Raw genomic sequence first — 56584 nt, 5'->3', positions numbered from 1 at the left:
CGAGTTGACGTGAGAGCGCCACTTGCTGCGCGTCGATGCCGTCGATCTGATTTGTGATCTGGCCACGGCGTTTGTGCAATTGGTCAATCTCGGCGACGACGGTCTGGGCGCGCGCGTCGAAGAGGGTCTTTTGCCCGGCCATGAGATCGTTAGCGTCCCTGTTCTGGGCCGAAATTTCGATCAGCAACGGATCGAATTTCAGCGTGTCGCGCCCATCGCGCTCTGCCTCGAGACGGCCTCGGCGGGCCATGAGTTCGGCAAGCTGGTTTTCGATGATCGAGAGTTCGGATTGCAGGTCGGTGGGGTCAAGGCGAACGAGCACCTGACCGGCGCTGACGCGGTCGCCTTCCTTGACCTCGATGGCGGAGACCACGCCGCCGTCGGGATGCTGGACGACTTGACGATTCTGATCCACCTCGATGCGGCCCGGTGCGATGATCGCGCCGGAAATCTGGGTGAAGACCGCCCAAGTGCCGAATCCTCCCACGAGAAGAATAAGCCCGATCAGCCCGACGATCAGCGGTGTGCGGGCGGACCATGCACCGGAGGCGGGGGCGCTCATTGCACACCTCCGGCACTGGTCGCACTGGTCAGTTGTTCATGGTTCTGGAGCACTTCCTTGAGGACCTTTTCGCGAGGGCCAAAGGCGCGCATGACACCACCTTCGAGCATCAGAAGCATGTCGCATTCCTTGATTGCGGCGGGGCGGTGAGCGACGACGATCACTGCCTTGCCCTCGGCCTTGAAGCCGCGGATTGCGGCATTGACCGCCTCGCTGCCCTCATTGTCGAGATTGGAATTCGGCTCGTCCAGAACGAGGATCATGGGATCGCCATACATCGCACGGGCAAGGCCGATGCGCTGCATTTGCCCGCCCGAGAGCCGTCCGCCGCTGGCGCTGACGCGGGTGTCATAGCCATTGGGCAGTTTGAGGATCATCTCATGGGCGTCGGCCTTGCGCGCCGCCTCGACGATTTTGGCGGCATCGGGTTGGGTGGCGAGCCGGGCGATATTCTCGGCGATGGTGCCATCAAAGAGCTGCACGCGCTGCGGCAGATAGCCAATCAATTGGCCAAGCACGGTCGGCGAATATTGGTCGAGCGTGGCACCCTCGAGCCGGATCTTGCCGCCAGCAGGCCGCCAGACGCCGGTGATGGCGCGGGCCAGGGTGGATTTGCCCGCGCCGGACTGGCCGATCACGCCGACGGCCTGACCGGGTTCCACCTTGAACGTCAGGGTTTTCAGCACGGCCAGGCTCTCGCCGGGGGGAACCATGGTCAGTTGCTGCACCTCAAGCCGCGCCTTTGGGCGGGGCAGGGGGGTGCGGGGCTGTTCAGGTGCCACGGTGCCCAAGAGTTCCGCGAGACTGTCCCAGCCTTTCATCGCGCGTTGGACCAGAGCCCATTGGCCGATGGCCTGCTCGATGGGGGCGAGCGCACGCCCCATCAGGATCGAGCCTGCGATCATGGCGCCGGGTGTCAATTCTCCGCGCAGCACGAGCCATGCCCCAAGACCGAGCATCGCCGATTGCAGCAGCAGGCGCAGCGCCTTGGTCGAGGTGGTAAACGTGCCACCGATATCCGCGGATTGAATGGCCGTCGAGAGAGCCCGGCCGCGCACGGTCTGCCAGCGGTCAAAGGCGGCGTCGCGCATGCCCATGGCTTGTATCATCTCGGATTCGTTGCGCAATTGCTGCGAAATCGCCTCGGCCTCGACGCTTGCGGTATTGGCCTGTCCGGTGGGGCGGCGGGTCACGACCTGATTGATCATCGTCACCAAGACCAGACCCGCGCCCCCGACCAGCGCAAGAATGCCGAGCCAAGGGTGAAACACCCAGATCGCAGCCAGAAAGAACGGAGCCCATGGCATATCGAAAATCGCCAGCAACACGGGCGAGGTCATCAGACGCTGGATGGATTCGAGGTCGCGCAGGCCGGTGGCGGTATTGGCATCGGGCTGCACCGCGGATTTACGAATCACCGCGTCGAACACGCGCCGGTCGAGGCGGGCCTGAAACCGCGCGCCGACCCGACCCATGACCCGACCACGGGCATAATCAAGCAATCCCATCATCGTGTAGAGAAACAGCACAAGAACCGAGAGCGCGATCAGCGTTTCGAGCGACCGGCTTCCGAGAACGCGGTCATAGACCTGCAACATGTAGAGGGGTCCGGTCAGCATCAGCAGGTTCACGAAAAAACTGAAAATGCCCACGAACCAGTAGAGACCACGACTTTCGCGCCGAGCCATGCGCAATTCTTCGCGACCTGCTTCTAATTTCAACTTATCCAATCGAATGTCCTGCCGTCATCGTTTAAGTGTTCTGTTGATCCAAAGCGTTTCTGATCCTGCCATACAGGCTCTGTCACCATTCTGCCACAGCATTGTGAACATGGGCGTTGGGATGATGGGTTTGTTCAAGCTATGGTTTATGTAAATCTCTGACTCGTATAATAACGGATATTCCATTGTTGCTGTCACGTTTCCATTCCGCTTCCGGACCTGCACTGCGCGTCACCGCGTTGGTGGGTCTTTCCTTGATGGCCGCCTGCGCGAGACCTGATCCGTCGGAGACCACACAAGGGGTGTTCGATCCCTACGAGTCGCAGAACCGGGGGGTGCATCAGTTCAACCGTGGTCTGGACAGATCCCTGGTTCGCCCGGTGGCCAAGGGCTATAGTGCCGCTATTCCCGACGATATTGAAACCATCATTGGGCGGTTTTCAACGAATCTGTCCTTGCCGAGCGACATCGTGAACAATGTGCTACAGCTCAATATGCGGGGCGCAATTCACGATACCGCGCGGCTGGTGGTTAACACCACCGTTGGCCTTGGGGGATTCTTTGATCCGGCGAGCGAGATGGGGATGCCTGCGGGCACAAATACCGATTTCGGTCAGACCCTGCATGTCTGGGGCGCGCGAGAGGGGGCCTATGTGGAGCTGCCGCTCTTGGGCCCGTCGACCGAACGGGACACCTGGGGCATTGCCGTTGATCTCTTTACCAATCCGCTCAGCTATATCGTCGAAGCCCCCGAGAGCCTGATCGGTACAGGGGCCGGGGTGGCCGCAGGGCTGTCCAAGCGCGATAGGTTCTCGGAAACGATTGATGCGATCCTTTACGAGAGTGCTGACAGTTACGCGCAGTCACGCTCGATCTTCCTGCAAAACCGGCGGTTCAAGCTGGGCGGTACATCTGATAATGTCTATGATGACCCCTACGGCACATCTGAGCCATCCGTCACGTTGGAGGATCCCTATGCTGAATAACATGAACCGTCGCCACTTTGTCACCGCAGGTCTGGCTGTGACTGGCCTTGCCTCATTCCCCGGCGCTGTCTGGGCCCTTGACGATGCACGGGCGCGCACGCTTGTGGATGCTGTTGTGAGCAATATCAACAATGTAATCGCCTCAGGCAAGCCGCTGTCGGGGATGATCTCGGACTTTGAGCGCATCTTCAACACCTATGCTGATGTGAACATCATTGCGCGCTCGACGCTGGGTGCGGATGCCAATCGGGTGTCGTCGGCGCAATTGCGTGCCTTTACCGAGGCGTTCCGTGGCTACATCGCGCGGAAATACGGCAAGCGGTTCAATGAATTCGTCGGTGGCCGAATCGAAGTGAACTCGGTCAAGCAGGTGAAATCCTGGCACGAGGTCAAATCCACCGCCTATCTGCGCGGACAATCGCCGTTCGAGGTGAGTTTTCTGGTGTCGGACCGGTCGGGCAAGGATCTGTTCTTTGATATGATCATCGAGGGGATCAGCCTGCGCCTGAGCGAACGCACCGAAATCGGGGCGATGCTGGATCGTCGCAATGGTGACGTGAACGCCCTGATCGCGGATCTCAAACAAGCCGGGTAAGGGTTTTACCTGTTCGGTTCTATCGTGAACGGCGCCCCTCTCCGGGCGCCGTTTTCAATTGCCGCCGAAGAGCCCCCGCAGGATGTTTTCAATCGGGTTGTTGCTGCGCTGGGGGGCCCGACGCTGCTGTGGGGCCGGTTGCACCGGGGCTGGGCGCGGTTTGGGGCGCAGCATGGGCAGGGGTTTGGGATCAATCCCTTCATGCACGCGCACCATGGTTTCCTGCCATATTTCCGCCGGGAGACCGCCGCCTGTCACACCGCTGAGGGGGGTGTTGTCGTCATAGCCCATCCAGACGCCGGCGACGTAATCGGCGGTAAAGCCCAGAAACCACGCATCGCGGGCGGCCTGTGTCGTGCCGGTTTTGCCTGCGGCCTCACGGTCGGGCAAGCGGGCGCGGCTGCCGGTGCCGCCGTCGATGACTTTCGTCATCATATAGATGAGTTCCTGCGCCGCGCTTTCCTGAATGACGCGCTCGCCGATACCGCCGCCGGTGCCCATCAGCGGCGTGTCTTCGCCCAGCAGCTTCAATTCGATCAGACCGTAGGGCGTCACGGAAGAGCCGCCGTTCAGGATGCCCGCATAAGCGCCGGTCATTTCCAGAAGCGTGCTCTCGGAGGCACCGAGGGCCAGGGCGGGACCAGCGGCCAGATCGCTGTCGATCCCGAAATCGCTGGCAACCTTGCGCACGAGGTCGCGCCCGACGCTCTCGGAGATTTTGACTGCGGGGATGTTGAGGGATTGCGCGAGGGCCTCTGTGAGGGTGACGCGGCCCTTGTAGTTGCGGGTGTAATTTTCCGGGCACCAACGGCCAGAGCCGGGGATGTTGAGGCAATAGGGTTCGTCCACCACGACGGAATCGTAGGAATTGCCCAGTTCCAATGCCGTGGCATAGACGAAAGGTTTGAAGGCTGATCCGGTCTGGCGTTTGGCCTGTGTGGCGCGGTTGAAGGCGCCGATGACCTTTGACTTGCGCCCGCCGACCATGGCCCGCACCGCGCCATCGGCGGACATGACAACGATAGCGGCCTGCGCCTTGGAGCCGTCCCGGACCTTTTCGTCAAAGATATAGGTCAGCGCGTCCTCTGCGGCGCGTTGCACGCGTTGATCAAGCGTGGTGCGGATGATCACATCTTCGGTGGTGTCACGGGTGAAGAACTCTGGTCCCGAGGACATCACCCAATCGGCAAAGTAGCCGCCTGCCTGCCGCTCTGCCGCCTCGGAGAGTTCTGCGGGATTGGCGAGGGCCAGCGCGGCCTCTTGATCGTTGAGATAGCCCTGACGACGCATCAGCCCGACCACGACCGAGGCGCGGTTGCGCGAGCGTTCCAGATTGGCGGTGGGAGCGAGCGTGGAGGGTGCGGTCAGGAGGCCCGCAATCATCGCCCCCTCGGCGGGGTTGAGATTGGCCGAGGATTTGCCGAAATAGCGCTGCGCCGCCGCCTCGGCGCCGTAAGCGCCGCCGCCCAGATAGGCGCGGTTGAGATAGACCGAAAGGATCTGGTCCTTTGAGTATTTCGCCTCCATCGCCATGGCATAGATCGCCTCGCGCGCCTTGCGTGCCAGCGATGTGCGGCGACAGTCGGAGATATAATCCGCCTCGCTCTCCCATTCGCTCTCTTTATAGGCGGTGCCGAAGCACAAGAGTTTTGCGGTTTGCTGCGTGATGGTCGAGCCACCGTTGCCCGACAACGGGCCGCGCCCCTCGCTGAGATTGATGCGAATGGCGCTGGCGATACCGATGGGGTCGACGCCGGGATGCAGGTAAAAGCGGCGATCCTCGGTGGCGATGACCGCGTTCTTGAGATGCGGGCTGATGGTCTCGGCGGTGACGACGCCCCCGAATTGATCGCCGCGCCAGGCAAAGACCTCGCTCGCGCTGTCCAGCAGGGTGACGGAGCCTTTGGCGCGCCCGTCCATCAGAGTCTGATAATCGGGCAGGGTCATGTAGGTGTAACCCACGAATGTCGCCACAACGAGAGCCACGACGGCGGTCAGTCGCCAACCGATTCCCCAAATCAGGCGCAGAACCCAGCGGATGATCCCTCCGAGGACTCGCACGATGGGATTGCGGCTGCGCGCGCGAGGGCGGCGCGACGTGCGCTTGGTCTTGGTTTTGGTTCTGCGCGCGGCTTTGGGTGGCTCCTTGCGCGTGCGCTTGGGGGCCACCAAAGGCGGTTTTCTCGGTCCTGACGTGCTCATGCTTGCCCTGCTCGGCCTTGTGTCTTTGGCACAGTTTATAGTGCGGGATCGCAAAAGTAGAGACCTGCTGAGCACAGATCGTGATTTCTATTTTGCATAAATTTTAGGCTTACTAATTTATATGCACATATTTTGAGCATGCAGGGGTGATTTAACAGGCGATTTCCCGCCTTCACCCTTCCAGACTCTGCCGTCTGTGCCTTTTCTGCATGTGCAAACAACGCGCTGAGACACCGCAAACCGAAAGGGGCAGACGTGAAACTCATCATTGCAACGATAAAGCCGTTCAAGCTTGAAGAGGTCCGCGAGGCGCTGACCGATATCGGCGTGCGCGGCATGATGGTGACCGAGATCAAGGGCTTTGGCTCGCAGTCCGGCCACACGGAAATCTATCGCGGTGCGGAATACGCCGTGAACTTCGTGCCAAAAATAAAACTGGAAATCGCGGTTTCTGCCGGGATGGCCGATCAGGTGGTCGAGACCATCACCAAGACCGCGCGCACCGGCAAGATCGGTGACGGCAAGATTTTCGTGCTCGACATCCAGCAAGCCGTGCGTGTGCGCACCGGCGAAACCAATGATGACGCGCTCTGAGCGCGCAGGGGAAAGGATACTTACCATGAATTCCATGTTAAAACTCGGCCTTGCCGCAACGCTGATCGCGTTGCCGCAGATGGGGCTGGCTCAGGACGCAGCGGAGGCTGCGCCGAGCTTTGATGAAATCGGCCCCTACATCATGACGACGCTGCTGTTCTGTATGGCGGGCTTTCTGGTCTTCTTTATGGCGGCGGGCTTTGCCATGCTCGAAGGCGGGCTGGTGCGCTCCAAGAACGTCACGATGCAGATGACCAAGAATATCGTTCTCTATTCCTTTGCGACGATCATGTATTGGCTGGTTGGCTTCAACCTCATGTATCCCGGTGACGGCTGGCTGATGGCCGGTTGGGTCGGACCGTTCTTTTCCATGACAGAGCTTGACCCGGTGGGTGTTGCGGCGGCGGATGCGGCGCTGGATTATGCCTCGATCGGGTCTGACTTCTTCTTCCAGTTGGTGTTTGTCGCGGCCACCGCCTCGATCGTGTCGGGCGCTCTGGCCGAGCGGATCAAACTCTGGCCGTTTCTTGCCTTTGTCATCGTTCTGACCGGCTTTATGTATCCGATTTCCGGGTCCTGGCAGTGGGGCGGCGGCTGGTTGTCCGAAGCGGGATTCTCTGACTTTGCAGGGTCGACCATCGTGCATTCCGTGGGTGGCTGGGCCGCTCTGGCGGGGGCGATCATTCTGGGGCCGCGCCTTGGCAAATATGGCAAGGATGGCAAGGTCACGCCGATGCCGGGCTCGAATCTCGCGCTGGCCACTCTGGGCACGTTCATCCTGTGGCTGGGTTGGTTCGGCTTTAACGGTGGCTCGCAGCTTGCTATGGGCACCGTCGGCGATGTGTCGGACGTGTCGCGCATCTTTGCCAACACCAATATGGCGGCGGCGGCGGGTTCGATCGCTGCGCTGATCATGACCCAGGTTCTCTACAAGAAGCCTGACCTCACCATGGTTCTCAACGGTGCCTTGGCTGGCCTTGTGTCGATCACCGCTGAGCCACTTGCGCCCAGCCTGTTCGGTGCGCTCTGGATCGGCGCGGTTGGCGGTGTGATCGTAGTGCTTGCCGTGCCGATGCTCGACAAGTTCAAGATCGACGATGTCGTCGGCGCGATCCCGGTTCACCTGTTTTGCGGGATCTGGGGCACAATCGCTGTCGTGTTCTACGGCGATGCCAGCATCGGCACACAGCTTCTGGGGATCTTTGCCTACGGTGCCTTCACCTTTGTCATCAGCTTCGTGGTCTGGCTGATCATCAAGGGCACGATGGGTCTGCGGGTCGATGAAGAGACCGAGATCAACGGGCTCGACATGGCGGAAATGGGCATGGAAGCCTATCCTGAATTCTCCAAGAGCTGATCCTTCTCCTTCCTGACAGATCTTGAGAGAGCTTGCCCGGGCGTTCGCGCCCGGGCTTTTTATTGTGCGGTGACCGATATCGCGTCTCTGGCAGAATCGCGGCGATCTGTGCTAAGTCTAGCGGTATGAACAGCCCAAACCCCAATATACGCGCCGCTCAGCCGCAAATACGTCAATTGGACGAGGCTGCGGTCAATCGCATTGCCGCCGGTGAGGTGGTGGAGCGGCCCGCCTCGGCGGTCAAGGAATTGGTGGAGAACGCGCTTGATGCCGGGGCCACCCGGATCGAGGTGGGTTTTGCGGATGGTGGCAAGACATTGATCCGGGTGATGGATGATGGCTGTGGCATGGCGCCGGATCAACTGCCGCTCGCCTTGGCGCGGCATGCGACGTCGAAGATTGACGGATCGGACCTGCTGAATATCCATACCTTTGGGTTTCGCGGCGAGGCGTTGCCGTCGCTTGGGGCGGTCGGGCGGTTGACGATTGCGTCACGCGCGGGCGACGCGGCCGCGGAGATTACGGTTGCTGGCGGGCAGGCGGGCGCGGTGAAACCTGCCGCGCTGAATGCGGGCACTGTGGTGACGCTGCGCGACCTTTTCTATGCCACGCCGGCGCGGCTCAAGTTCATGCGCTCGGACCGGGCCGAGGCGCAGGCGATTGCCGATACGGTCAAGCGGCTGGCGATGGCCGAGCCGTTTGTCGGCTTTGTGCTGCGCGAGGTGTCGGGCGGGGGCGAGGGGCGGATCGTGTTTCGCGCGGACCCTGAGAGCGGCGATTTGTTTGATGCGCTGCACGGGCGGTTGGCGCGGGTGCTGGGGGCGGAATTTGCCGAGAATGCGCTGAGGATTGATGCGACGCGTGAGGGCGTGAGGATGACCGGCTATGCCGCGCTGCCCACCTATTCGCGGGGATCAGCCGTGGCGCAGTATCTCTTTGTCAATGGCCGCCCGGTGCGGGACAAGATGCTCTATGGCGCGTTGCGCGCCGCCTATCAGGACGTTTTGAGCCGGGACCGGCATCCTGCGGTGGCGCTGTTTCTGGACTGTGATCCCACGCTGGTCGATGTGAATGTGCATCCGGCGAAATCCGAGGTGCGGTTTCGCGATCCGGGGCTGGCGCGGGGGCTGATCGTGTCGGGCCTGCGGCATGCCTTGGCGGAGGCGGGGCATCGCGCGTCCACCACGGTGGCGGGGGCGACCTTGGGCGCGTTCCGGCCAGAGCCGGTGGGGCGCATCTATCAGATGGATCGCCCGTCGCCTCAGGCGCGGGCCCTGGCCTATAGCGCGCAGGCGCCCGGATTTGCCGATATGGCCGAGGATTGGAGTGCGCGGGTTGAGAGTGCGCCCGAACCGCAGGTGGAGGAACCACCTGCCACGGCGCTGCCGCTTGGGGCCGCTCGGGCGCAGGTGCATGAGAATTACATCATCGCCCAGACCGAAACCGGCATGGTGATCGTCGATCAGCACGCCGCCCATGAGCGGCTGGTGTATGAGCGGCTGAAACGTCAAATGGCGGAGAGCGGAGTTGCAGCGCAGGCGCTCTTGATCCCTGAGATTGTTGATTTGTCCGAGGCCGATTGCGCGCTGTTGATGGAGCATGCCGAGGCGTTGGCTGGGCTGGGGCTCGGGATCGAGCCATTTGGGCCGGGGAGCCTCGCGGTGCGTGAAACCCCGGCCATTCTGGGGCCGGTCAACGCGGGTGCGCTCTTGCGCGATATTCTTGACGAGTTGCAGGATCAGGGCGCAAGCGGCACGCTGAAATTGCGGATCGACGCGATCCTGAGCCGGGTGGCCTGTCATGGCTCTGTCAGGTCTGGCCGCCGGATGAGCGCCGAGGAAATGAACGCGCTTTTGCGCAAGATGGAGCGCACACCGATGTCGGGGCAGTGCAACCACGGGCGGCCCACCTATGTGGAGTTGCGGCTATCGGATATTGAACGGTTGTTTGGGCGCACATGATTCAGATCGGTGATCAGTCTTATGCTTTTGACGATCCGGCTGTTCTGGCGGTGGTGATCGGCGCAGGGGTGGTGCTTCTGATCCTTCTCCTTCTGATCCTCGCGCTGCGGGCCGCCAATCGGTCGGCGCGGTTGGCGGAACCGCTGGCCTATCAGGTGGGGCAGTTGGGGCAGCGGGTGCAGGGGCTGTCGGATGGGCAGCATCAACTGGCAGGCGGGCTCAACCATGTGTCCGAGGCGCAGGCGGCGGCGCAATCGCATCTGCTGCAACTGATGGAAAAACGGCTGGCGCAGGTGAGCCATGCGATGACCGAGAACCTGCAAGGCACCTCGCGACGCACGGCGCAATCGCTTGGGGAATTGCAGCAGAGGTTGCAGGCCATCGACAAGGCGCAGGACAATATCACCAAGCTGTCGGGTGATGTGCTGTCGTTGCAGGATATTCTGTCGAACAAGCAAACGCGGGGGGCGTTTGGGGAAATCCAGCTCACTGATATTGTCACCAAGGCGCTGCCGTCGGACAGCTACACGCTGCAAGCGACGCTGTCGAACGGGCGGCGGGCGGATTGCCTTATTCATCTGCCCAATCCGCCGGGGCCGATCTGTATCGACAGCAAATTCCCGCTCGAGGCCTATGAGGCGCTGCGCCGGGCCACGACCGATGGAGAATTGGCCGAGGCGGCGCGGGGTATGCGCACGGCGGTGCGCAAGCATATCAAAGATATTTCCGAGAAATACATTATAGAGGGCGAAACCGCCGATGGGGCGCTGATGTTCCTGCCCTCAGAGGCGGTCTATGCCGAGTTGCACGCCAATTTCCCGGAAGTGGTGCGCGATGGCTTTGCCGCGCGCGTGTGGATCGTGTCGCCCACAACCTGTATGGCCACGCTCAACACCATGCGTGCGATCCTCAAGGATGCGCGGATGCGCGATCAGGCGGGGGCGATCAGGCGGGAGCTGGGTCTTTTGTTTGCGGATGTGGATCGTTTGGGGGCGCGGGTGGAAAACCTGGACCGACATTTCAGCCAAGCGTCCAAGGATGTGGCGGAAATCAAGATTTCGGCCGACAAGGCCGGGCGGCGGGCACGGCGGCTGGACAATTTCGATTTCGAAGAATTGGCCCCCGAGACCGAGCCTGCGATTGTGCCACTGGCAAAGGGCAGTTGACGGCGGCAAAGTGGCAGATGGTCGAGCCCCCGCCATCGACGGCGAGGGCCCTGTGCTAAGCGGCTTCAGCCCAGCGATGCCGCCTTTACATCCTCGTCGATGAACGGAAGGTATTGCGCGAAGTTGTCCGTGAACATCTGCACCAGATTGGCGGCTTGGGCATCATAGGCGTCTGGATTGTCCCATGTGCGGCGCGGATCAAGCAGCACCTCGGCCACGCCGGGAACGTTCACGGGCACCTCAAAGCCGAAATTCGGATCTTTGCGGAACTCGACATCGTTCAGCGAGCCGTCGAGGGCGGCGGTCAGGAGCGCGCGGGTGGCCTTGATCGGCATCCGCGATCCGGTGCCAAAGGCGCCGCCGGTCCAGCCGGTATTGACCAGCCAGCAGGTTGCGCCGTGCTTGGCGATCTTTTCGCGCAGGAGGTTGCCATAGACCTCGGGGCGGCGGGGCATGAAGGGCGCACCGAAACAGGTGGAGAACACCGGTTGCGGCTCAGTCACGCCGCGCTCGGTGCCCGCCATTTTGGAGGTGAAGCCCGAGAGGAAATGATACATCGCCTGTGCTGGGGTCAGCCGCGAAATCGGCGGCAGCACGCCAAAGGCATCGCAGGTCAGCATGATGACATTCTTGGGATGCCCGCCAAGCGCTGTATCCGAGGCGTTGGAGATATAGTGCAGCGGATAGGCGCAGCGCATGTTGGGCGTGAGGCTGTCATCCTCGAAATCGAGCTCCAGCGTCTCGGGGTCGAACACCATGTTTTCGATGATGGTGCCGAACATCGAGCAGGTGGCGTAGATTTCCGGCTCTGCTTCGGCGCTGAGGTTGACGGTCTTGGCATAGCAGCCACCCTCGAAATTGAAGGTGCCGCGATCCGACCAGCCGTGTTCGTCATCGCCCAAAAGGATACGATCCGGATCGGCGGACAGCGTGGTCTTGCCGGTGCCCGAGAGGCCAAAGAAGATGGCCGTATCCACCGGATTGCCCTGCGCGTGGTTGGCCGAGCAATGCATCGGCATGATGCCTTTTTCCGGCAGCAGGTAGTTGAGCAGGGAAAAGACCGATTTCTTGTTCTCGCCCGCGTATTCGGTATTGCCCACAAGGATCAGCTTGCGGTCGAAATTCATTGCAATCACGGTTTCCGAGCGGCAGTTGTGGCGCACGGGGTCGGCCTTGAAGCCGGGGCAGTTGATCACGGTGAAATCGGCGGTGAAATCATCGAGTGCCTCGCGCTCGGGGCGACGTAGCATGGCGCGGTTGAACAGGCTGTGCCAGGCCAGTTCCGAGATCATGCGCATATTGATCGAATGCGCGGGGTCCGCGCCGCCAATCAAATCTTGAACAAAGACATCGCGACCCTTGAGATAGGTCAGCATGTCCTCGTAGAGCGCCTCAAATCCTTCGGGCGACATGGCGGCGTTATTCTCCCACCAGATGGTGTCGGCAACGCTGTCGGTCTTGACGATATGCTTGTCCTTGGGCGACCGGCCGGTGAATTTGCCCGTGGTCACGAGCAATGCGCCCCCTTGACCGAGGGTGCCCTCGCCATGCGTGAGCGCGGCCTCGATCAGTGCCGGTTCGATGAGGTTGTAATAGACATTGCCCAGGTCGGAGATGCCTTGATCTTCGAGCCGAAATTGCGGGTTGACCCGTCCAAATGTCATGATGCCAAGCTCCTGTTAGCCAGACCCGCAGGAAATGCGGTGTCATTTCAGGCGCCGCCGAGCGGCGTCGGTCGGGCGATCTGCCCGGCTGGGCGGCTCTTAGCATGACGCTTGTGTGAAATAATAGGGCGGTTTCATGCAGTTAGCGCAACCAAGCGCAAGTTAGCGCAACCAGACGTATGTTAGCGACAACGCGCCACCGCTTTGACGGGTTAAGTGAGTCAATTTAGCCATTATCAAGATATTTTTGCGTCAATAGCCGATGGCCTTGGGTCTGATTCGCAGATTTGGATTGATAACGAAGCGGGAAACAGAGCATAGTGGCATAAAAAATGCAGGTAAACTGAGCAGTAAAAGGAATAGAGTTATGTCTAGGATCGCCCTCGTGGACGATGACAGGAATATTCTGACATCCGTTTCCATGACACTTGAGGCCGAAGGCTTTGAGGTTGAAACGTATAATGATGGACAACAGGCGTTTGACGCCTTTAGCAAGAAGCTGCCCGATATGGCTGTTCTTGACATCAAGATGCCGCGCATGGATGGGATGGACCTGCTCCAGCGGTTGCGGCAGAAATCGCAGATGCCAGTGATCTTTCTCACCTCGAAGGATGATGAGATCGACGAGGTTCTGGGTTTGCGCATGGGCGCGGACGACTATGTGAAAAAGCCGTTTTCCCAGCGTCTGCTGGTCGAGCGGATACGGGCGTTGTTGCGTCGACAGGATGCCGTCAACGGCCATGTCGTGGTCGAGACCGAAGAGACCAAGGTGATCGAGCGTGGCAATCTGGTGATGGATCCGCTGCGGCATTCGGTGAGTTGGAAGGGACAGGATGTGTCGCTGACGGTGACAGAGTTCCTGCTGCTTCAGGCGCTGGCCAAACGCCCCGGTTTCGTCAAGAGCCGCGATCAGCTGATGGATGTCGCCTATGACGATCAGGTCTATGTCGATGATCGCACCATCGACAGCCACATCAAGCGTCTGCGCAAGAAGCTGCGGATGGTCGATCCCGAGTTTTCGGCGATTGAGACGTTGTATGGTATCGGATACCGGTACAACGAGGAATAATGGCGCTTGCCGAGAGGATAGGGGTGCGGAACGTGCAGCCGCGTAAGGACAATGATCTTGTTCTTGGCGATGATTTTGTCGCACCCGATCGTCTGGATGAAGGCGAATTGAACGCCCGTCGCGCCAAGCGCGGCTGGTTCAGTTTTCGCGACTCCTCGCTCACGCGCAAAATCATCACCTTCAACCTGATTGCGCTCAATGTGCTGGTTGTCGGTATCCTCTATCTCAATTCCTCACGCGACAATCTGGCGATGCAGCGCGCCGATAGTCTGATGGTGCAAACGGCGTTGATTGCCAACGTGGTCGAGGCGCGTATCCCCGAAGGGGCACCTGTGAGTTTTGTGACCGGCGACGGGGTGGATATGACCTCAACGCTGGAACATCTCGATATTCAGACGGGAACGGAACTATTGCTGTTTGATCGCACCGGCATGTTGGTCGGGCGCAAAGAGGGTGAAACCCGGCGGATGGATCGTGCCGCAGACCTGCCCGCGACGCCGATGACGGATTTTCTCAGCCGACTTTGGGAGCGAATTTCGAGCCCGTTTTCGGGGCTTGACCGGGCAGATGGCAACCGCAGTGTCGAGGATATGGCCCGTGACATGGTCGACCTTACGGTCGGAGGCGGTGGCGTGCAGATGCAAACTGCGGAAACCGCACATGGCGTTGTGCTGACCGTGGCAGCCCCCGTCATGCAGGGCGATACGCCCATTGCCGTGGTGGCCCTCGTGAATGCAAGCGGCGAGATCGACAAGCTGGCCCGTGTAGAGCGCGAGCGCGTGTTGCAGATGTTTCTGATCGCCACGCTTGTGTCGGTGGGGCTCAGTCTGATCCTGGCCTCGACGATTTCCAACCCGCTGGCCGATCTGGCTGCGGCGGCCGAAATCGGGCGGGACCGCAATCGTGGAAAAGGTGCAACGGGGCGCATTCGCATTCCGGACCTGACCGCGCGCCCGGACGAGATTGGTCGTCTGAGCGGCGCATTGCGTGGCATGGTTTCAGCGCTCTATCACAGGATCGACGGCAATGAACAATTCGCCGCAGATGTGGCGCATGAGATCAAGAACCCGCTGGCCAGCCTGCGGTCGGCAGTGGGCACAATGCGGATTGCCAAACGCGAGGATCAGCGTGAGCGGCTCCTTGAGGTGATCGAACATGATGTGCGCCGTCTCGACCGGCTGGTGAGCGATATCTCCAACGCCTCGCGGCTCGACAGCGAATTGGTCAAGGAAGAGCAGGAATCCTTTGATCTGCTCAAGATGTTGCAGAACCTTGGCAATTATCTGGGGGAAGAGGCGCAGAAGAACGGGATCGAGTTCATCATGGATTTCCCGTCTCAACCCATCGTGATCACCGGATTGGAGGGGCGATTGGCGCAGGTTTTCGTTAACCTGATCACCAACGCCATCAGTTTCTGTGAAGACGGAGACGCGATCCGGGTCTGGGCGCGCCGGCGGGCCAATCGGGTGCTTGTGGTGGTCGAGGATACCGGGCCGGGTATTCCCGAACAGGCGCTGGAAAAGGTATTTCAACGGTTCTATTCCGAGCGACCTGAGGGCGATTTCGGCAATAATTCCGGTCTTGGTCTGGCGATTTCCAAGCAGATCGTCGAGGCCCATGATGGCGTGATCTGGGCCGAGAATATTCGGCCTACCCATGCTGATGCCACTTCTGATCCGCTCGGGGCGCGGTTTGTCGTGGGCTTGCCGGTCTGAACCGGTGACGGACGCAGGTGACCCAAAAGACGAAATCATCCACGCCACCTGCGTGGCACATTCAGGGCGTGCCGTGTTGATCCGGGGTGCCTCGGGGCGAGGCAAGTCCGGCCTTGCGCTGCAACTTCTGGCGCTTGGGGCCGAGTTGGTCGCCGATGACCGCACGCGGATTTGGCCAGAGAACGGGCGTATCATGGCGGATGCGCCCGACACCATTCGTGGCCAGATCGAGGCGCGCGGCATGGGAATCCTGTGTCTGCCCTGCGTTGGGCCGCAGCCAGTCTCTCTGATCGTCGATATGGATGCCGAAACCAGCGAGCGGGTGCCGGCGCTGGCGCAGGCCGAAATTATGGGCCTGAGTGTGCCAATTCTGAAAAAAACCGCGCATGCGCATTTTCCAGCTGCGATCCTGCTATATCTGAAACACGGAACGCTTGTCTGAAGGAGCCATTCATGTCCGCCGCCTCTGACACGGCCTCCGACCCGGAGGAGGCACGCCACCGTCTTGTTCTGGTCACGGGTCCCTCTGGAGCGGGGCGCAGCACGGCGATCCGTGCGCTGGAGGATATGGGCTATGAAGCCATCGACAACATGCCGCTGTCGCTCTTGCCACGACTGCTGGAAAGGCCGCACCCGGACAAGCCTCTGGCGCTTGGGATCGACGTGCGCAACCGGGACTTTTCTACAACTGCGCTGATCGAGGTGATCGACCGGAGTGATTGGCATCCCGGCGTGCCCTTGCAGGTGCTCTATCTCGATTGCCGCGCCGAGATCCTGCAACGTCGGTTTTCGGAAACGCGGCGGCGTCATCCTCTGGCACCCGACGAGACTGCGGACGCCGGGATTGCGCGTGAATTCGATTTGTTGTCTCCAGTGCGCGCACGGGCTGATATGTTGATCGACACATCCGATATGTCACCGCATGATCTGCGCGCCGAGTTGGAGCGCTGGTATGGCGCGGGTGGGGCGCATCGGCTTGCGGTGTCGGTCCATTCCTTTTCCTACAAACGCGGTTTGCCACGCGGGCTCGATATGGTTTTCGATTGTCGGTTCCTGCGCAACCCCTATTGGCAGCCGTCGCTGCGTGGGTTCGATGGGCGCGCCAAAGCGGTGGCGGCGCATGTCGAGGGAGATCCGCTCTTTGCGGAGTTTCGCCGTCAGGTGACAGAGTTGGTTGCGCTCTTGCTGCCAGCCTATGAGACTGAAGGCAAGGCCTACCTGTCTATCGGGTTTGGGTGTACGGGCGGGCAGCATCGCAGTGTTGTCATGGCAGAAACTTTGGCGGCGACCCTTGCGAAAGACAGCTGGCAGGTGTCAATAAGACACCGGGAACTGGAGCGGCGTGGCGGGGCGGAGGCCTCGAGTCACGCCTCTGATGTCTGAGGAGTGGGACAGTCTTGATCGGGATCGTGATCGTGGCGCACGGCGGGCTGGCCAGTGAGTATCTCAAGGCCGTTGAGCATGTGGTCGGTCCGCAGACTGGAATACTTGCCATTTCAATCGAGAGCGAGCACGACCGCACCGCCAAGCAGAACGAAATCTGTGCTGCTGCGGATGCGGTTGATACGGGCGGGGGTGTGGTTCTGGTTACGGATATTTTTGGCGGGTCCCCCTCAAATCTGTCGCTGCGCGCCTGTCGTCCCAATGATCGCCGTATCCTCTACGGGGCAAACTTGCCGATGTTGATCAAACTGGCCAAAAGTCGACACATGGCGCTATCCGATGCGGTGCGCGCTGCGCTGGAGGCGGGCCGGAAATACATCGACAGTCATAATGTATCAGAAGAGTGAGGAGGCGAGGGTGAGTATGGACAAGGTGACGCGCCAGATGAAGATCGTCAACGAAAAGGGGTTACACGCCCGCGCTGCCGCAAAACTGGTGGAAGTGGTCGAGGGATTTGACGCCCGCGCCGAGGTGTCGTGCAACGGGCAGTCGGCCTCGGGGGATAGCATCATGGGGCTTTTGATGTTGGCAGCGGCCAAAGGAAGCACTATTGACGTCGAAATCGTAGGGCCGGACGCAGCACCTTTGGCCGAGGCGGTTGCGGCCTTGGTGGCTGACAGATTTGGTGAGACCATGTAAGCGCACGAGATCAATCGGCGGTGACATGAGCGGGACAGGAACAAAGCAGTGAATTCCAAGGCACAGCCAGATCCCGGCGCAGACGCCGGTCAAACGGTCCTCTTTACCAAATATGACCGTCGCAGCCTGACCTATGCCAACAGCTTTGACAGTGGGCCGACCTCTTTTATCATTCGCATGATGGAATGGATGACGGGCAAGATCACCATCGTCCGCATGATCCGCAAATTTGAGAAGCGGGGCGCGCCGACAGGTCAGGCATTCTGGCGGGCGGCGCTTGATACGATGGGCATTCCGCTGCTGACACCGGATGCCGAGGTGGCGCATATTCCGCTGGACGGGCCGGTTGTGGTGGTGGCCAATCATCCGCATGGTCTGGTGGATGGCATGATATTGGCCGATCTGATTGGACGGCGGCGCAGCGATTACAAGATCCTGACACGCGCTCTTTTGACCGGAATCGATGAGGTCGCGGCCTCTTACATGATTTCCGTGCCCTTTCCGCATGAACCCGATGCGCAGCGAAAATCGGTCGAGATGCGGGCCAAGGCGATGGCCCATCTCAAGGAGGGCGGAGTGATCAGCGTGTTTCCGTCCGGGGTTGTGGCGTCGAGCGATACGATGTTCGGACCTGCGGTCGAGCGGGAATGGAATGTCTTTACCGCGCAGATGATCCGACGTTCGGGTGCCAAGGTGGTGCCGATCTTCTTTCCGGGAGCCAATTCCCGCTGGTATCAGATGGCCAATCGCATTTCGGCCACGTTGCGGCAGGGGTTGTTGCTGCATGAGGTGGTGCATAGCTGCAACCGACCGCAGAAGCCCATCGTCGGCGCGCCGATCAGCGACGAGCGTATGGCCATGCTGGACAGCGACCCACGCGGGTTCATGGAATGGCTGCGGGCCCACACGCTCTCGCTCGGTGAGGGCCGCAGCTAGAATCTAGCGCGTGGGAACCGGCGTTTCGCCGCGATAATCGTAAAAGCCGCGCCCGGTTTTGCGACCAAGCCAGCCCGCCTCGACATATTTGGTAAGCAGGGGGCAGGGGCGGTATTTCGTGTCCGCCAACCCGTCGTGCAGCACATTCATGATCGCAAGGCAGGTGTCGAGCCCGATGAAATCCGCGAGTTCCAGCGGTCCCATCGGGTGATTGGCCCCCAGTTTCAGGGATTCGTCGATGGATTTGACGTTTCCGACCCCTTCATAGAGCGTATAGACCGCCTCGTTGATCATCGGCATCAGGATGCGATTGACGATGAAGGCCGGGAAATCTTCGGCTGACGCGGCGGTCTTGCCCAGCTTCTCGACCACGGCGAGACAGGCGTTATAGGTGTCCTTGTCGGTGGCGATGCCCCGGATCAGTTCCACCAATTGCATCACGGGGACTGGGTTCATGAAATGAAACCCCATGAATTTCTCGGGGCGGTCGGTGCGGCTCGCCAGGCGCGTGATTGAGATTGATGAGGTGTTCGAGGTCAGGATCGTATGCGGCTCGAGATGCGGCAAAAGCTCGTCAAAGATGGTTTGTTTCACGGCTTCGCGTTCTGTTGCAGCCTCGATCACCAGATCGGTTTTGCCCAGATCGGTGAGGGTCTGGGTGGTGACGATCCGGGCAAGGGCTGCTTCCATGTCGTCTTGCGTGATTTTACCACGGCTGACCTGACGTTCCATGTTTTTGCGAACCGCAGCCAAGGCACGCTGCAGCGCCTCGGCACTGATGTCATTGAGCAGTACGTCATAGCCTGCGACGGCCATGACATGGGCGATTCCGTTGCCCATCTGGCCTGCCCCGACCACACCGATTTTCGCGATTTCCATCTGCCAGATCCTCGTCCGATTGCTGCGCCAGCATAGGCTTCGGCGGGGGCGGGCCGCAAGGGTCGGTGATGGGTAAAATAATCCGCGAATTGGTCGTTTAGCTTTTTAGCAAGATGAATCGGTCACTCCTTAATCCGGGTGAGTATATCAAGGTGGGTTTCATGGCATTTGAACGCATGGGGCTATGGCCCCTCGACTATCGGCCTGTCCGCTACGACGGGTCCAAGTTGGAGTTTCGTGGTCCGCAACGGACATTGAGTGGGGATTTCATCGCCTGTCTTGGCGGCACAGAAACCTATGGCACCTTTATCGACCGGCCCTATCCTGATCTGATGGAACGGTCGCTGGGTCTGTCCTGTGTCAACTTCGGCTGGCCCAATGCCGGGGTTGATGCATTCCTCAAGGATGAGGGGCTGCTGCGGATGGCCTCTCGCGGGCGGGCGGTGGTGTTGCAGGTGCCCGGCGCCATGAATCTTTCCAATCCGTTCTACAAGGTGCATCCGCGACGGAACGACCGCTTTCTCGAGGCGACACCGCGGTTGCGGCGTCTTTATCCAGAGGTCGATTTCACCGAGTTTCATTTCACACGGCACATGATGCGGCGGCTGGAAGATATATCGACCGACCGCTTTGCCGTTCTGCGCGAGGGGCTGCAAGAAGTGTGGGTGGAGCGTATGCAGGTCCTCCTGCAAGAGATCGACGCACCCGTGATCCTGATGTGGTTTTCACGGCACGCGCCGGGTCTGGGATATCAGTCCTCTGGTGTGGCGGATGATCCGGCCTTTGTCAGCCGTGCCATGCTGCGCGCGGTGGGCGGCGGGGCGTCCCATGTGGTCGAGGTGGTGATCAGTGACGAGGCCTGTGCGCAGGGCACGCGCGGCATGCGCTTTGGCGCGATGCAGGAATCCGTCGCCGCCGACCTGCCGGGTCTCCTGGCGCATTCCGAGGCGTCGCGGGCGGTGTCGCCTATTCTGGAAGCACTGCTGGCTCAATGAAAAAACCCGCGCCGGTGAGGCGCGGGTCTCAATGCGGCTTTGAGTCGCCTCAGAGCTTTTCGGTCAGTTCCGGCAGGGCGGTGAAGAGATCCGCCACGAGGCCGTAATCGGCGACTTGGAAGATCGGGGCTTCTTCGTCCTTGTTGATGGCGACGATGATCTTGCTGTCTTTCATGCCGGCCAGATGCTGGATCGCGCCCGAGATGCCCACGGCGACATAGAGGTTGGGGGCCACGACCTTGCCGGTCTGCCCGACCTGCCAGTCGTTCGGCGCATAGCCCGAGTCGACCGCCGCGCGGGATGCGCCGACAGCGGCCCCAAGTTTGTCCGCGAGTTTTTCAATCAACGCGAAATCGTCCTTGGAGCCAACGCCGCGCCCGCCCGAGACCACGATCCCGGCTGAGGTGAGTTCGGGACGGTCCGAGGCTGCAACCTTGTCCTCGATCCATTCGGAGAGGCCGGGGTTGGCCGCCGCTGAAATGGTCTCAACCGGGGCTGCCGCCTGTTCGCCCGCCGCGTCAAAGGTCGAGGTGCGGAAGGAGATGACCTTTTTCGCGTCACGCGATTTCACGGTCTGGATCGCATTGCCAGCATAGATCGGACGCTCGAATGTGTCGGCATCGACCACGCCAGAGGCGTCGGAGATCACCATCACATCCAACAACGCGGCGACACGCGGCAGCACGTTCTTGGCGTCGGTTGTGGCGGGGGCCACGATATGGCTGTAGCCCCCGGCGAGCGACACGATCAGCGCAGCCGTGGGCTCTGCCAGACGGTGTCCAAGCGAGGCATCCTCGGCCACCAGCACCTTTTTCACACCGGCGATCTTGGCCGCAGCGGCCCCTGCCGCAGCAGCCGAGGCCCCACAGCAAAGCGCGGTCACATCGCCCAGTTTGGCCGCGGCCGTGACGGCCTTGGCGGTGGCGTCGAGCGCCAGTTCCCCATCAGTGACTTCGGCGAGAAGAAGAACGGACATCATACGGCTCCCACTTCCTTGAGTTTCGCAACCAGCTCGTCGACCGAGCCGAGGATCACACCGGCTGCGCGCGAGGCGGGCTCGGATGTGCTGGTGATTTCAAGCCGGGGCGTGACATCGACGCCGTAATCGGCGGCGGTTTTCTCGTCCAGCGGCTTTTTCTTGGCCTTCATGATATTCGGCAGCGACGCATAGCGCGGCTCGTTCAGGCGCAGATCGACCGTGACGATGGTGGGCGTCTTGACCTTGATGGTCTGCAAACCGCCATCGACCTCGCGGGTGACAAGGGCTGTGTCGCCGTCCAGATCGAGTTTCGAGGCGAAGGTCGCCTGTGACCAGCCCAAGAGCGCCGAGAGCATCTGGCCGGTAGCGTTCATGTCATTGTCGATCGCCTGCTTACCGCAGAGCACGAGGCCGGGCTGTTCTTCTTCGACGATTTTCGCCAGAATCTTGGCCACGCTCAACGGTTCGATGTCCTGATGCACATCGTCAGCGGCAATCACCAGGATGGCGCGATCCGCCCCCATGGCCAGCGCCGTGCGCAGCGTTTCTTGCGCCTGTTTGACGCCAATGGAAACCGCGATGACCTCATCGGCCTTGCCCGCTTCTTTCAGACGGATCGCCTCTTCAACCGCAATCTCGTCAAACGGGTTCATCGACATCTTCACATTCGCAAGATCGACACCGCTCCCGTCCGCCTTCACACGAACCTTCACGTTATAGTCGATCACACGCTTGACAGGCACGATCACCTTCATTGGCATGGTCTCCCTTATGGTGGTGAAGAGCCGGAACGACTCTTCGGCTTAACTATCCTGCGCGTTGATACCGGGTCAGGCGCGGGTAAAACAGGGCAAAATCGTCACGTTAGAGTCCGGCGACGTCGCGTTTTCGGTTTTGAGCGCAAGACTGTTGCCAGAGTGTTTCAGCGGTTTGCGCCCGGAATCCAGAGAACATCAGCCTTGCCGCTGTCATTGGCCATACGCGAGGCGACGAAAAACCAATCACTGAGGCGGTTGAGATATTTGAGCCCGGCCTCGTTGACATGTTCGAGCGCGGATAATTCCACTGTCAGCCGCTCGGCCCGACGCGATACGGTGCGGCAAAGATGCAGATGCGCTGCCAACGGCGAGCCTCCGGGCAGCACGAAACTACGCAGAGGTTCGAGGTGTTTGTTCATGGCGTCGATTTCAGCCTCCAGCCGGTCAACCTGACTGGGGGCCATACGCAACGGCGGGTATTCGGCATCTGCGTCGCGGTCCATTTCGGGGCGGCAGAGATCGGCACCGAGATCAAAGAGGTCATTCTGGATGCGCGCCAGAGCATCGTCAGTCTCGTCCTTGGCATAGAGCCGCGCCAGACCGACGGTCGCGTTGACCTCATCGACAGTGCCATAGGCGGTGACGCGCGCCGAATGTTTGGCCACGCGGGTGCCATTGCCGAGAGCTGTTTCGCCGGCGTCGCCGGTGCGTGTGTAGATTCGGTTAAGAACGACCATAGGATTACCCCCCCTGCCTGCGGAAATAGACGAAGATGAGAATGAGAATGATCGCTACAAACTGTGCGATCAACCGCCATTGCATGAGTTTGTTGGACCGTTTGGCATTTTCCACACCTTCTTTGCCAAAGGTGGAAATGCCCCGGATCAGGATCACCGCCACCGCGATGCAGCCAATCGCCACGAGGATGAAAAGCGGGTCTTGCAGCATGAGGCGTCCTTTTCGGTTGGTCAATTGGGCCACATCTAGGCGGCACGGGGCAAAAAGCGAAACAGAAAATGTGACGCGGGCTGTGCGCGCATCAAGATATTTCAGCCTTTCGAGATCACCCAGTCGAGCAGGCCGGTTGGCAGGACGCGGCGCAGGGTTCCCATCAGATAGGTGGGCGTGGTGACGTAATAGCGGGGGCGGGGGCGCGCGGAGTCGAGTGCGTGAATGAGCTTGTTTGTCACTGCCTCGGGGGGAAGTTCAAAATTGTCCTTGCTGTAATCGCCGTAGAGCCGGGGCCGGAGTTTGTCGCGGTATTCCGGCGCGCGATGCGCATTCTCCCAGTCGAACCAACGCTCAAAGGGCGCGCGGGCATTCTCGCGGATCTTGGTGGTGACAGGACCGGGTTCGATCAGGCTGACATGGATGCCGGTGCCGCGCATTTCGATCCGCAGCGTATCGGTCAGCCCTTCAAGGGCGAATTTCGTGCTGACATAGGCCCCGCGCCACCCAAGGGCCACCAGTCCGAGCACCGAGGAGCATTGCACGATACGCCCATGTCCTTGGGTGCGCATGGTCGGGATGATCTGCCGGGTCAGGTCATGCCAGCCAAAAAAATTGCTTTCAAAGATCTCTCGCAGAGCGCCGCGTGGCAGGTCCTCGACCAGTCCCGGGCAGGCATAGGCGCCGTTGTTGAAAAGGGCATCGAGCTGGCCACCCGTGGCCGCAAGCACCTCTGACACAGCCTGCGAGATGCTGGCCTCATCGGCATAATCTATGCGCGGGCTCTCAAACCCTTCGGCGCGCAGACGGTCGCAATCCGTTTCCTTGCGGCAGGCGGCGAAGACCCGCCAGCCGCGTGCGCGCAGGCCGTGGGCTGCGTTATAGCCGATGCCAGAGGAGCAGCCGGTGATCAGAATGGAGCGTTGTGTCATGCCCGACCTTGTGGCGCGCGCCGCGCCGCGATGCAAGCGCTAGTCGGAGGCCAATGTGACCATGCTGTCGGCCATCCAGCCGATGCGGTCCGTGTCCACAACGCGCAGCTTGATCCACCCTTCGCCGGGATTGTGCAGGACGATGACCTTGGTCCCGCGTGCAAGGCTGGTGATGCGGTCAAAGCGGGTGCCCGGCCCGGTGCGCAGATTGACCGAATTTCCCGAGACCTGACGGAAATCAGGCGAGGTCGCCAATGTTTCGTCGGTGGCGGCGGGCAATTGCGCGGTTGCGGCAACCTCTGGCGTCGTCGGAATCTGCGCCGGAATTGTCATTTTGACCGTTGGCAGGTGTAGCTCGATGGGCGCAGGCGCAGCAGCGCCCTCTGCAGAGGCAAGGGTCAGCATGACCTTTTGCCCCATGCTGAGGCCGAGATCATGCAGCGAGGTGATCGTGCGGGTGACCTCTGCGTCCGGTTGAGCTGTGCCATCCTGCGCCAGTTCGATCACATTGACCCGAAGCGGGCGCTGTTTGGGCCGCTGGTTGTCAAGCAGCGCACGCGCCTGAAAGGAGTCGGCTGAGGGACGATAGTCGGCTCCGCCGCTCAACTCATAAAAAGACCATCCTAGAAATGCAAAACTCACAAGAATTAAGCGCCACATCGCGCGTTCCCCCCAATTACCATACGTTTGAATAAATGCTTGGCAGCCCATGTATTATACCCGATTCGCCTCTCTGAATGAGGGGGAAATCGGAAAAGTTTGGAACCTGTGCTCTCTGGGTGCTTTACGCCGCAAGGTGGCGCGGCTATCACCATATCCATGAGTGATTTACTGGACGACCCCAATATGCAGCCCGAAGCTGTGTCGGAGCCGCTGCGCCGCGCGATTGGCGAGCGTTATCTGACCTATGCGCTGTCCACAATCATGCACCGGGCGCTGCCCGATGCGCGCGACGGGTTGAAGCCGGTGCATCGCCGCATTCTCTATGCGATGCGCGAGTTGCGGTTGTCGAGCACGGGGGGGTTCCGCAAATCTGCCAAGATTTCCGGCGATGTGATGGGCAACTATCACCCGCATGGCGATGCCGCAATTTACGATGCGATGGCGCGTCTGGCGCAGGATTTCGCGGTGCGTTACCCGCTGGTGGACGGGCAGGGCAATTTCGGCAATATCGACGGCGATAACCCTGCCGCCAGCCGCTATACTGAGGCGCGGATGACCGCCTTTGCCGAGGCACTGCTGGATGGGTTGGCCGAGGACGCGGTGGATTTTCGCGACAATTACGACGGCACGTTGCGCGAACCGATCGTTTTGCCCGCCTCCTTTCCGAACCTTTTGGCGAATGGATCGTCAGGCATCGCCGTGGGCATGGCCACGAACATTCCGCCGCATAACATCGCCGAGTTGATTGATGCGTGTTTGCATCTGATCAAGTCGCCCGATGCCCGTGACGAGACGCTGCTCACCTATATCCCCGGCCCCGATTTCCCCACCGGCGGTGTGATCGTCGAGCCGCCCGAGAGCATTGCGCAGGCTTACCTGACCGGGCGAGGTGCGTTCCGCCTGCGCTGCAAATGGGCATTGGAGGATCTGGGGCGCGGTCAATGGCAGATCGTTGTCACCGAAATCCCCTATCAGGTGCAGAAATCCAAGCTGATCGAGCGGATTGCTGAGCTGATCCAGACCCGCAAGGTGCCGATCCTTGCCGATGTCCGCGACGAGAGCGCCGATGATGTCCGGCTGGTCCTCGAGCCGCGCTCCAAGAATGTCGATCCCGAGGTGTTGATGGGCATGATGTATCGCAATTCCGAATTGGAATTGCGGTTCTCGCTCAACATGAACGTGCTGATTGACGGGGTCACGCCCAAGGTGTGCTCGCTCAAGGAGGTGTTGCGCGCCTTTCTCGATTTCCGCCAAGAGGTGTTGCTGCGTCGCTCGGCGCATCGGATGGAAAAGATCGACCACCGGCTTGAGGTTCTGGAAGGGCTCATCGTCGCTTTCCTCAATCTCGACCGCGTGATTGACATCATCCGTTATGATGACGACCCCAAGGCGGCGCTGATGCGCGAGGATTGGGGACGCACGGTGCCGCGCGCCATGTCCGAGGCCGACTATGTGTCGCCCCCGCCCACCGATGAGCCGGGGCTGACCGATGTGCAGGCCGAGGCGATCCTCAACATGCGGCTGCGCAGCTTGCGCCGTCTGGAAGAGATGGAATTGCGGGCCGAGCGTGACGCGCTGATGCAAGAGCGTGCGGGGTTGGAAGATCTGCTCGAGGATGTATCCCTGCAATGGGCGGCAGTGGCGGATCAGTTGAAAGAGGTCCAGAAGACCTTTGGCAAGACCCATCCCATAGGCGCGCGCCGCACGAAATTCGCGGAGGCGGGTAGCGTCGAGGAGGTGCCGCTTGAGGCGATGATCGACCGCGAGCCGATTACCGTGGTGTGCAGTCAAATGGGGTGGATCAGGGCCATGACCGGGCATCTTGATCTGAGCCGCGAGTTGAAATTCAAGGATGGCGACGCGCCGCGGTTCATGTTCCATGCCGAAACCACCGACCGGATTCTGGTGTTTGGCAGCAATGGGCGCTTCTACACGATCAGCGCGTCGAACCTGCCCGGCGGGCGCGGCATGGGCGAGCCGCTGCGCCTGATGGTCGATCTGCCCAACGAGGCCGCAATCGTCGACCTGCTCATTCACAAGCCAGGGCGCAAATTGCTGGTTGCTTCAACTGCTGGAGATGGATTCATCGTGCCCGAAGATGAAGTGATCGCCCAGACCCGCAGCGGCAAGCAGGTGCTGAACCTCAAGGACCCGGCACGGGCCTCTGTCTGTCGTCCGGTGACGGGGGATCACGTCGCCTGTGTGGGTGACAACCGCAAGGTGCTGGTCTTCAGCCTGGATGAATTGCCGGAGCTTGGGCGCGGCAAGGGTGTGCGGCTTCAGAAATACAAGGATGGTGGGCTGAGTGATGCAACCACCTTTAATCTGGCCGAGGGGCTGACATGGCGCGATCCGGCGGGGCGCACCCGCACCGAAAGCAATCTTGAGGAATGGCTGGGCAAGCGCGCAGGATCGGGCCGTATGGCACCGCGCGGTTTTCCCCGTGACAACCGCTTTACCTGATCGGCCCTTGTCTGTTGCGGATGGGCGGCGTATAGCCCCGGCCTGACCCAAAAGGAGCCCTTGCAATGGTAGGTAGTGCCAATCTCAACGTCATGCTCAAGGCCGCGCGCAAAGCGGGGCGGGCACTGGCCAAGGATTTCCGAGAGGTCGAGAACCTGCAGGTCAGTATGAAGGGTGCCGGCGACTTTGTCAGCCGCGCCGATATCGCCGCCGAGAAGATCCTCAAGACCGAGTTGATGGGCGCGCGTCCGACCTATGGCTGGCTGGCCGAAGAGGGCGGCGAGGAAGAGGGGCAGGACCCCACGCGCCGCTGGATTGTTGACCCGCTGGATGGCACCACGAATTTTCTGCACGGCCTGCCGCATTGGGCCGTGTCCATTGCGCTCGAGCACAAGGGCGAGGTCGTGGCGGGCGTGATCTACGATGCCAGCAAGGACGAGGCTTTCTTTGCCGAAAAAGGTGCCGGCGCCTGGATGAACGAGAGCCGTTTGCGCGTCTCGGGGCGCAGCAAGATGATCGAGTCGATTTTTGCCACTGGCCTGCCCTTTGGCGGGCGGGCCGACCTGCCCGAAACCTTGCAGGATCTGGCGCGGCTGATGCCCACCTGTGCTGGGGTGCGTCGGTGGGGATCGGCGGCGCTCGATATGGCCTATGTGGCGGCGGGGCGCTACGAGGGGTTCTGGGAGCGGCGGCTGAACGCTTGGGATCTGGCGGCAGGCGTGATCATCGTGCGCGAGGCGGGCGGATTTGTTGAGCCGTTGCGCCCCGGTGGGAATATTCTCGCCGATGGCGAGGTGATCTGTGGCAACGAGGCGATTTTCGATAAGTTTTCGGGCGTGATCCGGGGCTGACACGCTAAAATTGCAGCGCGTGGATGCTCTTAGCGGTCCGAGGGATGGTTGACCCCGTCCACCCATCCGATCGGGTCCAGATCGCGTGGATTCACGCCCTCAAGCGCCCCCAGATTGATGCCGTATTCATTGGGGTCGGATCGACGCTGATGGTGGGTGTAGATGCCGCAGGTCTTGCAAAAATAGTGTTTTGCCGTCCCGGTTCCCCATTGGTAGAGCGTGAGATTGTCGGCACCCTTGACGATCTCTACCCCGCTGAGGGGGGCCGAGACCGCCGCAGCGCCACGCCGTCTGCAAAACGAACAATCACATCGCCGCGCCGCATTCAGCCCCTCCGAGAGCGTGACGCGCAGTTCAACCGCACCGCAATGACAGGTTGCCTTGAGGGGATGGGTCATCGGCGTTTGCTCACCTTTGGAATGGAACTGCGGCGAAAGCGATAGTCAGCTTCGGGATGGGGCGGGGTGCCATGGGTTTCGCGCCAAAAGCGCGGCCCTCCAAGCCGTAGAAACACCGGCAAGGTCAGGACCACGCCCGCCACAAAGCCACCCGCATGGGCCCAATAGGCAACCCCGCCCATGTCGGGATCGCTGCCGAGACCAGCCATCACCTGAAACGCGAACCAAAGCGCCAGCATGAGTGCTGCCGGAATGGTGATGACGCGGAAAAACACGATGAATATGAGCAAGATATCGACACGCGCCTTGGGAAAGAGCAGAAGGTAACCGCCCATCACCCCGGCAATCGCCCCCGAGGCCCCCACGGTTGGCACCATCGAGCCTGGACCGCCCAAGATATGCGCGAGCCCCGCCGCGACGCCGGTGGCAAGGTAGAAGGCGAGATAAGGCAGATGGCCCATCCGATCCTCCATATTGTCACCGAAGATCCAGAGAAACAGCATGTTGCCCGCTAGATGCAGCACGCCCCCATGCAGGAACATCGAGGTCAGCAACCCGGTGAAATCGCCCAGCTGAGTCACTTTGGCGGGGATCATCGCCCAGTCGTAGAAAAAGAGATTGAGCGCCCGCTCATCCGCGAAAAGCGGCCAATAGGCCATAAAAACCACCACGTTGAGCGCAATCAGCCCGTAGGTGACATAGGGTCTGCGCCCCGAAGGGTTATGATCGCGGATCGGGAACATGAGCGAAAGCTAGCGCGCATTCGCCCGGTCGGAAAGCGCCAAATCGCGGCGCATGCACCGCTATCTTGAAAAGAAAGCTGTCCGAAATCTTTTGAAGATTTCGGACCCTAGTCTTTGCTTCAGGACATGCCGCTCAAAAGCGCCGCATTTCCGCCCGCTGCCGTGGTATCCACGCAGACATGACGCTCGTGCAGCGCGTGGCCGGTATCGGGCAAGCCGGTGATGAGTGGCAGGATCGGACCTGCGCGCCGTGCCATGGCCCCGGCATAGCTGCGCGCCTCGCTCTCGCATCCCCACCAGAGCACGCCCGAGAGGCCGCCCATGGTCACAAGTGCCTCGGGATCGACGCGGCCTGTGGCGATCACCGCGACACCGCCCAGCGCCTCGACCGATCGCGCCTGCGCCGCCGCCAGGTCCGCCCCCGGTCCCATGCAAAGGAGCGCGGGACGCACATGGCTGGTCAGCCGGTTCGATTCCCCCGTCGGCCCCGGCAGAACAAGGGCGGCGCGGGGCGCACGGGCGGCGGCATTGGCGGCATCGAGCGCCTTTTGGGCCGCATTGGCCGACATGGCCTCAGTCCACTTTTCGCCCTGTTCCGGCGCGGGGTGCGCCGTAAAGCGCGTAAGGTAATGCGGCCCGCCCGCCTTGGGGCCGGTGCCGGACATGCCTTCGCCGCCAAAGGGTTGGCTGCCCACGATGGCGCCGATCTGGTTGCGGTTGACATAGATATTGCCCGCGTGCACGGCCTCGGTCACGTGCTGCACGCGGTCGTCGATCCGGGTCATCAGGCCAAAGGTCAGGCCATAGCCGGTGGCGTTGATCGCACTGATCACGCGGTCAAGATCGCCTGATTTGAACGTGGCGACATGCAGGACAGGACCAAAGATTTCGCGCTCGATATCACCAATCCCGCCGATCTTGATCAGCGTTGGCGCAATATAGGTGCCCGCGTTGGGGGTCTTCAGCTCGTGCAAGAGCCGCCCCTCGGCACGCGCGGTCTGGATATGCGCGGCAATGCCCGCGCGCGCCTCTTCGTCGATCACCGGGCCGCAATCGGTCGCAAGGTGCCACGGGTTGCCGACAGTGAGCGCATCCATCGCGCCGGTCAGCATTTCGAGAAAATGTGGCGCGATGTCGTCCTGCACATAAAGGCAACGCAGCGCGGAACAGCGTTGACCGGCCGATTGAAACGCGCTCTCGACAATCGCCTGCACGGCCTGTTCGGGCAGCGCTGTAGAGTCCACGATCATGGCGTTCATGCCGCCGGTTTCCGCGATGAGCGGCGCGCCGGGACGCAGGTTCTTGGCCATGGCCGCGCGGATTTTCAGCGCGGTTTCTGTCGAGCCGGTAAAGGCCACGCCACCGACGCGCGCGTCAGAGGTAAGCGCCGCGCCTACATCGCCCGCACCGGGCAGAAGTTGAAGTGCTGTGGCAGGCACGCCCGCCTTGTGCATCAGACCCACAGCCAGATGTGCGATCAGCGGCGTCTGCTCCGCCGGTTTGGACAGGACGGCATTGCCAGCGGCCAGTGCGGCGGCGATCTGGCCGGTAAAGATGGCCAGCGGGAAATTCCATGGGCTGATGCAAGTGAAGGTGCCGATGGGCGTGCCCTCGGGCGCATTGGCAGCGTAGTAACGCAGGAAATCCACCGCCTCGCGCAACTCGGCCACCGCATCGGGGATGGATTTCCCGGCCTCGCGGCTGAGGATCGCAAATATCTCACCATAATTCTGTTCGTAGAGGTCCGCTACGCGGTTGAGGATCACGCCCCGTTCCTTGGCTTGGGCGCTCCACGGCGTCGCGGCGGCTAGGGCCGCCTCGATATCGTCCTTGCTGGCCCAAGCCACGCTGCCGGGCGTGTCGGCGGGATCGGCGGGGTTCTCGACGGCGTCCGGCGCGTGCGGCGCGGGCGTGCCTGCGATCAGCGGTGTGGCCTCCCAGCGGTGCTGGGCATAAGGCACACGCGCCGCTTCGATGGTGTCGAGTGTCGGCTGGTGGCGCAGGTCAAAGCCGCGCGAATTGGGGCGCTCGGGCTGGAACAGGTCCGGACCCTTGGGCAGATGCGGTTGCGGATCGTTCACGGCGGTAAACGGATCGCGGGCAACGTCTTCAGGGCTGACCTCTTCGTCAACGATCTGATTGACAAAGCTGGAATTTGCCCCGTTTTCCAACAGACGCCGCACCAGATAGGCCAAGAGATCGCGATGCGCGCCGACGGGGGCATAGATGCGGCACCGGGTGCCCTCTGCCTTGAGGATGATGTCATGCAGCGCCTCGCCCATGCCATGCAGACGCTGGAATTCAAAGGTGCTCTTGTCGCTTGCCATGTCGAGGATGGCGGCGGCGGTATGGGCGTTATGGGTGGCGAATTGCGGATAGATGCGGTCCGTCATCGACAGGAGCTTGCGCGCATTGGCGATATAGCTGACATCCGTCGCCGGTTTGGAGGTAAAGACCGGAAAGCCGTCGATCCCCGCCACCTGTGCGCGCTTGATCTCGGTATCCCAGTAGGCGCCCTTGACGAGGCGCACCATGATCTTGCGGTCGAGGCGGGTGGCAAGGTCGTAAAGGAAATCAATCACATGGCTGGCGCGTTGACCGTAAGCCTGCACCACAACGCCAAAGCCGTCCCATCCGGCAAGCGCCGGCTCTTCCAGAACGGTCTCGATCACGTCGAGCGACAGCGACAGGCGATCCGCTTCTTCGGCGTCGATGTTGAGGCCCATCTTGGCGGATTTCGCCAAGAGCGCGAGGCTGCGCAAGCGCGGCACCAGAACCGCCATGACCTGTTCGCGCTGCGCCACCTCATAGCGAGGGTGCAGCGCCGAAAGTTTGACCGAAATGCCGGGGTTGCTGCGGATGTCCGGGTTGGTGCAGGCAGTGGCGATCGCGGTGATCGCGCGGCTGTAACTGAGATGATAGCGGGTGGCGTCCCCATCGGTGCGCGCGGCCTCGCCCAGCATGTCATAGGAATAGCTGTAGCCCTTTTTCTCCATGCCTGCCGCGCGGTCCATGGCACCCTGAATGGTCTCGCCCAGCACGAATTGGCGGCCCATCTCTTTCATCGCGCGGCCCACGGCGGTGCGGATCACCGGCTCGCCCAGCCGCTTGATGGCGCTGCGCAGATGGCCCACGGGGCCAGGTTTTTCGTCCTTGAGCACCTTGCCGGTCAGCATCAGAGCCCAGGTTGAGGCATTGACCAAAGGTGAGGTGGAATGGCCCATATGCCTGCCCCAGTCCGAGGGCGCGATCTTGTCCTCGATCAGGGCGTCGATCGTGTCGGCATCGGGCACGCGCAAGAGCGCCTCTGCCAGACACATGAGCGCAATGCCCTCATCGGTCGAGAGGCCGTATTCGGCCAGAAACACCTCCATCAGCCCGGGACTCGACTGGCCGCGAATATCGCGCACCAAACCCGCGCCGCGTGCGCAAATCCGTGCCCGGTCCGCGTCAGAGAGGGCAGCAGCGGCTTTGAGGCGCGCCAGTGTTTCAGCTTCATCCGCGTAGGTGGCAAGGTCGATGGCGCGGCGGATATCGGTGTCGTATGGCATAGAGGCCCCCAATGGTTCGATGGTGCATCGTAGCATCATTGAACAAGTGACTTTTCCTGATTAGAATGAATTTTCAGGCCGGATGGTTTGAAAATGGAGGGGTCGATGGATCAAAACGAGCAGCTTGACCTCGACCGCTTTGACCGGGCGATTCTGCGGGTTCTCGCGGGGGATGGACGGATCAGCGTCACCGAGTTGGCGCGCGAGATTGGGTTGTCGAAATCGCCCACGCAGGCGCGGCTTCGGCGGCTGGAGCGCGACGGCGTCATCACCGGCTACCGCGCGCTTTTCGATCCCATCCGCCTCGGGCTCGATCACGTCAGTTTCGTCGAAGTGCGCCTGCATGATACCCGCGAAGCGGCGCTGGCAGAGTTCAACGCCGCGGTGTCAAAAATCCCCGAGATCGAGCAAGTGCATCTGATCGCAGGGAACTTTGACTACCTGATGAAAATCCGCACGCAGAGCATGGCCGATTATCGCCGGGTGCTGGCCGAACATATCTCGACCCTGCCGCATCTGGCGAATACCTCGACCTATGTGGCGATGCAGGCGGTCAAGGAAAATGCGCTCTCGGATGTGATCTGATCCGCCGACCCGGCCCGCCTTTGGCTTTACACCCCCGTCAAAGCGGATATTGTCCGCTCCGCAGACCCCGTGCCCGCGTGGTGGAATGGTAGACACATGAGACTTAAAATCTCCCGGCCGTATGGCCGTGCCGGTTCGAGTCCGGCCGCGGGCACCATGATAACTCAGAGAATGAATGGTTTGCAGCTTTCCAACTGAGAAATCTGTGATGGATTGCCTTGGTCTGACGGGCGCGATGCTTCTGTTGTTGAGCACTTGGCCACGCGGCGCCAGCCGCAGTGAGAGGCCGCCTGTTCCAAATCATTCGACGACGATGGATCTCGAAAAGGTGATGGAGTTCGACTGACTCCTGCCGGAAGCGTTACAGTCGCGCATTCTGGAGGCGACGCAATTGGCCTGCCTGTTCTTCGCAGTATCGGGCTCGCAAAGGAGCGGCTTGGCCAGTTTGACCTCCTCGCAACGGGTGTCGATGTGGATGGGTCTTACTGTGAACCCCTGACCTATCTCCTGCGCTCCGTCGATGTCCTCAAGAGCGGACCGAACCCTGTAGATCATTAAATCCGTCATGGACGGGGAAAAACGCGCAGACCAGCGTACGAAAAGATGGCAGATGACCGGCTTGCATCAGGGTGCGCCGGTCCTGAGTGCGGTCCAGACTTGGTCAAAGGCGTTGTCGAAGTAGGCGGTATTGCAGTGGACGTCCCACGGGTGCCTATGCGCGGCAAACTTGTCCTTCGAAAAGCCGCTGGCCTCGCATAGCTCCTGCGTCGGATGACAAACCACTTGAACTCGGTTGGAAGACTTGAGCGCTGCGCGGAGGGACCGGGCATACGCCTCGCGATGATGGACAAGTGAGCCGGACTCGACGAATTCATCTCCTAGCCGGAAACGGGCGGTTGCTTCGCACATATCCGGAGATGCAATCCAGAAGATGTGTTCGAAATCGCAGAAATCTTCCAATTTGCGAATATTCTGCGCGATCTGGCGTGTGGTGGAGTCGTAGAATTTTATCAGGTCAGCCGAGACCTCGTGAACGATCGGCACATTCGGTGAAATCTTGCGTCCGTTGCACCCCGGAAATCCGGCACGCAGGTCACCATGTGCCCGAATGATTCCATCGCCCATCAAACCACAGCCTACAATGATCAAGGTGCGGGCCTCGTCCGCGACCACATCGGCAAATTGGTCCCGCACATTGTCAGGATATTTGAAGGTCCGGAACCGCGTGGTTTTGATCTTTGCGAAAGGATCGGTTCTCAAGAAGTTCAGCATCGCAAATTGCGCGGTTTGGCCAAACGGGTTTGCCAGAGCATGGTCCCTTGCCCCGCCCAGATGGCTGTTGCCAACCACGAGCAGGGGCGTGGCGTTTGGGCGGCCTGCCGTCCGAGTGTTTCCTGCAAAGGCGTCAAGCAGTGCCTCTTCACAGTCCACATCCCCTATTCCGGCAGATGTGGCCGGGGTGTCTGACTCCCCCTCCAGACAGAGCCGCTCAAAGACCGTCATCACGCTGGCAACAGAAGCAGGCCGCACGGATCTCAGGTTGTCCTCAAAATTCTCTGAATATGCGCCCGGATTCGTGACCAATTCGAACGACGGGAAGTAATCCGCGTCGTCGTGATCCTCGCAGAAGTCTCCGGCAACGGCACGCAGAACGGATTTGGAGTAGGTTGAGGCGCATAAGACATGCTGTGGTGCGGCTGTTGCCGTCAAGGGAACCGGAGAAACAGTCAGGACCATGCGAAACTCACGACCACCGCGCAGATCACGGATTTCGGCGCAAAGGGCACGCAGGTCCGTTAAGATCTCATCATAGCGAAAGTTGACAAATTCGTGCGCGTTTTGATCGAACTGGCCCGCGATCACGCCGGGCGCCACCGGGAGAACGGTGCCGCAGGATTTGACACGCCACGCCTCGGTCAGTCCGAGGGTGAAGACCAGAACATCAAGGTCATCCAGTGCGGCCAGGACCGCTTTCAAATGCGTGGCACGCGCTGACCGCAAGGCACTTTCGTTCTGAAAGGGGGCTTCGAATTGCGCGGGTCTCAGGGGGTCGATGACGCCCCCGTCGACGGACCATGCGGCCTCGCTTGGGACACGCGCGCTGCGTGCTTCCTGCACAAGCTGAAGTGCCTGCTTGACCGTGTAGATATTGCCGTAGTTTGCGGAAAAGGACTTTGCCCTGATGTTGTCGACAGAGTCATAGAACGGAACGTTGAAATCCCGGTCGCGCAGCCAGTTGGCGATATGCTGCGCAAAGCAGCTTCCCATCGTCACGATTGTATCTTGGCGGGTGATCAGGAATTTCGGAGTGTGGATGCCCGGCATGTTCGCCGGGTCAGACTGCTGGACGCCCGTGCGCCAAAACCGGTCGGGCGAGAGGCCAGTGTAGGGATTTCCATCCTTGTGATGGGGCGTCTCGGCCCTGCCTTTGGTTTCTTTCCGTCCTGGCTCCGCGGGTTTCTGAAACCGTCGCAAGAGCCGATTCAAGGCTCGGATGTCCTTCAACTGGAATACTCCCAACTGGTATGGCCTGTATTGCCCCATCGCTTACATTGATAACGAGTTCAAGTCCGCGTGGCGTGTTTGACGCTCCTGGCGTGGGATCCCGTACATGAAACCGCTGACGGGTTCGGTCACCTCTATCCTTGGTGCTCTGCTCCAATCCCTTGAAACATCTTGAAGAGATCGACTGTGCTCTGGGTGCCGATCCGGTCGAAAGTGCTATCTAGCCACGCCTTGGCAGTGTCACGCCCGATGTCACGCAGACGGGTCAGAAAGGCCCATTCCACATTCATTTTGGACGAGGCCCCCATCGGATTGAGCAGTGCCTCATTCTCGATCAGATGCACCTTGACCGGGCGGTATTCATCTGTCGAGAGCTTGCCTTGGTCAATCAATCGGTCAACGAAATTGATCGCGCGCAGTTCCTTGAGCAGGCTGGAGTTGAAGCTGATCTCATTCAGGCGGTTCTGGATTTCCTGCGCCGTGCGCGGCGCGCCCTTGCGCTCGATCGGGTTGATCTGGATGACCACGATGTCATCGGTTCCGGTCTTGCCATAGAGCGGAAAGAGTGCGGGATTGCCCATATAACCGCCATCCCAGTAAGGAATTCCGTCGATCTCGACCGCCTGATACATTTGCGGCAGGCAGGCTGAGGCCATGACCATATCCACTGTCATCTCTTCGCGGGAAAACACGCGGACGCGACCCGTTTCGACATTCGTAGCCGAGACAAAGAGCTGAAACGCCGTGCATTTGCGCACCATCTCAAAGTCGATGCTCTCTGCCACCAGATCGCGGAGCGGGTTGATGTTCATCGGGTTGAGTTGATAGGGCGAGGCGATGCCGGTGAGGGCATTCATGAAATGATAGAACGGGTTATTTTCCAGCCCCCAGTTGCCGGTGATCCGGTCCATGGGAGTGCGTTGCAGCGGCGAGTTCTTGACGCTGCCACTCATGTCGCGCCAGAAACGATCAAGTGCCTCGCGGGCACCGTCCGGACCGCCGCGGGTATACCCATCGGCCAAGGCCACCGCGTTCATCGCCCCCGCAGATGTGCCCGATACACCAACAATATGCAGTCGCCCATCTTCGAGCAGGTAGTCCAGCACGCCCCAGCTAAACGCGCCATGCGCACCGCCCCCCTGAAGCGCCAAGTTGATCGGTTTGCCTTTGTTGCTCATGGGGTGGTCATTCCTTCGTTGTCCCGCGCGGAGGCTGCTCAACCACAGGCTATCAGTGCGGACCGGGCTACGCTATGCCTGTGGCGGTCTTGTGTCATCACAATCCCTCTCAGACCTGATAATAGGCACGATACCAGGTTACGAATTGGGCAATTCCGTCGTGGATTTCGGTATTTGGCTGATAGCCGGTCAGACGCTTCAAGAGTTGTGCATCGGCCCATGTGGCAGGCACGTCACCCTTTTGCATCTCCATCATGTTGCGGATGGCGGGACGGTCCAGCGCGTCTTCGATGGCCGCGACGAAATCCAAGAGCCGCACCTTCTGTGAGTTGCCGATATTCACGATCCGGTAGGGCGCAACGGGGGACAGGCTGTCGCCCGCCGCAATATCCTCGGGTGCGTCTGGCCGCACGGGCGCGGCATCCATCAAGAGGCGGATGCCGCGCACCAGATCACCCACATAGGTGAAATCGCGATACATCTCGCCATGGTTGTAGATGTCGATGGGACGGCCCGCCAGAATAGCCTCGACGAATTTGAAATAGGCCATGTCGGGGCGGCCCCATGGCCCATAGACGGTAAAGAACCGAAACATCGTGGTGGGCAGGTTCCACAGATGGGCATGGGCGTGGCCCATTGATTCCGTCGCCTTCTTGGTGGCGGCGTAGATCGTCATCTGACTGTCGGCCTTCATGGTCTCGGCATAGGGCATGTCGGTATTGGCGCCGTAGATCGACGAGGTGGAGGCCATCAGCAGATGGCATACCGCGTGGCGCTTGGCCGCTTCCATCACGGTGAACGTGCCCACGATATTGGCGTCGATATAGGCGCGCGGGTTCTCGAGGCTGTAGCGCACGCCCGCTTGTGCGGCGAGATGCACAATGATGTCGGGGGCACAGGCGTCGATGGCGGCGTCCACCGCCGCCTGATCCTCGAGCATGGCCTCGGTTGCGACAAAGCCCGGCTTTTGCAGCAGCATCTGGTGGCGGCGCCTTTTGAGGCTGACGTCGTAGTAATCGGTCATGCCGTCCAGCCCGTGAACGGTCATGCCCTCATTCAGCAGGAGATCAGCCAGATGATAGCCGATAAAACCTGCGGTGCCGGTGATGAAGACCCGTGTCATCGGCCCGCCCCCCGGACGGTCATTGCAGATCGGCAAAGGCGGATTGGAGCCGCTCTACCGCCTCGGCGACACGCGCACGCGGTGTGCCAATGTTAAAGCGCAGGAACGTCTCGCCGCCGCTGCCAAAATGCGCCCCGACCGACGGCACGACGCGCGCATCCTCATGCACACGGCGCAACACCTCCGTCATCTCCATGCCGGTCGCAGCAAAGTCGACCCATGCGAGATAGGTCGATTGCATCGGCATGCCTTTCAGCGCCGGAATCTGCGCGATCCCATCGAGAAATAACCGGTGATTGCCCTCGATATAGGCGACCAGCCCGTCGACCCAATCCGCGCCCCCCGGAGAATAGGCGGCGCGGGTGAGCGCGACTCCCATCAGATTGGGCTGTGTTTGATGCTCAAGCAGCGCTTGCCGAAAGCGCTTGCGCAACTCGGGGTTGGGAATTGTGACCGTGCCCAGACGCGCCCCCGCCGTGTTGAATGTCTTTGAGGCCGCCGTAAGCACAAAGGTGCGATCCGCGGCCTCGGGGGCCGCCTTGAGAAAGCTTGTAAATGTCTGGCCGGGATAGACCAGATCGTGGTGGATTTCATCCGCCACCATGATCAGATCGTGCCGCGCGCAGATATCGGCCAGATGCCGCAGCTCGTCCGGTGTCCAGATGCGACCCGCAGGGTTGTGGGGTGAGGAAATGAGCATCATCCGCTCCTTGCCCGTCAGCCCGGCTTCGAGCGCGTCGAGATTCATGTGATAAACGCCATTCTCGATGATCAGCGGTGCCTCGTGAACCACCCGCTTGGTCAGTTTGATCTTATGCGTGAACTCATGGTAAACAGGGGTGAAGATGATCACCTCGTCGCCCGGATCGGTGTAGGTCTCGAGAATCAGCGCGATGGCATGGCCCAACCCGGCTGTGCTGGACATATGGTCAGGATCCACAGTCCAGCCGTGCCGCTCGTGCATCCACCAGGCAACCGCCGCGTTCATGTCCTCGTCGCCCGCGAAATACCCGTAGTTGCCGCGCTCGATCAGGTCCTGCATTGCCTCCTGAAGCACATCGGCGGCGCGGAAATCCATGTCGGCCACCCACATCGGAATCCCGTCGTCGGGTGAAACACCGCCATAGGCGTGCATCCTGTCCCACTTGCTGCTGCCGGTGCCGCGGCGGTCGATGATCTCGTCGAAATTCATGGGGTTCTCCGGGTCTGGGTTCGCGCGGCAGGCTAACCGATCACAGCCCGAGCGCAAGAGGCGTTGCAGAATGCCCGACCATCGCCTAAATAGCCGCCATGAAACGGTCAATTCTGATCCATCCCGACCCACGCCTGAGAAAGGTCTGCACGCCCGTGACGGACGTGTCCGATGCCTTGCGCAAACTCTCGCAGGATATGTTTGAGACCATGTATGACGCACCGGGCATCGGCCTTGCTGCGCCGCAGGTGGGGGTGATGGACCGGTTGATCGTGCTTGACTGTGTAAAGGACGAAGGGGCCACACCGCGCCCCATCGCGATGTTGAACCCCGAAATCACCGCTTTTTCCGACCAAACGAGCGTCTATGAGGAAGGCTGTTTGTCGATCCCCGACCAATTCGCCGATGTCACCCGGCCTGCAGAGGTCGAGGTGCGCTGGATGGATCTTGACGGGGTTGAGCACAAGGAAGGGTTTGGCGGTCTCTGGGCCACTTGCGTGCAGCACGAGATCGACCATCTCGATGGCAAGCTCTTTATCGACTATCTGAGCGCGATGAAGCGCCAACTCATCACCCGCCGCATGCAAAAGCTCAAGCGCGAATTGGCGCGGGGTTAGGCCGTGGCGCCGCGTGCCTGCCTGCGTTGGCCAGACAAACGGCTGCGGATGGCTGCGGCACCGGTCACTGAGATCACCGATGCAACGCGCGCCCTCTGGGACGAGATGGTCGCGGTGATGGAGGCGATGCCGGGGGTGGGTCTTGCCGCCACGCAACTCGGCGAGATGCAGGCGCTTGCCGTGGTCGATGCCAGCACGGCGCGCGGGCAGGCGGTGCGTATGGCCAACCCGGAAATCCTGCACGCGAGCGTGCAATTGCGGCCCCATGACGAGGCCAGCCCCTGTCTGCCCGGTGTGTCCGCCATGATTGAGCGTCCGCGCGGGGTGACGGTGCGGTTTCTGAATGCAGACGGAGAGGATGAGGAACGCGATTTCGTGGGTCTCTGGGCCACGAGCGTGCAGCATCAGATCGACCATTTGCAGGGGCGGATGTATTTCGACCGCCTCAGCACAGTAAAACGCGACATGCTGCTCAGGCGCGCGCGCAAGATCGGCTGAGGCGGTGCCGGGGGCGGCGTCGGATTTGAGTATTTTTGGAACAGTGAAAGAGGCGGCATGCGTGTGATCTTCATGGGAACGCCGGATTTCTCTGTGCCGGTGCTTGAGGCTTTGGTTGCAGCGGGGCATGAGGTGGCCGCCGTTTATTGCCAGCCGCCGCGCCCGGCGGGGCGGGGCAAAAAGGACCGCCCAAGCCCGGTGCAGGCGCGCGCCGAGGCGCTTGGTCTGCCAGTGCGCCATCCGGTGAGTTTGAAAGGGGCTGAGGCGCAGGCGGAATTCGCAGCACTCAAGGCTGATGTGGCGGTGGTGGTGGCCTATGGTCTCATTCTGCCGCAAGCGGTGCTGGATGCGCCCGCGCGCGGCTGTTTGAACATCCATGCCAGCCTCTTGCCCCGCTGGCGGGGGGCAGCCCCCATTCACCGCGCCATCATGGCGGGGGATGTCGAGACGGGGATCTGCATCATGCAGATGGAGGCGGGATTGGATACCGGGCCGGTTCTGTTGCGCGGGGCGATGACGATCGGGCCGCAGGAGACGACGGGGGAATTGCATGACCGCTTGTCTGGACTTGGTGCGCGGTTGATTATTGAGGCGCTCGGGCGGCTCGATGATCTTCGGCCCGTGCCGCAATCCGAGGCGGGTGTGACCTATGCCGCCAAGATCGACAAATCAGAGGCGCGGGTGGAGTGGACGCGCCCCGCCGCAGAGATTGACCGCTTGATCCGGGGGCTCTCGCCCTTTCCGGGGGCGTGGTGCGAGGTGGGGGGAGAGCGGATCAAGCTGCTATGCTCGACCGTAGCCGAGGGGCAAGGTGCGCCGGGTGTCGTTCTCGATGACGGGTTGACCGTGGCCTGTGGCACGGGGGCTGTGCGGCTTTTGCGCTTGCAACGGGCCGGGCGCGCGGCGCAGGATGCCGACGAGTTCCTGCGCGGCATGCCCTTGCCGTGTGGCACGCAATTGGGGTGACACGATGTTCATGCAACTCTTTGGCACGGTGGTGATCGCGGGCATCGTCGGCTACGCGAGCGAGAAAAGCGGCTTCACGCGCAATGGCTATCTGCCCTCAATCATCATCTGCATCGGCGGCGCATTTCTCTTTTACTTTGTCCGGATCATGTTCGGCATCCGCTTTGGTGCGCCGGGGATTGATGCGATCCTGTCCTCGGTCGGCGCGCTCATCATTCTGCCGACCCATTGGCGCAAGCGGAGGTAAGGCATGGGCATCCTCGGGCTCTTGATCGTGGGCATCGCAGCCGGGTTTCTGGCGACGCGGTTGATGCGGGTCGAACTGGGGGTGGTGCCGACGATCCTGATTGGGATCGCCGGGACGCTGATCGGGGCGGTGGTCATTCGCATGGTGCTGATGATCACAGGCCTTGTGGGCGGACTGATCGGCGCGGTTCTGGGCGCGATGCTGCTGGTCTGGCTGTGGAAGATGATCGGCGAGCGGCGGTGAAATCTAGTTTCTTGGTGGACGCGCGCGGTAAACCGGCAATCGCCACCCAAGGCTGAGCGAGCCTGCGCGCAAGGCCCAAGTGAGGGCGGCGCAGGTGCCCAAAATCGCAAGCGGTTCGTGGGTGACCATCGCCGCGCCCACTGCCCCAAGCGCCCCGGCAAAGGCGGCGGTGACGTACAGCTCGCCCTGCTTCAGCACAAGCGGCACCTCGTTGCAGACGACATCGCGCATCAGGCCGCCCATGCAACCGGTGACCATGCCCATCAGCACCACGATCACTGCGCTTTGCTCCATCACCATCGCGGCGCTCACCCCGGCAGGCACCGCCACGGCCAAGGCGAAACTGTCGAGCCAGAGCAAGAGGCGATAGCGGCTTTCGACCAGATGGGCGGTGAAGAACACGAGGAGGGCTGCGCCGCAGGCGATCAGGATGTAATTAGGATTGCCCAGCCAGAAGACCGGGTTGCGATCCAGCAAAACATCGCGCAACGTGCCGCCGCCCACGGCCGTGAGGCAGGCGATAAAGGCAAAGCCCACGATATCAAGCTGTTGGCGCGAGGCCACAAGCGCGCCGGTCAGCGCGAAGATCAGCACCGAGGCGTAATCGAGGAGGGTGAGCGCGCTCATCCCTTGGCCTTGCCCGGCTTGAAGGGCGCCATGCCTGCGCGCGCCAATTCATCGGCGCGCTCATTCTCGGGGTGGCCTGCGTGGCCCTTGACCCATTCCCAAGTGACGGTGTGGCGTTTCTGCGCCTCGTCCAGTCGTTGCCACAGTTCGACATTCTTGACCGGCTTTTTGTCTGCAGTGCGCCAGCCATTGCGTTTCCAGCCGTGCATCCAGCCGGTGATGCCGTTCTTTACATAGGCGCTGTCGGTGACAATCGTGATGGCCGAGGGGCGCGAGAGGGCTTCCAGCGCGGCGATGGCGGCGCAAAGTTCCATCCGGTTGTTGGTGGTGTCGGCCTCGCCGCCGCTCAACTCGCGTTCCTTGACGATGGTGTCTCCCTCCATGGCGCGCATCAGCACGCCCCAGCCTCCGGGGCCGGGATTTCCGGAACAGGCCCCGTCGGTATAGGCATAGAGCGCGAGCATCAGAGCAGCACCCCCACCGCAAGGCAGGCGATGACCACCGCCGTCAGCAGCATCCGCAGCGCCATCCACCAGGGCGGTGTCAGACCCCAGCGCCAGAATTGCCAATCGAGCGCCAAGAGACCCGCGAACCCGAAAATGAGGCTTATTCCCGCCGAGGTCGGTCCGCCACCGGTCATGAAAAACGCCCAGAGGGCCGGGATCACCGAGAGGCCGTAGCAGACACCCGCCAAGGCCCCCGTCGCTCGCGTGGCGAAACCCCAGAGCACGCCCGACATGAACGACAGGATCACCGCGCCATAAAAGAGCATCACATACGGTCCAGCAAAGCGAGGACCGATGGTCTGCGCCGTCCAGAGGCCCAGCTCGGGCATGATCACGGTCAGTGCCCCCCAGAGAAAGGGCAAAAGGCCTGCAAGGCCAAGAAAGAGCGGGGCACGGGGGATCATCTGCATGGCGCGCAAAATGACCCGGAGGGAGGGCAGAGGCAAGAGGGAAAGCCGCCCATATCTGCGCAGCAAGCCGGTTCCCTTGCGGGTCACAAAGGGCTGGACCGATGTGGGCAACGTGATAGGTAAATTCCATGACCCTGACTCCGACCTTGGCCCCCGCCACCCCCGCATTCACCGACGCGCTGCGCGCGCATCTGCCTGTACCCGTGTTCCGCGAGGCCACGCCCCGCTACTTTGAGGAGCCGCGTGGCCGCTGGCAGGGGCAGGGCGTGGTTCTGGCCCCCGGCAGCACAGAGGAGGTGGCCGAGATTGTCCGCGCCTGTGCCGCCGCGCGCGTGCCGGTGGTGCCCTATGGCGGCGGCACGGGCCTTGTCGGGGGGCAGATCGCGCCCGATGGCCCGGTGCCGGTGATCCTGAGCCTTGAGCGGATGCGCGCGGTGCGGGGCATTTACCCGGCTGAAAATGTGATCGTGGTTGAGGCGGGGGTGATCCTGCAAGACATCCACGAGGCCGCCGCCGAGGTGGACCGGCTCTTCCCTCTGAGCATCGCCGCCAAGGGATCGGCGCGGATTGGCGGCAATCTGGCCACCAATGCGGGCGGCGTCAATGTGCTGCGCTACGGCAATGCGCGCGATTTGTGTCTGGGGCTGGAGGCGGTGATGCCGGACGGGCGCATCTGGAACGGTCTGAAACGTCTGCGCAAGGACAACACCGGCTATGATCTGCGCAATCTTCTGATCGGGTCCGAGGGCACGCTCGGGGTGATCACCGCCGCCGCTCTCAAGCTCTATCCCCGCCCAATGAGAGAGGGTACGGCGCTCATGGTGGTTGAGGGGCCACGCGCCGCGCTTGATCTCTTGGCACTGGCGCGCGACCGGACGGGCGAGGGCGTGAGCGCCTTTGAGATCATGCACCGGGCGGGGCTCGAGTTTCTGGCCGAGACGTTGCCCGATATCCGGCAGCCCTTTGCGCAGATGCCCGAATGGTTCGTCTTGATCGACGTCGGGCTGGCGCGCGGGCTTGATCCGGCGACGGCGCTTGAGGGGATTTTTGCCGAGGCACTGGAGGCGGGGCTGGTCAGCGACGGGGTCATCGCGCAATCCGAGGTGCAGCGGCATCAGTTCTGGGAGGTGCGCGAGCAGATCCCCGAGGCCAACAGGCGTGTCGGCTCGATCAGCTCGCATGACATCTCCTTACCGATGTCCGAAATCCCTGACTTCATTGTGAAAGGCGCTGAGGTGATCGCCCGGATCGGGGCGTTTCGGATCAACTGTTTCGGGCATCTGGGCGATGGCAATCTGCATTACAACGTCTTTCCCATGCCGGGGCGCGCCCGTGCTGATCACGTGGCTGAGCGGGACGAGATCAAGCGCGCGGTGCATGATCTGGTGCATGCGATGGGCGGGTCTGTCAGCGCCGAACATGGCATCGGGCGGCTCAAGGTCGAGGATCTGGAGCGCTATGGCGATCCGGTAAAGCTGGACGCGATGCGGGCCATCAAGGCAGCGCTTGATCCTCTCGGGATTATGAACCCGGGGGCGGTGCTGCGGGGGTGAAGGGGCGGATGGCCCTTTGCTGAAGTTGGCCCCAATCGCCAATGCGCGGTCTCAAGGTGCCGCAGGCACCGCCGCGCAGCGCCCACCCGGCGGACGGGCCCCGCGCGGCTCATCGCACGCGTCGAATGCCCCTTCAGACCACACCCGACGCCAATCGCTGGCCCCGGTTCACTCCCAAGTCGGATGAAACTTGCCCGCAGGCGACAGGGTGAAAATCTCGACACCGCTCGCCGTCACCCCGATCGAATGTTCGAACTGCGCCGAGAGAGATTTGTCGCGCGTCACGGCGGTCCAGTCATCGGCCAAAACCTTGGTTTCGGGCCGTCCCAGATTGACCATCGGCTCGATGGTGAAGAACATCCCTTCTTCGAGGGTCGGCCCGCTGCCTGCACGCCCGTAATGCAGCACATTGGGCGGGGAGTGGAATACGCGGCCAAGGCCATGTCCGCAGAAATCGCGCACCACCGACATGCGATGCGCCTCGACGTAGGATTGGATCGCGTGGCCGATGTCGCCAAAGGTATTGCCGGGCCGCACCGCCTCGATCCCTTTCATCAGCGCGTCATGGGTGACCTGGATCAGCCGCTCGGATTTGCGGCTGAGCTTGCCCGCCACATACATCCGGCTCGTGTCGCCGAACCAACCATCGAGGATCACGGTGACGTCGACATTCAGGATGTCGCCGTCTTTCAGCACCTTGTCGCCGGGAATGCCGTGGCAGACCACGTGATTGACGCTGATGCAGCTGGCGTGCTGATAGCCCTTGTAGCCGATGGTGGCGGATTTCGCGCCTGAGGCGTTGACCTTGTCCTCGATCAGCTTGTCGATGGCGGCGGTGGTTTGGCCGACGAACACATGCTCTGCGATCTCGTCGAGGATCTGCGCCGCTAGGGCTCCGGCGCGGTGCATGCCCGCGAAATCCGCAGCCTCATGGATGCGGATCCCCTCGCGTGTCAGTCTTCCACGGTGTGTCTCGTTCACGTCCGGCCTCGTATGGTGTTCATTTTCCGTTTATCTAGGGCTATTTGCGCGAAAGGACCAGAGGGCGGTCGTCGCCAAACGGCAGGCTGTGACCGATTGTGATCTCTTGCGGGGTGATATTGGCACGATATGACATAACCGTGACCCCCGCCGCGCGTGCGGTTTGCAGCGCCTTAGCATAGGCGGGGTCTATGTCTTGAGCCACGGTCACGGCCTGCGTATCGGTGCGTTGCACCAGATAGAGGAGCACGGCGCGATGTCCGGACTGCGCCATCTCTGCCAACTCGCCCAGATGTTTCGTGCCGCGCGCGGTCACGCTGTCGGGAAATTCGGCTTGACCGGGGGCGCGCGACAGGGTCATGGATTTCACCTCGACATAGGCATCGGGCAGGCCCGCGCCCGAGAGCAGGAAATCGACCCGGCTGGCTGTGCCGTAGGCCTGCTCGGGGCGGACCCGATCATAGGCGGTCAGTTCCGGAATTGTCCGCGCCTCAAGCGCATTTCTGACGATCCGGTTGGCAAGACCTGTATCGACACAGACGAAATCCCCACCTGAGAGGTCCACCAGCCGCCAGCCGAATTTCAGCTTTTTGCGGGGATCTTCATTGGGTTCAACCCAGATGGATGCGCCGGGATCAGCCAGCCCCAGCATGCTGCCGGGATTGGGGCAATGCGCCGTCACCTCGCGCCCGTCCGTCAGGCGGATATCGGCGAGAAAGCGTTTGTAGCGGCGCAGCAGCACGGCCTGCACAAGAGGGGTTTGAAAGCGCATGGCCTGCGCCTATACCGGGTTTGTTCCCGGATCAAGGAGTCTGCCATGCCCAACCCGACCGCAGCCATGCTTGTCATCGGAGATGAGATTCTCTCGGGGCGCACGCGCGAAGCCAACATGCACTATCTGGCGGGCGAGGTGACAAAGGTGGGCATTGACCTAATGGAAGTGCGCGTGGTCAGCGACGATCCCGGCGCCATCGTGGCCGCCGTGCGGGCGCTGAGCGCGGGATATGACCACGTATTCACCTCAGGCGGGATTGGCCCGACCCATGATGACATCACCGCCGAGAATGTGGCGGCGGCCTTTGATCGCCCCATTTCAGTGCGCGACGATGCCCGCGCGATATTGGCCGCACATTATGACGCGCGTGGGCAGGAATTGAACGCGGCGCGTCTGCGCATGGCGCGTATTCCCGATGGGGCGGTTCTGATCGACAACCCGATCAGCGCAGCACCTGGGTTCACCATCGCGAATGTGCATGTTATGGCCGGGGTGCCGGCGATCTTTCAGGCGATGCTGGCCTCAGTGCTGCCAACACTCACCGGCGGTGCGCCGATCCTGTCGCAAACGCTGGAAATCCGACGTGGCGAGGGTGATATCGCGGGTCCACTGTCGGATCTGGCGGAGCGGTATCCGGACCTCAGCATCGGGTCTTACCCGTTCATTCGCGATGGCTGCTACGGGGCACAGATCGTGATGCGCGGTCAGGACGGTGCACGGCTTGATGCCGCTATATCCGAATTGGCGGGGATGTTTCCGGCATGACACCTGATGTGCAGACACTTTATGCGGTGACAGAGGCCACTTGGCCGCCCGCGCAGACGCAGCACCTTGGCCCCGTGACCCTTCGCGATGGGAAGGGTGGCGGCAAACGCGTGTCCGCCGCCACTGTTGCGCGGCCGATCACCATCGAGGAGTTGACCGCAGCCGAGGCTGCGATGCAGGATCTTGGTGAGACCCCGCTCTTTCAGGTGCGCCAAGGGGATGACACTCTGGACGCGTTGCTGGCGACCAAAGGCTACAAGGTGGTTGATCCGGTTAATCTCTATGTCGCCGCGTTGGATGCGTTGACGGTTGAAAAGCCACCCCGCGTCACGACGTTCTCCATCTGGGAACCCCTTGAAGTCATGCGCGAAATTTGGGCCGAGGGTGGGATCGGCCCGGCGCGGATCGCGGTGATGGAGCGTGTCATCGGCCCCAAGACCGGGCTCTTTGGCAGGCATAAGGACCAGCCCGCCGCCACCGGCTTTGCCGCCATTCACCAAGGGATTGCCATGGTGCATGCGCTCGAGGTGCAGGTCCGCCACCGGCGCGCGGGCATGGGGCGGCTGATGATGCTTCAGGCCGCGCATTGGGCGCAGGAGCACGGCGCACAGTACCTGTCCGTGATCTGCACCAAGAGCAATCAGGGTGCCAATGGCCTATATTCCGCGATGGGCTTTGCCCATGTCGGGGACTATCATTACCGGCAAAAGGAGTGAGAGATGACCAAACCGGACCAGCCCACCGCACTTGATTTGCCGATGATCGACCCGTTGCCCGACGCGACGCAGAAATACTTCGATATCTGCGCGGAAAAGCTGGGTATGATCCCCAATGTGCTGAAGGCCTATGCCTTTGACATCGACAAGCTCAACGCGTTCACCACGCTCTACAATGATCTCATGCTCGCCCCAAGTGGTCTGACCAAGCTGGAGCGCGAAATGATTGCGGTTGTCGTCAGCTCGATCAACCGGTGCTGGTATTGTCAGGTGGCGCATGGGGCTGCGGTGCGGCAATTGTCGAATGATCCGGCATTGGGCGAAGCGATGGTGATGAACTGGCGTGCCGCACGGCTCGATGCACGGCAGAGCACCATGCTGGGGTTTGCGGAAAAGGTCACCAAAGCCTCTGCGGAAATCACCGAGTCCGACCGTGAAGCGCTGCGTGATCAGGGCTTGAGCGATCGCGACATCTGGGACATTGCCAATGTCGCGGGGTTCTTCAATATGACCAATCGTGTTGCCTCGGCCACGGGCATGCAGCCGAATCCCGATTATCACGCACAGGCCCGTTGATCCGGCATGCGCAGCGCCTGCACTCTCTTGCTGTCGATGTTCCTGGCCTGTGGGTCGGCGCAGGCGCTCGATCTCAAATTGCCTGCCAATGCCAGCATGACACGCGAGGTGATCCGCGAGGCGGATACGCTGATCCTGCCCATCGGTCCATACTCGACCCAAGGCGCTCCACGCCTGCGGCTGGACGGTCAGATCATCAGCCGCGCTTGGCGGTTTCCGGCACAGGGCGTCACGACATTGCAAATCCTCATGCCATTGCGACGCCAGTTGGAAGACTCCGGATGGGAGGTGATGTTCGACTGTCTGGCCGAGGAGTGCGGCGGGTTCGATTTCCGCTTTGCCCTGCCGGTCTTGCCTGCGCCCGACATGTTCATCGATCTCTTTGATTATCGTTATCTTGTGGCGCGCCGTGGACCTGAGGCCAAGTTGGAGCACGTCGCCCTGATCGTCAGCCAGAGTGGGCAAACAGGGTATGTGCAAACGATCCAACTGACAGGCTTGGGTCAGGAGTCAGATGCAACGGGTCCACGCAGCCCTGAGGTCGACGACACGTCCCCTCCTGATGTCGTGCAGGCATTGAAACGCTACGGGCATGCGGTGCTGGAGGGGCTCGATTTCGGGTCTGGGGACAATGCGCTTGGGCCGGGACCGCATCCTAGCCTTGAGGCGCTTGCTGCCTATCTGCTGACAAAACCAAACACCCGCGTTGCGCTGGTTGGACATACGGACAGCACGGGCGGGTTGGAGGGGAATATCGCCCTTTCACGGTCGCGTGCAGAGGCGGTGCTGAGCGTTCTGACGGAAATTCACGGTGTGCCTGCTACCCAACTCGAAGCGCATGGCATTGGCTATCTGGCACCCTTGGCCCCGAACACCACCGGCGACGGACGGGAGAGCAACCGTCGCGTTGAAGCCGTGTTGTTGGATACCGCCGCCGAGTAGATAGCGCTGATGTGCCTTATCGCCAGAGACTTGCCTGAGAGGCCAGAGCGCCTTGCAGCTTGGCCAACAACCGGTTGGCTGGACCGGGACGGGGCAACGGCCCATGCGCGAGCCGATGGACCACCACCTCGACCGGGCAGGGCCGTCCCGTCTTTGGATCGAAATAGCGCGGATAGTCGATCAACGTGGCATGCACGAGACCAGTGAGCAATGGCCGCGCCCTGCGTCTTGCGGGGGTTTCGCCCAGATCGCGGGTCAGCCCCCATCCGGCATAAAAGGGCGCGCCGGTCGTGGTCACACGCACCCCGCGCAAGAGCGCCTCAAAACCCAACAAGGATGTCATGGTCCACACCTCTTGGACCCGTGGCAGGAGTTGGGCCGGATCGGTGTGGATGAGGACCATATCCGCCAGCTCGTAGAGCGCCTCCGGGGGCACGTCTCCGGGTCGCAGGCCAGCCTCGACATCGGGATGGGGTTTGTAGAGGATCACGGCCTTCGGATTGGCGAGGCGCACAGAGTGCAAAAGGCTGAGATTGGTAGTGATCGCACCGGCGCCAAGCCGGATCGAGGCGTCATCCTCAACCTGCCCCGGCACAAGAATTCGGTGGCCCTCTGGCAGATCGTGGGCAGGCTCTCCTTGGTTATACTTGCTCAGCCCATGCCGGGTCAGCGCGGCAATCAGCGCCTCTGCGCGCGCCTCTTGATCGGGACGCATACGCGCGCGCGCGTCAATCAGATGTTCCAGCCTGCTGTCGTGGGTCGGATCGTAGTAAATGCCCAGATCATCGCAGACGAGCGACAGAGGGGGAATGAGATCGGCCCCAAGGCCGCGCGACCGCAGAAATCCGTCCTCAATGCGGATCGCGTTCTCTGGGGTCTTGGTCGCGCTAGACGCCCAGACCATTGAGGGGCGCTCGGTCTGGGGCCGCTTGGGGAACGAGACCCGCCGGTATTGACCAAAGAACCGCTGCAAAGGCGCACGTTTCCACAGGCGCATTCCATAAGCTGCCCATCCGGCGTGATCCTCGCGCCATGCACGGGTCATCGCCTCGAAAGTCCCGATGGCTGTTGTCAGATCGCAGAGCCGGTCGTGATAGGGATCATACCATGTGGGATAGAGCAGCATTGCTCCGGCAAAGAGCTGCGCGCGTGTCAACTTGCGGCCTCGGCGCGTCAGGGGTAGGGGGTGGCGATCGTCGCTGAGACCCCATCCCGCGTAGAATGGCTTGCCGAAGACCTGAGGCCGGTGCCCCGCCAGGATAGCCTCGAACCCCATCTGAGAGGACACGCAATAGACCGCGACAGCCCCCTCGAGCAGCGCCCATGGGCTGACGGGAGCAGACAACAGGGTAATGCGCGCGGACTCGTCGGCACCTGTGAAATAGCCCGGCCGATGGCCCTGTGCCGTCTCCGGATGTGTCTTGATCACAATGCGCGCGCCGGGGTGATCCTCTTGTGCCCAATAGAGCATTTCACGAAAAGTATTGGCATCCGCCCCGCCGTGGATCACCGAGGCATCGCCGCGCGTCTGGTCGATGACCAGCACATAGCCCGGTTCGGGGCAGGGAGTGCGGGGATCGAACCCGGAGTATTTGCTCAGATGCGTCTCTTGCATTCGGGCCATGCCGCTGCGTGCCTGATTGAGCAGGGCTGTGTCGTCCAGCGGATGCGTGGCGAGCAGATGTTCAAGATCCGACGGGCGGCTGCTGTCGAAATAGATGCCGCGCCGGTCGATCACCAAGCCAAGCGGTGGATCCCCCGAGCGCCCCGGATGAAGTGAGCGCAGGAACGCATCCTCGATCCGCAAGAGACCCGCACCGGTCCGCTCGGCCATTGCCTCGCCACGCTTTGCAAAGGGGCTGCGGCCCCAGACGGCGATGAGATCCTCCGCGTCGGGCCGCCCGAGGGTCAGATTATAGCCCGCCAGTGCCAGAATACGGCGCACACGGCCTTGCCAAAGAAACCCGCCGTTGAAAAAGAAAACCCGCCGGGAGGCCTGCGCCTCGCCAGCGGGTTCACCGTCTAAGGGCTGCCTCAAAAGTCGCCCGAGAGCGTCGAGGACGCCGTTGAAATCGACCCAACCGCCCCAAGTGTGCCGGTCAGTGCGCCGATGACTTTCGACCATTGTGTGAACGGTGCCTCGGTCACATAGATGGTGTCATCGTCGCGAACGGCAAAATCGCGGGCCATGAACATGCCATTTGGCTTGGTCAGATCAAGGACGTAAATAAGGCGCTGCGCGCCTTGTAGATCGTTGCGACCCAAAACCTGATTTGCCACCTCTGCGGGTTCATTGCGTAGCACAAACACACCCGTCGGATCGGCGGCAGAGGTTGTCAGCCCGCCGACCTGCGCTATCGCTTCCAAGGCGCTCAGTGTCTGGGTCTCGAATGTCACGCGCGCCTGTGCGCCGGTGGCCCCAAGTGCGGTATAGGCGCGCGTATCGGCCTCGACCAGAATACGGTCGCCACCGCGCAGCGCGATGTCGAACTGCGGATGCTTGAAGAGATCCTGAAACCACACTTTGGAGCGCTGATCGCCCCGGATCACCGTGATCTGCGCCACTTCAGGTTCAATGGCGATCCCGCCCGCAGAGGCGATCATCGCCGAGAGCGTACGAGTGGGGGCCTCGATTGGATAGACGCCCTGGCCGCTTACCGCCCCGCTGATCGACACGGTCGAGCCGTTGCCCGCGAGGCGACGCACTTCGACCTGTGGGTCAGGGGTTTGTTGTTCGAGCTTTTCGGTAATGATGCGACGCACACCTTCGGGTGTATTGCCTGCGGCTTTGATCCGCCCGGCGTATGGCACGAAGATAAAGCCTGATCCGTCTACCTGCACCTCATCAAGAAGGGTCTGGTTTGTGGCCTCTCCTGCCAAGAGCCCATCATCGACATTTTCCCAGATGGTCAGTCCCAGAGTATCGCCGGAACTGATCATGTCGGATCCGAGGAGCCCCGCATTTCTGAATTCATCCGTGAACCCAAGGGCGGGTTGGACAGCAGTGGCGCGGGTCACGCGATCGTTCACCGTTACGACAAAGGCATCCCCCTCCTTCTGCACGGAGCCTGCGTAAAGTTCACGCTTGTTGGGACCTACACGAGGCAGGGCGCATCCGGCCAATATGGATGCAATGGCCAAAAGCGCGACAGACCGCGCCCATCGGGAATGTCGGGGTATCACTGCTCGGTCTCCTCGACCTGTTTTTGTTCTGCCTCGGGTCTTTTTTTCTTAAACTACCGAACATGTTTACGAAAATCCAGCATTTCTATCGGGATGGCTTACGGGATAAGGCGCAACTGTTGCCGAGGGGCCGCGGTGCCAGAGCGCAGCGCGTCATAGGGGTCTTCGGGTGAGAGCATCATGTCGACGGCCTGACGCAGCAATTGCCGCCGCCCGCTGGCGGAATAGAACCCGCCCGCGATCTGGCTGGTCTCGAGCAAAAAGCGGCGGTAATCGGTGTAGGCACGGCGATCCGGCCGCTCCGCCCCGGCAAAGAAATCGCGCAAGGGTTTGGTCGAGACAAACTGCGGCTTGGCATAGACCGCCTGCCCGAAGGTGCGCAGCGGAATGCCGCGCCAGAGCACCTGTTGCGCCGCCGTGGAATTGACCGTGACCGCAGATCTGGCCTCATCCAGCAACTTGGCCAGCTTGCCGCCGCGCAGGTAATGCACCCGGCCACGCAGGCCGTAGGTGTGGATCAGGCGGCGCAATTCACTGCGGATGGGGGCGCGACCATCCTCCAGCGGATGTGCCTTGATCACTAGATGATGATGCGGCGGCGCTCCCTTGGCGAAGCCGTCGATGACGGTTTCCAGAAACTCAGTCATCGTGGAAAACGGCGAATGCGCCTGAAACGAGGCGTCATGTTCCAGTTGCAAAAGGGCGATGTGATACGGAAAGCCGCCGGTGCGGACGCGCCATGTCGTCAGACGCCGCTCGATCGCCTGAACCGGCATCAGGACCAGACGTTTGAGATAGAGCTTAAATTCCTGTCCAACGGTCAGCGCGCGATGTGGGCGGAAATGCCGGTAGCGGCGGTTCAGGAAAAGGACAAAGCCGTGATAGAGCGCGCCGTAGAACACATGCTGGCGCATGTCGCCCCAACTGGCGGGGGGCAGGGCGGTGTCCATATCCGAGTTTTCCAGCGCCTGCCGCATCTCGGGCACGCTCATTTCCATCAGGCGGGAATTGCCATTGGTGCCACCGCGCTCATACGTCACCCAATAGGGGCGCATGTAGCCTTCCTCGAACACATGGACCCTGAGGCCGCGCGCACGGGCCATTTCGACCGCTTGCGCATGAATGGGCCGGGTATCGCCATAGAGCACCAGATCGGTGATGCGCTTGTCGTCGAGGATCTGGGTCAGGGTTGCGGGCCAAGTTTCGGCGTCGCTCAGAAACGGCAAATAGCTCGAGCGGTCACGCCAGAAGACTTGATCCCCGGCATTGAACCCCACGCGCCAGACATCCGCACCGGCCCGGCGCAGCATCTGCCCGAGTTTATAGAAAAAAGGTCCATGCGGTCCCTGAAGAAACAGGAACGCACGCTCCTCGCCGGTCAGACCTGTCATGCTGGGGTCTCTTGCCTTTGCGCTCAATCGTGCTTTGATACTGCAATAATCAGGCAAAAATAAGCCCCTTCCGCCGCGGTGTCTTGTCATGCGGACCCGGCGGCGCTAGGGCGGGGAGAGAGCAAGAGGAGAGCGGCCATGTTCACGGGTATCATCACCGATGTGGGGCGCATTCAAGCGGTCGAGCATCGTGGCGACCTGCGCGCGCGGATCGGCACCGGCTATGACACGGGCCGGATCGACATCGGCGCGTCCATTGCCTGCGACGGCGTTTGTTTGACGGTCGTAGCTCTTGGGTCTGATTGGTTTGACGTTGATATCTCTGCTGAAACCCTGTCCAAGACCAATCTGTCAGGCTGGGATGCAGGGCGCAGGGTCAATCTGGAACGCGCGTTAAGGGTAGGCGATGAATTGGGCGGGCATATCGTGTCGGGCCATGTCGATGGGCTGGCCGAGGTGGTGGGATTGCGCGACGAGGGCGACAGCACCCGCGTCATCCTGCGCGCGCCCGATGCACTTGCGCGGTTCATCGCGCCAAAGGGGTCGGTGGCGCTGAATGGCACCTCGCTTACAGTCAACGAGGTAGAGGGCCGCGATTTCGGGATCAACTTCATCCCGCATACCAAGGCTGTGACCACCTGGGGGGATGTGGCCTTGGGGGATATGATCAATCTCGAGATCGACACATTGGCCCGCTATGTGGCAAGGCTGGCCGAGGCAGGCTGACCGCTCTATCTCTCTTTTGGTACGGCAGCGCGGTAGAGATGCCAGGTCGCATGTCCAAGAACCGGCAGCACGATCACCAACCCGAGGAACGCAGGCAGCATGCCAATCGTCATGCTCACCGCGACGATCAGGCCCCATGTCGCAACGATGCGGGGATTGCGCCGCGCAACGGCAACAGAGGTCATCACCGCAACCGGAATGCCTGCGCGTCGGTCGATCAGCATCGGAAAAGACACCAGACTGATGACCAGAACCAGTGCGGCAAAGACGAAGCCCGTTCCCATCCCGAGCAGGATCATCTGCCAGCCGGCAGTCGTTGTCAGGACATCGCTCAGGAAACCGGTGACCGATAAGGGCGGAAGCGGTCCGAGCGTGATGTTGTAAATATAGGTCGCGGCAAACATCCAGATCGCGAAAATCCCCATCAGATAGAGCGCCAGAACCAGAACCGGCCCCAAGACATGGGCACGCAACGCATGCAGGGCCTCGGCCCAATTCGGGTCTTGTCCTGTTTCACGCTGTCGGCTCATCTCGTAGAGGCCCGCGGCGGCGACCGGACCAAGCAGGGTGAACCCTGCGGCCAATGGGAACAGCATCGGTAGTCGCGCCGAGTTGAAGGCCAAGAGCGCGAGCGTGATGCCGATCACCGGGTAAATGGCGATGAGGAAGAAAACGTCGCTGCGAAAGGCGGTGAAATCTGCGAGCCCCTTGCGAAGCGCGGTTCTCACGTCGTCCATGTCAAGCTGGCGCACTTCGGGCGGTGTGGTGATTTCACTGCCGAGCGCGTCGGCGGCGTCTGAGGCGCTACGACTTGCACTCGCTGTTGTCCCCGCCAACCACGTCAGCGGATTGCCGATGGTCTTGGTCATGATGGCCTCCCATTTATGGCGCGGAAGCCGAGAGTGGGGCGTCGCGCCGTCGCGTTGCCGTGCGCCATCCTACCACGTTTTACCCGCTCCGTCACATCACGATGGGGCGATGCCGCGCAGGTTTATTAGCCCTGCTGTCTGCGGGTTGGCACGCGGTTTTCGACCCAGCGGAACATCAGGGCGATCAGGCCCGCGATGATCATGTAGACGAGGGCCAGCAACAAAAGCGGCTCATAGACAATGAACGTGTCGGCGCGCACGCGGTTGGAGACTGAATAAATCTCGATCACGGTGATGGTTGCCACCAGCGGTGTTGCCTTGAGTTGCAGGATGGTCTCGCCGCCGAGCGTGGGCAGCACGTTGCGAATGGCCTGCGGGAGCCAGATGCGGCGGAATATCGTGAAGCGCGGCATGCCAAAGGCGCGCGCCGCCTCAAGCTGGCCCTTTTGCACGCTGGCAAAGCCGCCGCGCATCACCTCGCCCTCGTATCCCGCATAGGAGAGGGTGAGCGCCAGCACCGCATAGGGCCAGGCCTGCCGCAAATAGGGCCAAAGCTCAGAGCCGCGAATCCACGGGTATTGCGGGAAGAGAGAGCCTAGGCCGTAATAGAGCAGCCAGATTTGCAAGAGGAGCGGCGTGC

56 protein-coding genes and 1 tRNA gene (2 of these 57 only partly in view) are annotated in these 56584 nt (G+C 61.4%); 29 read left to right on the top strand and 28 right to left on the bottom strand.

What is annotated here, in order from left to right; translation table 11 throughout:
- Positions 1-562, bottom strand: the 5' portion of a protein-coding gene (locus ROS217_RS00590) for an HlyD family type I secretion periplasmic adaptor subunit (protein WP_009815682.1). It extends 746 nt beyond the left edge of the window; 562 of the gene's 1308 nt are visible here — the first part of the coding sequence; it begins with the start codon at positions 560-562; its stop codon lies off the left edge, out of view.
- Positions 559-2250 (bottom strand): type I secretion system permease/ATPase, encoded by a 1692-nt coding sequence (locus ROS217_RS00585; RefSeq protein WP_009815681.1) that lies wholly within the window; start codon positions 2248-2250, stop codon positions 559-561. Before ROS217_RS00585 ends, ROS217_RS00590 begins: the two co-directional genes overlap by 4 nt.
- Positions 2251-2540: 290 nt before the next feature.
- On the opposite strand from ROS217_RS00585, the gene ROS217_RS00580 reads away from it, so the two are divergent.
- Positions 2541-3269, top strand: coding sequence for an MlaA family lipoprotein (locus ROS217_RS00580; RefSeq protein ID WP_009815680.1), 729 nt, complete (start codon positions 2541-2543; stop codon positions 3267-3269).
- Complete coding sequence (locus ROS217_RS00575) at positions 3259-3864, top strand: MlaC/ttg2D family ABC transporter substrate-binding protein (RefSeq protein WP_198134848.1); 606 nt, start codon at positions 3259-3261, stop codon at positions 3862-3864. Before ROS217_RS00580 ends, ROS217_RS00575 begins: the two co-directional genes overlap by 11 nt.
- A 54-nt stretch (positions 3865-3918) precedes the next feature.
- Here ROS217_RS00575 and ROS217_RS00570 read toward each other — a convergent pair whose 3' ends face one another.
- On the bottom strand, positions 3919-6066 hold the full coding sequence (locus ROS217_RS00570) for a transglycosylase domain-containing protein (RefSeq protein WP_040650266.1): 2148 nt from the start codon (positions 6064-6066) through the stop codon (positions 3919-3921).
- A 255-nt stretch (positions 6067-6321) separates the two neighbouring features.
- Between ROS217_RS00570 and ROS217_RS00565 the strand changes: the two genes are divergently transcribed.
- The 4 genes from ROS217_RS00565 to ROS217_RS00550 all read left to right on the top strand — a co-directional run bounded on the left by ROS217_RS00565 (position 6322) and on the right by ROS217_RS00550 (position 11144).
- Entirely contained in the window at positions 6322-6660 is a 339-nt protein-coding gene (locus ROS217_RS00565; RefSeq protein ID WP_009815676.1) for a P-II family nitrogen regulator, read from the top strand.
- A 25-nt stretch (positions 6661-6685) separates the two neighbouring features.
- Positions 6686-8017, top strand: a complete 1332-nt coding sequence (locus tag ROS217_RS00560) for an ammonium transporter (protein WP_040650265.1) — start codon at positions 6686-6688, stop codon at positions 8015-8017.
- 125 nt (positions 8018-8142) lie between these two features.
- Positions 8143-9978: a DNA mismatch repair endonuclease MutL gene (mutL, locus tag ROS217_RS00555; RefSeq protein WP_009815674.1), complete on the top strand. Its 1836-nt coding sequence runs from the start codon at positions 8143-8145 to the stop codon at positions 9976-9978.
- A complete protein-coding gene (locus tag ROS217_RS00550; protein ID WP_009815673.1) occupies positions 9975-11144 on the top strand; it encodes a DNA recombination protein RmuC in 1170 nt (389 codons plus the stop codon). The genes mutL and ROS217_RS00550 overlap by 4 nt, the downstream gene beginning before the upstream one ends.
- A 65-nt stretch (positions 11145-11209) precedes the next feature.
- Here the strand turns inward: ROS217_RS00550 and ROS217_RS00545 are convergent, their stop codons facing one another.
- Positions 11210-12808: a phosphoenolpyruvate carboxykinase gene (locus tag ROS217_RS00545; protein ID WP_009815672.1), complete on the bottom strand. Its 1599-nt coding sequence runs from the start codon at positions 12806-12808 to the stop codon at positions 11210-11212.
- Positions 12809-13175: 367 nt separating this feature from the next.
- On the opposite strand from ROS217_RS00545, the gene ROS217_RS00540 reads away from it, so the two are divergent.
- From ROS217_RS00540 to ROS217_RS00510, 7 genes are read left to right on the top strand one after another with little or no spacing between them, the layout of a single operon-like run.
- Entirely contained in the window at positions 13176-13877 is a 702-nt protein-coding gene (locus ROS217_RS00540) for a response regulator transcription factor (RefSeq protein WP_040650264.1), read from the top strand.
- Complete coding sequence (locus ROS217_RS00535; RefSeq protein WP_009815670.1) at positions 13877-15592, top strand: sensor histidine kinase; 1716 nt, start codon at positions 13877-13879, stop codon at positions 15590-15592. Before ROS217_RS00540 ends, ROS217_RS00535 begins: the two co-directional genes overlap by 1 nt.
- Positions 15593-15596: 4 nt before the next feature.
- Entirely contained in the window at positions 15597-16034 is a 438-nt protein-coding gene (locus ROS217_RS00530; protein WP_009815669.1) for an HPr kinase/phosphorylase, read from the top strand.
- 11 nt (positions 16035-16045) lie between these two features.
- Positions 16046-16975, top strand: coding sequence for an RNase adapter RapZ (gene rapZ, locus ROS217_RS00525; RefSeq protein ID WP_009815668.1), 930 nt, complete (start codon positions 16046-16048; stop codon positions 16973-16975).
- A 14-nt stretch (positions 16976-16989) separates the two neighbouring features.
- Positions 16990-17382, top strand: a complete 393-nt coding sequence (locus tag ROS217_RS00520) for a PTS sugar transporter subunit IIA (protein WP_009815667.1) — start codon at positions 16990-16992, stop codon at positions 17380-17382.
- A gap of 16 nt (positions 17383-17398) precedes the next feature.
- On the top strand, positions 17399-17674 hold the full coding sequence (locus tag ROS217_RS00515) for an HPr family phosphocarrier protein (RefSeq protein ID WP_009815666.1): 276 nt from the start codon (positions 17399-17401) through the stop codon (positions 17672-17674).
- Between the two features lie 48 nt (positions 17675-17722).
- Positions 17723-18610 (top strand): lysophospholipid acyltransferase family protein, encoded by an 888-nt coding sequence (locus ROS217_RS00510; RefSeq protein ID WP_009815665.1) that lies wholly within the window; start codon positions 17723-17725, stop codon positions 18608-18610.
- 3 nt (positions 18611-18613) lie between these two features.
- Here the strand turns inward: ROS217_RS00510 and ROS217_RS00505 are convergent, their stop codons facing one another.
- Positions 18614-19489 carry a 3-hydroxybutyryl-CoA dehydrogenase gene (locus tag ROS217_RS00505; RefSeq protein WP_009815664.1) on the bottom strand — a complete coding sequence of 292 codons (876 nt, stop codon included), beginning with the start codon at positions 19487-19489 and terminating at the stop codon, positions 18614-18616.
- Between the two features lie 161 nt (positions 19490-19650).
- Here ROS217_RS00505 and ROS217_RS00500 point away from each other — a divergent pair, with 161 nt between their 5' ends.
- A complete protein-coding gene (locus ROS217_RS00500) occupies positions 19651-20484 on the top strand; it encodes a DUF6473 family protein (protein ID WP_040650263.1) in 834 nt (277 codons plus the stop codon).
- A 49-nt stretch (positions 20485-20533) separates the two neighbouring features.
- On the opposite strand, the gene ROS217_RS00495 is transcribed toward ROS217_RS00500, so the two are convergent.
- From ROS217_RS00495 to ROS217_RS00470, 6 genes are all read right to left on the bottom strand, one after another.
- Positions 20534-21460, bottom strand: coding sequence for an electron transfer flavoprotein subunit alpha/FixB family protein (locus tag ROS217_RS00495; protein ID WP_040650821.1), 927 nt, complete (start codon positions 21458-21460; stop codon positions 20534-20536).
- Positions 21460-22218 (bottom strand): electron transfer flavoprotein subunit beta/FixA family protein, encoded by a 759-nt coding sequence (locus tag ROS217_RS00490; protein WP_009815661.1) that lies wholly within the window; start codon positions 22216-22218, stop codon positions 21460-21462. Before ROS217_RS00490 ends, ROS217_RS00495 begins: the two co-directional genes overlap by 1 nt.
- 167 nt (positions 22219-22385) lie before the next feature.
- Positions 22386-22958 (bottom strand): cob(I)yrinic acid a,c-diamide adenosyltransferase, encoded by a 573-nt coding sequence (locus ROS217_RS00485; protein ID WP_009815660.1) that lies wholly within the window; start codon positions 22956-22958, stop codon positions 22386-22388.
- A gap of 4 nt (positions 22959-22962) precedes the next feature.
- On the bottom strand, positions 22963-23169 hold the full coding sequence (locus ROS217_RS00480; protein WP_040650262.1) for a twin transmembrane helix small protein: 207 nt from the start codon (positions 23167-23169) through the stop codon (positions 22963-22965).
- A gap of 101 nt (positions 23170-23270) precedes the next feature.
- On the bottom strand, positions 23271-24101 hold the full coding sequence (locus ROS217_RS00475) for an SDR family oxidoreductase (protein WP_009815658.1): 831 nt from the start codon (positions 24099-24101) through the stop codon (positions 23271-23273).
- Between the two features lie 39 nt (positions 24102-24140).
- Positions 24141-24761: an SH3 domain-containing protein gene (locus ROS217_RS00470; protein ID WP_009815657.1), complete on the bottom strand. Its 621-nt coding sequence runs from the start codon at positions 24759-24761 to the stop codon at positions 24141-24143.
- Between the two features lie 159 nt (positions 24762-24920).
- On the opposite strand from ROS217_RS00470, the gene ROS217_RS00465 reads away from it, so the two are divergent.
- Together ROS217_RS00465 and ROS217_RS00460 are read left to right on the top strand one after the other, a co-directional pair.
- Entirely contained in the window at positions 24921-27227 is a 2307-nt protein-coding gene (locus ROS217_RS00465) for a DNA topoisomerase IV subunit A (protein WP_009815656.1), read from the top strand.
- A 65-nt stretch (positions 27228-27292) separates the two neighbouring features.
- Entirely contained in the window at positions 27293-28078 is a 786-nt protein-coding gene (locus ROS217_RS00460; protein WP_040650260.1) for an inositol monophosphatase family protein, read from the top strand.
- Positions 28079-28107: 29 nt separating this feature from the next.
- On the opposite strand, the gene ROS217_RS00455 is transcribed toward ROS217_RS00460, so the two are convergent.
- From ROS217_RS00455 to putA, 3 genes are all read right to left on the bottom strand, one after another.
- The gene (locus tag ROS217_RS00455; protein WP_009815654.1) at positions 28108-28476 is read right to left on the bottom strand and encodes a GFA family protein; all 369 of its coding nucleotides are present in this window, start codon (positions 28474-28476) and stop codon (positions 28108-28110) included.
- Positions 28473-29219: a rhomboid family intramembrane serine protease gene (locus ROS217_RS00450; protein WP_009815653.1), complete on the bottom strand. Its 747-nt coding sequence runs from the start codon at positions 29217-29219 to the stop codon at positions 28473-28475. The genes ROS217_RS00455 and ROS217_RS00450 overlap by 4 nt, the downstream gene beginning before the upstream one ends.
- Positions 29220-29338: 119 nt before the next feature.
- On the bottom strand, positions 29339-32770 hold the full coding sequence (putA, locus tag ROS217_RS00445; protein ID WP_009815652.1) for a bifunctional proline dehydrogenase/L-glutamate gamma-semialdehyde dehydrogenase PutA: 3432 nt from the start codon (positions 32768-32770) through the stop codon (positions 29339-29341).
- 105 nt (positions 32771-32875) lie between these two features.
- On the opposite strand from putA, the gene ROS217_RS00440 reads away from it, so the two are divergent.
- On the top strand, positions 32876-33355 hold the full coding sequence (locus ROS217_RS00440) for an Lrp/AsnC family transcriptional regulator (RefSeq protein WP_037273900.1): 480 nt from the start codon (positions 32876-32878) through the stop codon (positions 33353-33355).
- 71 nt (positions 33356-33426) lie between these two features.
- Positions 33427-33512, top strand: a tRNA-Leu gene (locus ROS217_RS00435).
- A gap of 467 nt (positions 33513-33979) precedes the next feature.
- Here ROS217_RS00435 and ROS217_RS23050 read toward each other — a convergent pair.
- From ROS217_RS23050 to ROS217_RS00410, 4 genes are all read right to left on the bottom strand, one after another.
- Complete coding sequence (locus ROS217_RS23050; protein WP_198134847.1) at positions 33980-35860, bottom strand: GSCFA domain-containing protein; 1881 nt, start codon at positions 35858-35860, stop codon at positions 33980-33982.
- 134 nt (positions 35861-35994) lie between these two features.
- Positions 35995-37038 (bottom strand): patatin-like phospholipase family protein, encoded by a 1044-nt coding sequence (locus ROS217_RS00420; protein ID WP_009815648.1) that lies wholly within the window; start codon positions 37036-37038, stop codon positions 35995-35997.
- Between the two features lie 109 nt (positions 37039-37147).
- Positions 37148-38161, bottom strand: a complete 1014-nt coding sequence (locus ROS217_RS00415) for an NAD-dependent epimerase/dehydratase family protein (RefSeq protein WP_009815647.1) — start codon at positions 38159-38161, stop codon at positions 37148-37150.
- A gap of 19 nt (positions 38162-38180) precedes the next feature.
- Positions 38181-39353 carry a MalY/PatB family protein gene (locus tag ROS217_RS00410; RefSeq protein ID WP_009815646.1) on the bottom strand — a complete coding sequence of 391 codons (1173 nt, stop codon included), beginning with the start codon at positions 39351-39353 and terminating at the stop codon, positions 38181-38183.
- Between the two features lie 98 nt (positions 39354-39451).
- Here ROS217_RS00410 and def (ROS217_RS00405) point away from each other — a divergent pair, with 98 nt between their 5' ends.
- From def (ROS217_RS00405) to ROS217_RS00385, 5 genes are read left to right on the top strand one after another with little or no spacing between them, the layout of a single operon-like run.
- Positions 39452-39970: a peptide deformylase gene (gene def / locus ROS217_RS00405; RefSeq protein WP_009815645.1), complete on the top strand. Its 519-nt coding sequence runs from the start codon at positions 39452-39454 to the stop codon at positions 39968-39970.
- Between the two features lie 3 nt (positions 39971-39973).
- Positions 39974-40468, top strand: a complete 495-nt coding sequence (def, locus tag ROS217_RS00400) for a peptide deformylase (RefSeq protein ID WP_009815644.1) — start codon at positions 39974-39976, stop codon at positions 40466-40468.
- Positions 40469-40525: 57 nt separating this feature from the next.
- Entirely contained in the window at positions 40526-41434 is a 909-nt protein-coding gene (gene fmt, locus ROS217_RS00395) for a methionyl-tRNA formyltransferase (RefSeq protein ID WP_009815643.1), read from the top strand.
- Positions 41435-41438: 4 nt separating this feature from the next.
- Entirely contained in the window at positions 41439-41681 is a 243-nt protein-coding gene (locus tag ROS217_RS00390; protein ID WP_009815642.1) for a hypothetical protein, read from the top strand.
- Positions 41682-41684: 3 nt separating this feature from the next.
- The gene (locus ROS217_RS00385) at positions 41685-41924 is read left to right on the top strand and encodes a GlsB/YeaQ/YmgE family stress response membrane protein (protein WP_009815641.1); all 240 of its coding nucleotides are present in this window, start codon (positions 41685-41687) and stop codon (positions 41922-41924) included.
- 3 nt (positions 41925-41927) lie between these two features.
- Here the strand turns inward: ROS217_RS00385 and ROS217_RS00380 are convergent, their stop codons facing one another.
- Genes ROS217_RS00380 through ROS217_RS00370 form a run of 3 tightly spaced genes read right to left on the bottom strand, consistent with a single transcriptional unit; the run spans position 41928 to position 43467 of the window.
- A complete protein-coding gene (locus ROS217_RS00380) occupies positions 41928-42551 on the bottom strand; it encodes a trimeric intracellular cation channel family protein (protein WP_009815640.1) in 624 nt (207 codons plus the stop codon).
- Entirely contained in the window at positions 42548-43015 is a 468-nt protein-coding gene (rnhA, locus tag ROS217_RS00375; RefSeq protein ID WP_009815639.1) for a ribonuclease HI, read from the bottom strand. The genes ROS217_RS00380 and rnhA overlap by 4 nt, the downstream gene beginning before the upstream one ends.
- On the bottom strand, positions 43015-43467 hold the full coding sequence (locus tag ROS217_RS00370) for a DUF3429 domain-containing protein (protein WP_040650818.1): 453 nt from the start codon (positions 43465-43467) through the stop codon (positions 43015-43017). The genes rnhA and ROS217_RS00370 overlap by 1 nt, the downstream gene beginning before the upstream one ends.
- 128 nt (positions 43468-43595) lie before the next feature.
- Here ROS217_RS00370 and ROS217_RS00365 point away from each other — a divergent pair, with 128 nt between their 5' ends.
- Complete coding sequence (locus tag ROS217_RS00365) at positions 43596-45020, top strand: FAD-binding oxidoreductase (protein ID WP_009815637.1); 1425 nt, start codon at positions 43596-43598, stop codon at positions 45018-45020.
- A 168-nt stretch (positions 45021-45188) separates the two neighbouring features.
- Here ROS217_RS00365 and map read toward each other — a convergent pair whose 3' ends face one another.
- Complete coding sequence (gene map / locus ROS217_RS00360) at positions 45189-46001, bottom strand: type I methionyl aminopeptidase (RefSeq protein ID WP_009815636.1); 813 nt, start codon at positions 45999-46001, stop codon at positions 45189-45191.
- 40 nt (positions 46002-46041) lie between these two features.
- Complete coding sequence (gene sfsA / locus ROS217_RS00355; RefSeq protein ID WP_009815635.1) at positions 46042-46773, bottom strand: DNA/RNA nuclease SfsA; 732 nt, start codon at positions 46771-46773, stop codon at positions 46042-46044.
- A 45-nt stretch (positions 46774-46818) separates the two neighbouring features.
- On the opposite strand from sfsA, the gene ROS217_RS00350 reads away from it, so the two are divergent.
- The 4 genes from ROS217_RS00350 to ROS217_RS00335 are packed head-to-tail and all read left to right on the top strand — an operon-like array spanning position 46819 to position 49775.
- Positions 46819-47541 carry a competence/damage-inducible protein A gene (locus ROS217_RS00350; protein WP_009815634.1) on the top strand — a complete coding sequence of 241 codons (723 nt, stop codon included), beginning with the start codon at positions 46819-46821 and terminating at the stop codon, positions 47539-47541.
- Positions 47538-48257 carry a GNAT family N-acetyltransferase gene (locus ROS217_RS00345; RefSeq protein WP_009815633.1) on the top strand — a complete coding sequence of 240 codons (720 nt, stop codon included), beginning with the start codon at positions 47538-47540 and terminating at the stop codon, positions 48255-48257. The genes ROS217_RS00350 and ROS217_RS00345 overlap by 4 nt, the downstream gene beginning before the upstream one ends.
- A gap of 3 nt (positions 48258-48260) precedes the next feature.
- Positions 48261-48833 carry a peroxidase-related enzyme gene (locus ROS217_RS00340; RefSeq protein ID WP_009815632.1) on the top strand — a complete coding sequence of 191 codons (573 nt, stop codon included), beginning with the start codon at positions 48261-48263 and terminating at the stop codon, positions 48831-48833.
- A gap of 6 nt (positions 48834-48839) precedes the next feature.
- Positions 48840-49775 carry an OmpA family protein gene (locus ROS217_RS00335; protein WP_009815631.1) on the top strand — a complete coding sequence of 312 codons (936 nt, stop codon included), beginning with the start codon at positions 48840-48842 and terminating at the stop codon, positions 49773-49775.
- 16 nt (positions 49776-49791) lie between these two features.
- On the opposite strand, the gene ROS217_RS00330 is transcribed toward ROS217_RS00335, so the two are convergent.
- The 3 genes from ROS217_RS00330 to ROS217_RS00320 all read right to left on the bottom strand — a co-directional run bounded on the left by ROS217_RS00330 (position 49792) and on the right by ROS217_RS00320 (position 54349).
- Positions 49792-51813: a capsular polysaccharide biosynthesis protein gene (locus tag ROS217_RS00330; protein ID WP_009815630.1), complete on the bottom strand. Its 2022-nt coding sequence runs from the start codon at positions 51811-51813 to the stop codon at positions 49792-49794.
- A complete protein-coding gene (locus ROS217_RS00325; protein WP_045682195.1) occupies positions 51810-52910 on the bottom strand; it encodes a polysaccharide biosynthesis/export family protein in 1101 nt (366 codons plus the stop codon). The genes ROS217_RS00330 and ROS217_RS00325 overlap by 4 nt, the downstream gene beginning before the upstream one ends.
- Positions 52911-53056: 146 nt before the next feature.
- The gene (locus tag ROS217_RS00320; RefSeq protein WP_009815628.1) at positions 53057-54349 is read right to left on the bottom strand and encodes a capsule biosynthesis protein; all 1293 of its coding nucleotides are present in this window, start codon (positions 54347-54349) and stop codon (positions 53057-53059) included.
- A gap of 138 nt (positions 54350-54487) precedes the next feature.
- On the opposite strand from ROS217_RS00320, the gene ROS217_RS00315 reads away from it, so the two are divergent.
- Positions 54488-55075: a riboflavin synthase gene (locus tag ROS217_RS00315; RefSeq protein ID WP_009815627.1), complete on the top strand. Its 588-nt coding sequence runs from the start codon at positions 54488-54490 to the stop codon at positions 55073-55075.
- 5 nt (positions 55076-55080) lie between these two features.
- Here ROS217_RS00315 and ROS217_RS00310 read toward each other — a convergent pair whose 3' ends face one another.
- Positions 55081-55944, bottom strand: coding sequence for a DUF2189 domain-containing protein (locus ROS217_RS00310; RefSeq protein WP_009815626.1), 864 nt, complete (start codon positions 55942-55944; stop codon positions 55081-55083).
- 125 nt (positions 55945-56069) lie between these two features.
- On the bottom strand, positions 56070-56584 hold the 3' portion of the coding sequence (locus ROS217_RS00305) for an ABC transporter permease (RefSeq protein WP_009815625.1). It continues 271 nt past the right edge of the window; the window shows 515 of its 786 coding nt (coding positions 272-786); the start codon falls outside the window, past its right edge — the gene reads right to left on this strand; its stop codon occupies positions 56070-56072.

Source organism: Roseovarius sp. 217 (genome assembly GCF_000152845.1).
Classification (GTDB): Bacteria; Pseudomonadota; Alphaproteobacteria; order Rhodobacterales; family Rhodobacteraceae; genus Roseovarius.
This window is presented reverse-complemented; position numbering and strand designations above follow the sequence as displayed.

Coding starts and splice junctions, on each gene's coding strand:
- ROS217_RS00475 (WP_009815658.1), bottom strand. CDS start 24,101: ATGACACAACGCTCCATTCTGATCACCGGCTGCTCCTCTGGCATCGGC.
- def (WP_009815645.1), top strand. CDS start 39,452: ATGAAACGGTCAATTCTGATCCATCCCGACCCACGCCTGAGAAAGGTC.
- ROS217_RS00460 (WP_040650260.1), top strand. CDS start 27,293: ATGGTAGGTAGTGCCAATCTCAACGTCATGCTCAAGGCCGCGCGCAAA.
- ROS217_RS00410 (WP_009815646.1), bottom strand. CDS start 39,353: ATGAATTTCGACGAGATCATCGACCGCCGCGGCACCGGCAGCAGCAAG.
- ROS217_RS00580 (WP_009815680.1), top strand. CDS start 2,541: ATGGCCGCCTGCGCGAGACCTGATCCGTCGGAGACCACACAAGGGGTG.
- ROS217_RS00315 (WP_009815627.1), top strand. CDS start 54,488: ATGTTCACGGGTATCATCACCGATGTGGGGCGCATTCAAGCGGTCGAG.
- ROS217_RS00585 (WP_009815681.1), bottom strand. CDS start 2,250: ATGGCTCGGCGCGAAAGTCGTGGTCTCTACTGGTTCGTGGGCATTTTC.
- ROS217_RS00380 (WP_009815640.1), bottom strand. CDS start 42,551: ATGAGCGCGCTCACCCTCCTCGATTACGCCTCGGTGCTGATCTTCGCG.
- ROS217_RS00415 (WP_009815647.1), bottom strand. CDS start 38,161: ATGACACGGGTCTTCATCACCGGCACCGCAGGTTTTATCGGCTATCAT.
- ROS217_RS00535 (WP_009815670.1), top strand. CDS start 13,877: ATGGCGCTTGCCGAGAGGATAGGGGTGCGGAACGTGCAGCCGCGTAAG.
- ROS217_RS00495 (WP_040650821.1), bottom strand. CDS start 21,460: ATGTCCGTTCTTCTTCTCGCCGAAGTCACTGATGGGGAACTGGCGCTC.
- ROS217_RS00370 (WP_040650818.1), bottom strand. CDS start 43,467: ATGCAGATGATCCCCCGTGCCCCGCTCTTTCTTGGCCTTGCAGGCCTT.
- rnhA (WP_009815639.1), bottom strand. CDS start 43,015: ATGCTCGCGCTCTATGCCTATACCGACGGGGCCTGTTCCGGAAATCCC.
- ROS217_RS00455 (WP_009815654.1), bottom strand. CDS start 28,476: ATGACCCATCCCCTCAAGGCAACCTGTCATTGCGGTGCGGTTGAACTG.
- rapZ (WP_009815668.1), top strand. CDS start 16,046: ATGTCCGCCGCCTCTGACACGGCCTCCGACCCGGAGGAGGCACGCCAC.
- ROS217_RS00540 (WP_040650264.1), top strand. CDS start 13,176: ATGTCTAGGATCGCCCTCGTGGACGATGACAGGAATATTCTGACATCC.
- ROS217_RS00310 (WP_009815626.1), bottom strand. CDS start 55,944: ATGACCAAGACCATCGGCAATCCGCTGACGTGGTTGGCGGGGACAACA.
- ROS217_RS00390 (WP_009815642.1), top strand. CDS start 41,439: ATGTTCATGCAACTCTTTGGCACGGTGGTGATCGCGGGCATCGTCGGC.
- ROS217_RS00505 (WP_009815664.1), bottom strand. CDS start 19,489: ATGGAAATCGCGAAAATCGGTGTGGTCGGGGCAGGCCAGATGGGCAAC.
- ROS217_RS00465 (WP_009815656.1), top strand. CDS start 24,921: ATGAGTGATTTACTGGACGACCCCAATATGCAGCCCGAAGCTGTGTCG.
- ROS217_RS00485 (WP_009815660.1), bottom strand. CDS start 22,958: ATGGTCGTTCTTAACCGAATCTACACACGCACCGGCGACGCCGGCGAA.
- ROS217_RS00320 (WP_009815628.1), bottom strand. CDS start 54,349: ATGACAGGTCTGACCGGCGAGGAGCGTGCGTTCCTGTTTCTTCAGGGA.
- ROS217_RS00440 (WP_037273900.1), top strand. CDS start 32,876: ATGGATCAAAACGAGCAGCTTGACCTCGACCGCTTTGACCGGGCGATT.
- ROS217_RS00480 (WP_040650262.1), bottom strand. CDS start 23,169: ATGCTGCAAGACCCGCTTTTCATCCTCGTGGCGATTGGCTGCATCGCG.
- ROS217_RS00350 (WP_009815634.1), top strand. CDS start 46,819: ATGCCCAACCCGACCGCAGCCATGCTTGTCATCGGAGATGAGATTCTC.
- ROS217_RS00470 (WP_009815657.1), bottom strand. CDS start 24,761: ATGTGGCGCTTAATTCTTGTGAGTTTTGCATTTCTAGGATGGTCTTTT.
- ROS217_RS00545 (WP_009815672.1), bottom strand. CDS start 12,808: ATGACATTTGGACGGGTCAACCCGCAATTTCGGCTCGAAGATCAAGGC.
- ROS217_RS00420 (WP_009815648.1), bottom strand. CDS start 37,038: ATGAGCAACAAAGGCAAACCGATCAACTTGGCGCTTCAGGGGGGCGGT.
- ROS217_RS00500 (WP_040650263.1), top strand. CDS start 19,651: ATGGCATTTGAACGCATGGGGCTATGGCCCCTCGACTATCGGCCTGTC.
- ROS217_RS00575 (WP_198134848.1), top strand. CDS start 3,259: ATGCTGAATAACATGAACCGTCGCCACTTTGTCACCGCAGGTCTGGCT.
- ROS217_RS00560 (WP_040650265.1), top strand. CDS start 6,686: ATGAATTCCATGTTAAAACTCGGCCTTGCCGCAACGCTGATCGCGTTG.
- sfsA (WP_009815635.1), bottom strand. CDS start 46,773: ATGCGCTTTCAAACCCCTCTTGTGCAGGCCGTGCTGCTGCGCCGCTAC.
- ROS217_RS00490 (WP_009815661.1), bottom strand. CDS start 22,218: ATGAAGGTGATCGTGCCTGTCAAGCGTGTGATCGACTATAACGTGAAG.
- ROS217_RS00340 (WP_009815632.1), top strand. CDS start 48,261: ATGACCAAACCGGACCAGCCCACCGCACTTGATTTGCCGATGATCGAC.
- ROS217_RS00365 (WP_009815637.1), top strand. CDS start 43,596: ATGACCCTGACTCCGACCTTGGCCCCCGCCACCCCCGCATTCACCGAC.
- ROS217_RS00345 (WP_009815633.1), top strand. CDS start 47,538: ATGACACCTGATGTGCAGACACTTTATGCGGTGACAGAGGCCACTTGG.
- ROS217_RS00515 (WP_009815666.1), top strand. CDS start 17,399: ATGGACAAGGTGACGCGCCAGATGAAGATCGTCAACGAAAAGGGGTTA.
- ROS217_RS00335 (WP_009815631.1), top strand. CDS start 48,840: ATGCGCAGCGCCTGCACTCTCTTGCTGTCGATGTTCCTGGCCTGTGGG.
- mutL (WP_009815674.1), top strand. CDS start 8,143: ATGAACAGCCCAAACCCCAATATACGCGCCGCTCAGCCGCAAATACGT.
- fmt (WP_009815643.1), top strand. CDS start 40,526: ATGCGTGTGATCTTCATGGGAACGCCGGATTTCTCTGTGCCGGTGCTT.
- ROS217_RS00385 (WP_009815641.1), top strand. CDS start 41,685: ATGGGCATCCTCGGGCTCTTGATCGTGGGCATCGCAGCCGGGTTTCTG.
- ROS217_RS00570 (WP_040650266.1), bottom strand. CDS start 6,066: ATGAGCACGTCAGGACCGAGAAAACCGCCTTTGGTGGCCCCCAAGCGC.
- putA (WP_009815652.1), bottom strand. CDS start 32,770: ATGCCATACGACACCGATATCCGCCGCGCCATCGACCTTGCCACCTAC.
- ROS217_RS00450 (WP_009815653.1), bottom strand. CDS start 29,219: ATGTTCCCGATCCGCGATCATAACCCTTCGGGGCGCAGACCCTATGTC.
- ROS217_RS00550 (WP_009815673.1), top strand. CDS start 9,975: ATGATTCAGATCGGTGATCAGTCTTATGCTTTTGACGATCCGGCTGTT.